This window comes from Rheinheimera sp. ATLC3, from assembly GCF_059429535.1.
Window position 1 is genome coordinate 4,144,588 of sequence record NZ_CM182103.1, and the last position, 49,560, is coordinate 4,194,147.

47 protein-coding genes and 7 tRNA genes (1 of these 54 only partly in view) are annotated in these 49,560 nt (G+C 49.2%); 38 read left to right on the plus strand and 16 right to left on the minus strand.

The features are described from left to right. The 5 genes from AC5SV9_RS19335 to AC5SV9_RS19355 form a co-directional block, all read left to right on the plus strand. Positions 1-388 carry the 3' portion of a hypothetical protein gene (locus AC5SV9_RS19335; protein WP_475150623.1) on the plus strand. The gene continues 68 nt to the left of window position 1, outside the view, so 388 of the gene's 456 nt are visible here — the last part of the coding sequence; its start codon lies off the left edge, out of view; its stop codon occupies positions 386-388. Positions 389-404: 16 nt separating this feature from the next. Continuing rightward, positions 405-734 carry a hypothetical protein gene (locus tag AC5SV9_RS19340; protein WP_273022776.1) on the plus strand — a complete coding sequence of 110 codons (330 nt, stop codon included), beginning with the start codon at positions 405-407 and terminating at the stop codon, positions 732-734. Between the two features lie 121 nt (positions 735-855). Then, positions 856-1,293 carry a DUF2059 domain-containing protein gene (locus tag AC5SV9_RS19345; protein WP_134055000.1) on the plus strand — a complete coding sequence of 146 codons (438 nt, stop codon included), beginning with the start codon at positions 856-858 and terminating at the stop codon, positions 1,291-1,293. A gap of 148 nt (positions 1,294-1,441) precedes the next feature. Continuing rightward, complete coding sequence (locus AC5SV9_RS19350) at positions 1,442-2,626, plus strand: serine hydrolase domain-containing protein (protein WP_475150620.1); 1,185 nt, start codon at positions 1,442-1,444, stop codon at positions 2,624-2,626. Positions 2,627-2,739: 113 nt separating this feature from the next. Next, positions 2,740-3,252 carry a hypothetical protein gene (locus tag AC5SV9_RS19355; protein ID WP_475150619.1) on the plus strand — a complete coding sequence of 171 codons (513 nt, stop codon included), beginning with the start codon at positions 2,740-2,742 and terminating at the stop codon, positions 3,250-3,252. Between the two features lie 7 nt (positions 3,253-3,259). On the opposite strand, the gene AC5SV9_RS19360 is transcribed toward AC5SV9_RS19355, so the two are convergent. The 4 genes from AC5SV9_RS19360 to AC5SV9_RS19375 all read right to left on the minus strand — a co-directional run bounded on the left by AC5SV9_RS19360 (position 3,260) and on the right by AC5SV9_RS19375 (position 8,189). After that, a complete protein-coding gene (locus AC5SV9_RS19360) occupies positions 3,260-5,038 on the minus strand; it encodes an alkaline phosphatase D family protein (RefSeq protein ID WP_475150617.1) in 1,779 nt (592 codons plus the stop codon). A gap of 72 nt (positions 5,039-5,110) precedes the next feature. Beyond that, complete coding sequence (locus AC5SV9_RS19365; protein ID WP_475150615.1) at positions 5,111-6,649, minus strand: DHA2 family efflux MFS transporter permease subunit; 1,539 nt, start codon at positions 6,647-6,649, stop codon at positions 5,111-5,113. Continuing rightward, positions 6,646-7,719 (minus strand): HlyD family secretion protein, encoded by a 1,074-nt coding sequence (locus AC5SV9_RS19370; RefSeq protein WP_475150614.1) that lies wholly within the window; start codon positions 7,717-7,719, stop codon positions 6,646-6,648. Before AC5SV9_RS19370 ends, AC5SV9_RS19365 begins: the two co-directional genes overlap by 4 nt. A gap of 35 nt (positions 7,720-7,754) precedes the next feature. Then, entirely contained in the window at positions 7,755-8,189 is a 435-nt protein-coding gene (locus AC5SV9_RS19375) for a MarR family winged helix-turn-helix transcriptional regulator (protein ID WP_475150613.1), read from the minus strand. Between the two features lie 130 nt (positions 8,190-8,319). Between AC5SV9_RS19375 and msrB the strand changes: the two genes are divergently transcribed. The 7 genes from msrB to AC5SV9_RS19410 all read left to right on the plus strand — a co-directional run bounded on the left by msrB (position 8,320) and on the right by AC5SV9_RS19410 (position 16,590). Continuing rightward, positions 8,320-8,706 (plus strand): peptide-methionine (R)-S-oxide reductase MsrB, encoded by a 387-nt coding sequence (gene msrB / locus AC5SV9_RS19380; RefSeq protein ID WP_475150610.1) that lies wholly within the window; start codon positions 8,320-8,322, stop codon positions 8,704-8,706. Positions 8,707-8,832: 126 nt separating this feature from the next. Continuing rightward, a complete protein-coding gene (locus tag AC5SV9_RS19385) occupies positions 8,833-10,284 on the plus strand; it encodes a glyceraldehyde-3-phosphate dehydrogenase (protein ID WP_475150608.1) in 1,452 nt (483 codons plus the stop codon). A 165-nt stretch (positions 10,285-10,449) separates the two neighbouring features. After that, entirely contained in the window at positions 10,450-11,577 is a 1,128-nt protein-coding gene (locus tag AC5SV9_RS19390; protein ID WP_475150607.1) for a M14 family metallopeptidase, read from the plus strand. Between the two features lie 8 nt (positions 11,578-11,585). Next, entirely contained in the window at positions 11,586-13,250 is a 1,665-nt protein-coding gene (gene pbp4b / locus AC5SV9_RS19395; RefSeq protein WP_475150606.1) for a penicillin binding protein PBP4B, read from the plus strand. Positions 13,251-13,284: 34 nt separating this feature from the next. Then, entirely contained in the window at positions 13,285-13,611 is a 327-nt protein-coding gene (locus tag AC5SV9_RS19400) for a zinc ribbon domain-containing protein (RefSeq protein WP_134054980.1), read from the plus strand. 2 nt (positions 13,612-13,613) lie between these two features. Beyond that, positions 13,614-13,895 (plus strand): YeaC family protein, encoded by a 282-nt coding sequence (locus AC5SV9_RS19405; protein ID WP_475150604.1) that lies wholly within the window; start codon positions 13,614-13,616, stop codon positions 13,893-13,895. After that, on the plus strand, positions 13,885-16,590 hold the full coding sequence (locus tag AC5SV9_RS19410; RefSeq protein WP_475150602.1) for a DUF349 domain-containing protein: 2,706 nt from the start codon (positions 13,885-13,887) through the stop codon (positions 16,588-16,590). The genes AC5SV9_RS19405 and AC5SV9_RS19410 overlap by 11 nt, the downstream gene beginning before the upstream one ends. A gap of 34 nt (positions 16,591-16,624) precedes the next feature. On the opposite strand, the gene ansA is transcribed toward AC5SV9_RS19410, so the two are convergent. Both ansA and sppA read right to left on the minus strand, forming a co-directional pair. Beyond that, on the minus strand, positions 16,625-17,668 hold the full coding sequence (ansA, locus tag AC5SV9_RS19415; protein WP_475150599.1) for an asparaginase: 1,044 nt from the start codon (positions 17,666-17,668) through the stop codon (positions 16,625-16,627). A 33-nt stretch (positions 17,669-17,701) separates the two neighbouring features. After that, complete coding sequence (gene sppA / locus AC5SV9_RS19420) at positions 17,702-19,582, minus strand: signal peptide peptidase SppA (protein ID WP_475150597.1); 1,881 nt, start codon at positions 19,580-19,582, stop codon at positions 17,702-17,704. A gap of 185 nt (positions 19,583-19,767) precedes the next feature. Here sppA and AC5SV9_RS19425 point away from each other — a divergent pair, with 185 nt between their 5' ends. The 4 genes from AC5SV9_RS19425 (at position 19,768) to AC5SV9_RS19440 (ending at position 25,363) form a co-directional block, all read left to right on the plus strand. After that, positions 19,768-21,786 (plus strand): oxidoreductase, encoded by a 2,019-nt coding sequence (locus AC5SV9_RS19425; RefSeq protein WP_475150595.1) that lies wholly within the window; start codon positions 19,768-19,770, stop codon positions 21,784-21,786. A 237-nt stretch (positions 21,787-22,023) separates the two neighbouring features. Continuing rightward, on the plus strand, positions 22,024-23,256 hold the full coding sequence (glgC, locus tag AC5SV9_RS19430; protein ID WP_475150592.1) for a glucose-1-phosphate adenylyltransferase: 1,233 nt from the start codon (positions 22,024-22,026) through the stop codon (positions 23,254-23,256). 22 nt (positions 23,257-23,278) lie between these two features. After that, positions 23,279-24,691, plus strand: a complete 1,413-nt coding sequence (locus AC5SV9_RS19435; protein ID WP_475150591.1) for a glycogen synthase — start codon at positions 23,279-23,281, stop codon at positions 24,689-24,691. Positions 24,692-24,805: 114 nt separating this feature from the next. Then, on the plus strand, positions 24,806-25,363 hold the full coding sequence (locus AC5SV9_RS19440) for an NAD(P)H nitroreductase (RefSeq protein WP_134054964.1): 558 nt from the start codon (positions 24,806-24,808) through the stop codon (positions 25,361-25,363). A 135-nt stretch (positions 25,364-25,498) separates the two neighbouring features. On the opposite strand, the gene AC5SV9_RS19445 is transcribed toward AC5SV9_RS19440, so the two are convergent. Together AC5SV9_RS19445 and ggt are read right to left on the minus strand one after the other, a co-directional pair. Next, positions 25,499-26,320 (minus strand): type 2 periplasmic-binding domain-containing protein, encoded by an 822-nt coding sequence (locus tag AC5SV9_RS19445; protein WP_475150590.1) that lies wholly within the window; start codon positions 26,318-26,320, stop codon positions 25,499-25,501. A gap of 3 nt (positions 26,321-26,323) precedes the next feature. Beyond that, positions 26,324-27,991, minus strand: a complete 1,668-nt coding sequence (gene ggt, locus AC5SV9_RS19450; RefSeq protein WP_475150587.1) for a gamma-glutamyltransferase — start codon at positions 27,989-27,991, stop codon at positions 26,324-26,326. 172 nt (positions 27,992-28,163) lie between these two features. Here ggt and AC5SV9_RS19455 point away from each other — a divergent pair, with 172 nt between their 5' ends. Continuing rightward, positions 28,164-29,867, plus strand: a complete 1,704-nt coding sequence (locus tag AC5SV9_RS19455; protein ID WP_475150584.1) for a methyl-accepting chemotaxis protein — start codon at positions 28,164-28,166, stop codon at positions 29,865-29,867. Between the two features lie 47 nt (positions 29,868-29,914). On the opposite strand, the gene AC5SV9_RS19460 is transcribed toward AC5SV9_RS19455, so the two are convergent. Further along, positions 29,915-29,991: transfer RNA gene (locus AC5SV9_RS19460), tRNA-Pro, on the minus strand. Positions 29,992-30,146: 155 nt separating this feature from the next. Between AC5SV9_RS19460 and AC5SV9_RS19465 the strand changes: the two genes are divergently transcribed. The 5 genes from AC5SV9_RS19465 to AC5SV9_RS19485 all read left to right on the plus strand — a co-directional run bounded on the left by AC5SV9_RS19465 (position 30,147) and on the right by AC5SV9_RS19485 (position 34,427). Beyond that, positions 30,147-31,118 carry a DUF4382 domain-containing protein gene (locus tag AC5SV9_RS19465; RefSeq protein ID WP_475150583.1) on the plus strand — a complete coding sequence of 324 codons (972 nt, stop codon included), beginning with the start codon at positions 30,147-30,149 and terminating at the stop codon, positions 31,116-31,118. A gap of 140 nt (positions 31,119-31,258) precedes the next feature. Next, positions 31,259-32,131, plus strand: a complete 873-nt coding sequence (locus AC5SV9_RS19470) for an EamA family transporter (protein WP_475150581.1) — start codon at positions 31,259-31,261, stop codon at positions 32,129-32,131. Between the two features lie 76 nt (positions 32,132-32,207). Next, on the plus strand, positions 32,208-33,329 hold the full coding sequence (locus AC5SV9_RS19475; RefSeq protein ID WP_475150578.1) for a lysophospholipid acyltransferase family protein: 1,122 nt from the start codon (positions 32,208-32,210) through the stop codon (positions 33,327-33,329). Next, positions 33,326-34,198, plus strand: coding sequence for an EamA family transporter (locus tag AC5SV9_RS19480; RefSeq protein WP_475150577.1), 873 nt, complete (start codon positions 33,326-33,328; stop codon positions 34,196-34,198). Before AC5SV9_RS19475 ends, AC5SV9_RS19480 begins: the two co-directional genes overlap by 4 nt. Continuing rightward, positions 34,182-34,427: a DUF2960 domain-containing protein gene (locus AC5SV9_RS19485; RefSeq protein ID WP_475150576.1), complete on the plus strand. Its 246-nt coding sequence runs from the start codon at positions 34,182-34,184 to the stop codon at positions 34,425-34,427. Before AC5SV9_RS19480 ends, AC5SV9_RS19485 begins: the two co-directional genes overlap by 17 nt. Positions 34,428-34,481: 54 nt before the next feature. On the opposite strand, the gene cspE is transcribed toward AC5SV9_RS19485, so the two are convergent. Together cspE and ald are read right to left on the minus strand one after the other, a co-directional pair. Continuing rightward, entirely contained in the window at positions 34,482-34,691 is a 210-nt protein-coding gene (gene cspE, locus AC5SV9_RS19490) for a transcription antiterminator/RNA stability regulator CspE (protein ID WP_008222696.1), read from the minus strand. 309 nt (positions 34,692-35,000) lie between these two features. Beyond that, a complete protein-coding gene (gene ald / locus AC5SV9_RS19495; RefSeq protein WP_475150573.1) occupies positions 35,001-36,119 on the minus strand; it encodes an alanine dehydrogenase in 1,119 nt (372 codons plus the stop codon). A 148-nt stretch (positions 36,120-36,267) separates the two neighbouring features. Between ald and lrp the strand changes: the two genes are divergently transcribed. The 7 genes from lrp to AC5SV9_RS19530 all read left to right on the plus strand — a co-directional run bounded on the left by lrp (position 36,268) and on the right by AC5SV9_RS19530 (position 43,192). Next, on the plus strand, positions 36,268-36,756 hold the full coding sequence (gene lrp / locus AC5SV9_RS19500) for a leucine-responsive transcriptional regulator Lrp (protein ID WP_134054945.1): 489 nt from the start codon (positions 36,268-36,270) through the stop codon (positions 36,754-36,756). Positions 36,757-36,875: 119 nt separating this feature from the next. Further along, positions 36,876-39,350, plus strand: coding sequence for a DNA translocase FtsK (locus AC5SV9_RS19505; RefSeq protein WP_475150571.1), 2,475 nt, complete (start codon positions 36,876-36,878; stop codon positions 39,348-39,350). Beyond that, a complete protein-coding gene (gene lolA / locus AC5SV9_RS19510; RefSeq protein WP_475150569.1) occupies positions 39,351-39,962 on the plus strand; it encodes an outer membrane lipoprotein periplasmic chaperone LolA in 612 nt (203 codons plus the stop codon). Between the two features lie 59 nt (positions 39,963-40,021). Continuing rightward, positions 40,022-41,308, plus strand: coding sequence for a replication-associated recombination protein A (locus AC5SV9_RS19515; RefSeq protein ID WP_475150567.1), 1,287 nt, complete (start codon positions 40,022-40,024; stop codon positions 41,306-41,308). Further along, a complete protein-coding gene (gene crcB / locus AC5SV9_RS19520) occupies positions 41,308-41,682 on the plus strand; it encodes a fluoride efflux transporter CrcB (RefSeq protein WP_475150565.1) in 375 nt (124 codons plus the stop codon). Before AC5SV9_RS19515 ends, crcB begins: the two co-directional genes overlap by 1 nt. A gap of 5 nt (positions 41,683-41,687) precedes the next feature. Further along, the gene (gene serS, locus AC5SV9_RS19525) at positions 41,688-42,977 is read left to right on the plus strand and encodes a serine--tRNA ligase (RefSeq protein ID WP_475150563.1); all 1,290 of its coding nucleotides are present in this window, start codon (positions 41,688-41,690) and stop codon (positions 42,975-42,977) included. A 62-nt stretch (positions 42,978-43,039) separates the two neighbouring features. After that, positions 43,040-43,192, plus strand: a complete 153-nt coding sequence (locus AC5SV9_RS19530; RefSeq protein WP_226765374.1) for a hypothetical protein — start codon at positions 43,040-43,042, stop codon at positions 43,190-43,192. On the opposite strand, the gene AC5SV9_RS19535 is transcribed toward AC5SV9_RS19530, so the two are convergent. From AC5SV9_RS19535 to AC5SV9_RS19555, 5 genes are all read right to left on the minus strand, one after another. Next, entirely contained in the window at positions 43,187-43,522 is a 336-nt protein-coding gene (locus AC5SV9_RS19535; protein WP_134054932.1) for a TusE/DsrC/DsvC family sulfur relay protein, read from the minus strand. The genes AC5SV9_RS19530 and AC5SV9_RS19535 overlap by 6 nt on opposite strands. Continuing rightward, positions 43,510-43,779 carry a DsrH/TusB family sulfur metabolism protein gene (locus tag AC5SV9_RS19540; RefSeq protein WP_226765375.1) on the minus strand — a complete coding sequence of 90 codons (270 nt, stop codon included), beginning with the start codon at positions 43,777-43,779 and terminating at the stop codon, positions 43,510-43,512. The genes AC5SV9_RS19535 and AC5SV9_RS19540 overlap by 13 nt, the downstream gene beginning before the upstream one ends. Further along, entirely contained in the window at positions 43,779-44,135 is a 357-nt protein-coding gene (gene tusC / locus AC5SV9_RS19545) for a sulfurtransferase complex subunit TusC (RefSeq protein ID WP_226765376.1), read from the minus strand. Before tusC ends, AC5SV9_RS19540 begins: the two co-directional genes overlap by 1 nt. Further along, complete coding sequence (gene tusD, locus AC5SV9_RS19550) at positions 44,135-44,497, minus strand: sulfurtransferase complex subunit TusD (protein WP_475150559.1); 363 nt, start codon at positions 44,495-44,497, stop codon at positions 44,135-44,137. Before tusD ends, tusC begins: the two co-directional genes overlap by 1 nt. Before the next feature lie 81 nt (positions 44,498-44,578). Then, positions 44,579-45,247, minus strand: a complete 669-nt coding sequence (locus tag AC5SV9_RS19555; RefSeq protein WP_134054924.1) for a Bax inhibitor-1/YccA family protein — start codon at positions 45,245-45,247, stop codon at positions 44,579-44,581. A 162-nt stretch (positions 45,248-45,409) separates the two neighbouring features. Here AC5SV9_RS19555 and AC5SV9_RS19560 point away from each other — a divergent pair. From AC5SV9_RS19560 to AC5SV9_RS19600, 9 genes are all read left to right on the plus strand, one after another. Next, positions 45,410-45,500 (plus strand) — tRNA-Ser (locus AC5SV9_RS19560). Positions 45,501-45,685: 185 nt separating this feature from the next. Beyond that, a tRNA-Ser gene (locus tag AC5SV9_RS19565) sits at positions 45,686-45,776 on the plus strand. A 208-nt stretch (positions 45,777-45,984) separates the two neighbouring features. After that, complete coding sequence (gene uvrY, locus AC5SV9_RS19570; RefSeq protein WP_134054922.1) at positions 45,985-46,629, plus strand: UvrY/SirA/GacA family response regulator transcription factor; 645 nt, start codon at positions 45,985-45,987, stop codon at positions 46,627-46,629. After that, positions 46,629-48,446 (plus strand): excinuclease ABC subunit UvrC, encoded by a 1,818-nt coding sequence (uvrC, locus tag AC5SV9_RS19575; protein ID WP_475150555.1) that lies wholly within the window; start codon positions 46,629-46,631, stop codon positions 48,444-48,446. Before uvrY ends, uvrC begins: the two co-directional genes overlap by 1 nt. Positions 48,447-48,479: 33 nt before the next feature. After that, positions 48,480-49,034, plus strand: coding sequence for a CDP-diacylglycerol--glycerol-3-phosphate 3-phosphatidyltransferase (gene pgsA / locus AC5SV9_RS19580; RefSeq protein WP_134054918.1), 555 nt, complete (start codon positions 48,480-48,482; stop codon positions 49,032-49,034). A gap of 134 nt (positions 49,035-49,168) precedes the next feature. Next, positions 49,169-49,244, plus strand: a tRNA-Gly gene (locus AC5SV9_RS19585). 30 nt (positions 49,245-49,274) lie between these two features. Beyond that, positions 49,275-49,348, plus strand: a tRNA-Cys gene (locus AC5SV9_RS19590). 29 nt (positions 49,349-49,377) lie between these two features. After that, a tRNA-Leu gene (locus tag AC5SV9_RS19595) sits at positions 49,378-49,464 on the plus strand. Between the two features lie 17 nt (positions 49,465-49,481). Next, positions 49,482-49,557, plus strand: a tRNA-Gly gene (locus AC5SV9_RS19600). Positions 49,558-49,560 lie beyond the last annotated feature (3 nt).

The following is a 49,560-nucleotide window of genomic DNA, read 5'->3' on the forward strand; positions in this document are numbered from 1 at the left end:
CTGCGCAGTAAAACTCATCAGCAGCTACGATGAAAAAACTGATAATGCAATAACGGCTCTGCAAAAAGAGATGACGCAGTTTTTCCTGACAGTTGAGGCTCAGGCCGGTTTGCCGGAATGTAAATACAGCAACCACACTCAGTTTTATCAGCAAGCAAAAATCGCGCTAAGTGCTATTTCGGTGCGGGTTAAGGCTATAGAAGCGAATGAACTGACTATCGAACAGGTTGATTTATTGCAAGATAGCCTGATCAGCCTTGAACAGCTACATCAGCTTGCTTGTTTAACCCCGAATCAGGTAACTAATTTGCGCAGCAACTTTGACAGCAGCATTACCGCCATTTTGAAACTTGAACTGGCAAAGAAACGTGGTAAACCTTTGCTATAACACAGAGGGAATTGCAATGAGCTTAGATGCATCACAGCTTGCCGCCAGTATGCTGCAGGTTTTTAAAGCCGAGCTGGCAGATAAGTGGCCGGATATTAAAGAATACGCTAGTGCTGAAGCAACGAAGCTCGCTGAAAATCTGGTCATGATTGAGCGCATGCAGTTAACCGGCGAAATCACGCCTGAGCAGGCCCGTTTGCATCATCAAATCCAGCGAAATGCGTCGCGCACTGTGTTACTTGCTGTTACCGGGTTAAGCCGGGTTGCGATAGAGCAGGCGATAAACGCTGCGATGGACTCACTGCGGCAAAGTGTAAATACTGCGCTGAATTTTACCTTGTTATAAACCCGCTGAAGACCTTCAAGCCAAATGATACCTAAGCTACAGGCTTATATTGGCGCTGACATTGTTGTGGCATTACGTTAAAGTACGGCTTCAGTTAATAACATGAAATGGAGATGTAAGCATGAGGAAGTGCGTTTTTCTGGCAATCTGTTTAACGGTCGGGCTGGCGATGCCGGCGATGGCGCAGCAGGCAAAACCGGAAAGTATAAAAAAGTTACTTCAGGTGTCTGGCGCCGGTGATCTCGGCGTGCAAATGATGAATCAGATGATACCGGCGCTGAAAAATATGATACCAGATGCACCGCCTGCGTTCTGGGACGATGTGATGCAAGAGGTCAACGCTGAAGAGCTGGAGAATTTGTTGATCCCGGTATATCAGAAACACCTGACAGAAGCTGATGTTAAAGCGCTTAATGAGTTTTACGCCTCCGATGTCGGGCAGAAAATGATTAAAACTCAACCGGCGATCATGCGCGAATCTATGATGCTGGGACAGCAGTGGGGGCAGCAGCTGGCGCAAAAAATTGTCCAGCGCTATGAAGCCCAAAAAGCCAAATAGCCAACTGTAAAAGATGCGGAAGAAACCACCTGCGGGTGGTTTCTTCGTATTTTGTTGTTGATCTGGCGGTTATCCCGCTGCGTTGTAGCTGTAATTGGCGGCGAATTGTTTTAAGGTCTGGCTATCTTGTTTTTTATTGAAGACCACCATGCTAACGTCCTACTATAAAACATCTGTTGAGCTACTCGCTTCTGTTATTGTTTTAGCCGTAAGCCATCAACTTGCAGCAGCAGAGCCTTATTTCCCGCCAGCTGGCAGTTGGCAGCAGGTCAAGCCACAAAGCCTCGGTGTTGATGCCACTAAACTGCAGCAAGCTGTAGATTACGCTATTTCAAGTGAAAACCCGGCGGATAAAGATCAGGCAATTGTGCAAGCGACAACCTTTGGCGCGCGCGAACCCTACGATCAGATCATTGGCCCTATGTCCGTGCGTGCTGGCGCAAACGGGCTGATCGTTTATCGCGGCGCTGTTATCGCTAAGTGGGGCGATACGCAAAGTGTCGACATGACACACAGCATTAGTAAAACCTTTTTAACCACGGTAACTGGCCTGGCGCTACAAGACGGCCTTATTGCCAACGTGCAGGATTTTGTTGGCCCTTATTTACCTTCCGACAACACGCTTTTCGCCGGTGAGCATAACAGTGCTATCCGCTGGGACCACTTGCTGCGGCAAACCAGCGACTGGCAGGGCAGTTTGTGGGGGAAACCTGATTGGGCTGACCGGCCGGAAGGCGAGGCGAAAAGCTGGCCTTACAGGTCTTTGTACAAGCCCGGAACACGCTACAAGTATAATGATGTTCGGGTGAATTTATTAGCTTTGGCTACAACTTACGTCTGGCGCAAGCCATTGCCGGTGGTGCTGAACGAACGCATTATGCAGCCGATTGGTGCCGGCTCTACCTGGCGCTGGCATGGCTATGAAAACAGTTGGATTGAGCTGGATGGCCAGCGCATTCAGAGTGTGTCAGGTGGCGGCCACTGGGGTGGTGGTATGTTTATCAATGCCTGGGATTTGGCCCGTTTTGGCTATTTATTTTTGCGCGATGGTAATTGGCAGGGCAAACAACTGGTTAGCCGTGAATTTATCGCCCAGGCCCGCACCGGAGGAAGCGCCAAAGCGGATTATGGTTATGCAAACTGGTTTTTAAATCCAGGGCGCAAAGCGCTGCCTGCAGCACCGGAAACAGCTGTAACGTTTCAGGGGGCGGGGCGCAATATTATTTATATTGATCAGCAGCACGATTTGCTGATTGTCGCGCGCTGGATAGCGAACGGCGATGAGCTTAATCAACTTGTTGCCCAGGTACTGGCGGCGCTGCCAAAGGATTAATTGTTACAATTATTGGAATAATGCATTGAATTAATAAAAATTTAATACTATAAAGAAGGTTCGCACTGCGTGTTTATGCTGTTGCTGTTTATTTAAGATGTCACGGAGGAACCATGTCAGTACTGCGTAAAATAGGTCTGATAAGCGCTGTTGTTTGCAGCGGGTTCCTGCATGCAAATACAGCAGTGGATTTTTCAGCGGAACAAAATGCACCCTGCTGGAAGATGATTGAGCAAAAAAGCACAGGCCACTGTAAGTTGTACTTTCATCGTTCAGCGCCACAGCCTGCTTTTGCACCCCGCGAGGAGATCTCCCGCGCTTTCAGCCGTTATTTTTCCGCCCGCACAGAGTTTCCTACGTCTTTTCAGCAGATGGAGTTTGCGCTGCAATTTTTCAATTACAGCCTTGCTAAATACCCTGTACGCGAAAGCCTGAATTTTATCCGCAGTAAAGATGGCAGTGCTCAGCTGAGTATGACGATACTAACCTCCGCAACCGGAGGTTACAGTTTTGTTCTGGCTGATACCGACGCACATCTTCGCCAGGTAGTGGATGCCTTGCAGCGCAGTGCGGCAAGGCCTGCAACACATTATCAGCGCAGCATCGCTAAGCTTTTCGCCGAGTAACCCGTTATTACTGTAACGTCAGACGTGCAGCGCTGTCAGCGTTATACTGCACCACAGCCTGTTTGGTCCTTGTTTCCAGTAGCTGATATTCCGCCTGTTTTATTGTGTCAACATACTGCCATTGACAACTGACTTGCTGTGGGCTGACAGTTAACAGCATAAATCCTCTGTCATACAGGTTGGCATATTGTAACCCCTGCACCAGTTGCTCCAGCGCTTGCTCGGTTGCAGCGGCTGATGCGCGGTCCGGCAGGTTAATATATTGCTCAAGACCGGGTGAGGTAACTGACGATGTGGCCAGCTCTACACCAACAGCAGTGCCGTCGGCTAAATCGAGATGGTTTGCCCAGCTGTTATGCGTATCGCCTGCCAGTACCAACAACTGTTTTTGGGCAGCAACTGCTGTGTTGAGGATAATTTCGCGCTCTGCCGGATAGCCATCCCAGGCATCCAGGTTATAGGGCATTGCAGGTAGCTGCAGCAGTGACAGGACCGCTGGCGTTAATCTTTGCTGATTGGCTTGCAGGTATGCCAGTTGATCTGCCGTAAGGCTGGGATCGCCCGCCTGAGCGCGGCCGGCCAGTTGCGCCAGTGCTGCCAGTTCAGCAAAATCGGTAATGCTCAGTTGTTGCAATGCAACGGCACCGGGCAGCATCATTCTTCCCATTAACACTTGCTGGCCAAGCATCTGCCAGCGCGCCGGGCTTTGACTTAACTTGTCCTGTAGCCATTGCAGTTGTTCTGCACCCAGTATGGTGCGGCTGCTCTGAGTTAAATCGGCTGTAAAACGCTGCGCGTCAAGCTGACCTGAGGTAGGATCGATGTATGAAGCGTACTGCAGTTGTTGATCCCGGCCGATAATGCGCGTGTCCAGCATCAGCAGGTTAAGTAAATTGCCAAACTCGAACTGACGATAGATGGTTTCGTTATCACCGGCTATAACCGGTCGGATTGGCATCCATTCAAAATAGGCTCTCAGCGCCGCCATTTTACGTTCAGTGTAATCACCTTCATCGCTCTGATGGTTTTCTGCACCGTCTCGCCAGGCGTCATTGGTAATCTCATGGTCATCCCATACCGCAATAAAAGGCGCTGCAGCATGAATTTGCTGCAGTGCCTGGTCGGTACGGTATTGCGCGTAGCGTTGGCGATAATCGGCCAGGGTTAAGATTTCTGTTGCCGGCTGCACAACCCGGTCCATGGCCTGAGCATCTTCACTGGCGTAACCACCTGCACCGTATTCATAGATATAGTCGCCAAGATGGATGGCGGCGTCCAGATCGCTTATCAATGCAGCGGCGGCATAGACATGAAAATAGCCGGCGGGATAATTGGAGCAGGAGAATACTGCCAGTTTCACCTGACTGACATCACCTTCAGGCAGTGTTTTACCGCGACCGGTGGGGGAATACACAGTGCCGGCCCGAAAGCGATAGAAATACTCGGTACCTGCGGCCAGATCCTGAACATCAATCTTAACGGTATAGTCACTGCTGGCTGATGTTGTGGTGTTGCCGCTTCGCAATATCTGGTTAAACTCTTTGTCTGCTGATAGCTGCCATTCCAGCGGTACTTCTGCTGCTTCTGCGCTGATACGAGTCCACAGCAGCAAAGCATCAGTAGTAGGATCGCCACTGGCGACACCGTGTAAAAACGCTACATCATAGGGCAGAGGTTCTGGATTATCGTTATCGCTGCTGCAGCCGGTCAGGCTGGTAGATATAACAATACTGCCAATACTGGCTGCTGAAGCCAGAAGAAAATCGCGCCGGGTAAGCTTTGCCATCTGTTCACTCCTGAAAAAGATGGCATTAGCTAAACAGAGATAAATTACAATAATATTAATGAAACTAATAAATTAAGTTGTGTGTTTTCGTGTAGCCGGGCTAAGTAATAGCAGCAGTGGCAGGGCGGCAAGTGTTAAAAGCATCATTAGTCTGAAGTCCTGTAAATAAGCTAATGTGGCTGCCTGGCGCGTCACTTCAGCATTAATCAGACTCAGCCCCTGTGCAGTGGAAATATCAAAAACACCTTGTTGTACACTTTGTTGTAAGGCGTCATTTGATTGGGTGATAAAGCCGGCAAACGCCGCATGATTAGCCTGAGTACGGTGTGCCAGATAGGTAACGACCACTGAAATACCAATGCTACTCCCAATATTTCGCATTAAGCTGAACAAGGATGTACCTTCATTGCGATAGCGGCTATGCAATGTCGAAAATGCAATGGTCGATAGCGGCACAAAAATAAAACCCAACCCCAGGCCCTGGATCATACCGGTGCTAATAATGTCCCAATGGCTGATGTCAGTATTAAACAGTGTCATTTGCCACAGCGAAAATGCTGTTAACAGCAGCCCCAGCAGAATTTTCAGCCTTACATCCACTTTGCCGGATAATTTACCTACCGTAATCATCGCTGCCATGGTGCCAATCCCCCTTGGAGCCAGCACATAGCCTACATCGATCACCGGGTATCCTAAAAGGTTTTGCAAAAACGGCGGTAATAGCGCCATTGTTGCCAGCAAGATAATGCCGACGATAAAAATAAACACTAAGCCGACACTAAAATTGCGGTCGCGAAAGATAGCAGGCTCTATAAAAGGTTGCCGCGCGGTAAAAATATGCACAATGAATAAATACATTGCCAACACCGCTAAGACTGCTTCGGTAAGTATTTCCCGGCTGGCGAACCAATTAAGCACTTCTCCGCGATCAAGCATCATTTGCAGCGCGCCTATACTTAATGCCAGTAACGCAAAGCCGGTGATATCAAAACGACGTGTAGTATCTGTTGCGGTTTCCTGCACAAACGCCGCAATGCCTGCCCATGCCAATAACCCAAACGGCAGGTTAATATAAAAGACCCAGCGCCAGTTGTAATATTCTGTCAGCCAGCCACCAAGTGATGGGCCGAGAATAGGCCCTATCATAACGCCAACCCCCCACATTGCCATGGCTTTACCATGCTGTGCTTTAGGGTAGGTATCAAGCAGCACTGCCTGAGACAGTGGAACTAAAGCGGCACCAAATACGCCTTGCAGCAGACGGAACAGCACCAGCTGACCAAGGCTTTGTGCCGCACCGCACAACATAGATGTGATAGTAAAACCGATGACTGACCAGAGAAATATTTGCTTACGGCCAAAGCGGGCACTGAGAATACCGGTAAGCGGCATACATATCGCCGCGGCGACAATATAGGAGGTCAGCACCCACGAGATCTGATCCTGAGTTGCACCAAGGGTTCCCTGCATATGCGGCAGAGCCACATTGGCGATAGTGGTATCCAGCGCCTGCATTATCGTGGCCAGCATGACAGACAATGTGATCAGTAAGCGTTGCCTCGCCAGCGACTGATTATCCTGGGTATCCGCCGGGGCACTAATGCTGCTCATAGGCTAAAGCCGAACAGGCTGCGTTTGTGGCCCGTATCAACTGCCACTTCGGCACTGAGCCCAGCAAGAAGTGGGGCAGCACTGGCATCGGGTTGTAGTGCGATGCGTACCGGTACTCTTTGGGTGATTTTCACCCAATTACCAGTGGCATTTTGCGCCGGAATAATAGAGAACTCGGCACCGGTCGCCGGACTTAAGCTTTGCACAACACCGTGCCAGCTTTGATCGGGATAGGTATCGACCTTGACCGTCACCTCTTGCCCTGGCTGCATATACGTTAAATCGGTCTCTGTGAAGTTAGCCTCAATCCATAGTTTTTGGTTGGCAACTAAGGTTGCTGCAGTCGCACCCGCTGCCAGGTATTGGCCGGGTTTTGGCAGTTTACTGACCGCGCCGTCCATACTGGCTCTGACTGCCAGGTATTCAACATCAAGGTTAGCTTTGGCAAGCTCAGCCTGTGCCGCCTGAAATGCAGGGTGTTGCTCTGTTGGTAGGGTTACGCTGCCACCTAAACTTTCTGCGATACGCTGTAAGTCTTGCTTTAATGTGGCGATTTGTTGGAGCGAAACGGCTGTAGTTTGTTCGGCGTCGTCGTAATTATTAGCTGACACGTAGTGGCTGGCCAGTAGATCGGCCTGACGGGCTTGCTGCTTTTTGCTGAACTCATATTTGGTTTGAGCCAGTGCGATTTCTGCCTCTTTTTCGCGGTAGGACGCCTTTAAAGCCGCAATATCTGAGCGCACCTGAGACAGTGTCGCCTGCGCTTTGGCCCTGGCAACCAGATAAGGTTCTGGTGTAATGGTAAACAGGATATCACCGGCGTTAACCTGCTGGTTCTCTTGCACCAGAATATCCTGCACTGGTCCGTTGATTCTTGCACTTACCGGCACTTTGTCGGCTTTGATATATGCATTATCGGTAGAGATAAAACGTCCGCCATGCAAATAGGCGGCGACACCGCCAACGGCAAACAGCGCCGGCAACAGCAGCATAAATACCCGGCGGATAAGCCGGTTATTCGGCTTTGTCAGTCGGGTTTCAGGAGGGGATGAAATAATACTGTCAGCCATAAAATACTCCGCCTGTAACAGGCATAATACGTTGTTTAATTGATACTTAATTTCTGTTGGATGCTTTGCAATTGTGTTATCAGCAAGTCCTGATCTAATCCTGCCAGTGCCACAGATTTAACCTTATTGCCGGCAAGTTGGATGGTTTGCAGATGGTTGTCGGCTTTGGGACGCAGGTAAATATGATAGGCACGGCGGTCATCCGGCGAAGGGCGACGCTCTATCAGGTCAAGTGCTACCAGCTGATCCAGCAAACGCGCCAGGGTAATAGGCTGGATCTCAAGCCGGTCAGCGATATCTACCTGACGTACGCCTTCAAATCGAGCAACGACAAGTAAAGCCCTGGCTTGTGCCAGCGTAAGTGGGCTGCCAAGCGATGTCAGTTCCTGCTGAAATGCTTTACGCATCAACCGTGATACATCAGCCAGCAAAAAACCGATGTTGTTAGTCATAGCGTTGTTTGAGCTCATAAAGCATATTACCTATATAGTAAGCAGTGCTTATTATATTTATTGCATATCATTAATCAAGTATGGTTACTGTTTTTGTGGTGTGAGGCGGGATATGCTTACAGAAAGGCAAAGTGCAGGAGTAACAGCAATGAAATTAACTGAACAACAATGGCAGCAGCGGCTAACTGACGAGCAATACCGGGTTACCCGGCTGAAAGGGACGGAGTATCCGTTTAGCGGCGAACTGCTACATAATGAAAAGCAGGGCACTTATCACTGTGTGTGTTGCGGCAGTGAACTGTTTAATTCAGACACCAAATTTGATGCAGGCTGCGGCTGGCCAAGTTTTTATCAGGCTATAGAGGGTAAAGTTAATTATCAGACTGATACCAGCCATGGCATGAACCGTACCGAAATTTTATGCGCGAACTGTGATGCCCATTTAGGCCATGTATTTGAGGACGGCCCGGCTCCGACGGGGAACCGCTATTGCGTGAACTCTGTTTCACTTAGCTTTAAAGATGTTAGCGAATAAAAATCTGTAACTGTTGTCGTAGGCTTTCAACTTCTATTACAATACGCGCCGGCAAAGCAATTAGCGGCGCAGACCGTGCTTTGGCTTAACCGATTAATTCATCTTATTGAAGTAAAAGGCCTACACATGACCCTATCGCACGAAGAGCAGTATCAGAAGAGCTGGCAGGAACGCCAGGAATATGCCGAAAACATGCAACCTATTATCGGCCGGCTGTACCGCAGCAAAGGTATTGAGGTGGTTGTTTACGGTCGTCCGCTGGTAAATGCGACTACCATTGACATCATTAAAGCGCATAAAAGCGTCGAGCGTTTCGAAGGCCAGAAGCTGCGTCTGCGTGAGAGCTTTCCGGTGCTTGAAGCGATTAGCAAAATGAAGCTGGCTCCGGGGCGTGTCGATATCGGTAAGCTGGCGTATGGTTACATATACAAAAATGCCGCCAATGGCGTTGAGTTACAGCAGTATCTGGACCACGAACTGGCCGATATCCTCGATCAGGAAGATCAGGTAAAGCCGGTTGATGTCGTACTGTATGGTTTCGGCCGCATTGGCCGCTTGTTGGCACGCCTAATGCTGGAGCGCTCGGGCCCTAGCACTAAATTGCGCTTACGGGCTATCGTCGTGCGTGGTGGTAAAAAAGGCGATTTGGAAAAGCGCGCCAGCCTGTTACGCCGCGATTCGATTCATGGACCGTTTAACGGCAGTATTACCATTGATGAGGAAAATCAGGGTATTAAAGCCAATGGTACCTTTATCAAAGTGATTTACGCTAACTCGCCGGAGCTGGTGGATTACACCCAGTATGGCATTAACGATGCGCTGGTTGTCGACAACACCGGCATCTGGAAAGACGATAAAGAGTTGAGTATTCACTTTAAAAGCAAGGGTTCCGCGAAGGTACTGTTAACTGCGCCGGCGAAAGGCGAAGTGCCGAACATCGTTTATGGTGTAAACCAGCATATGATTTTGCCGGAACATAAAATTGTATCAGCAGCCAGTTGCACCACCAATGCTATTACACCGGTGTTAAAAGCGCTGGAAGATGAGTTTGGTATCCGTAACGGCCATGTCGAAACAGTCCACTCATACACCAATGATCAGAACCTGATTGATAACTTCCACAGTGCTGAGCGTCGTGGCCGTGCCGCGCCACTGAATATGGTATTAACGTCTACCGGTGCAGCCAGTGCTGTGGCCAAAGCCTTGCCTCAGCTTAAAGGCAAGCTGACCGGTAACGCTATCCGTGTGCCAACACCTAATGTGTCTATGGCGATTTTGTCACTGAACTTGAACCGCGAAACCAGCCGTGAAGAGATGAACGACTTCCTGCAGCGTACATCGTTATTCTCTGAGCTACAGGATCAGATTGATTTTACAGCGTCAACCGAAATTGTGTCGTCAGATTTAGTCGGCTCACGTTACGCCGGTGTGGTGGATTCTCAGGCAACGATTGTTGATGGCGATCGCTGTGTGTTGTACGTTTGGTATGACAACGAGTTTGGTTACAGTACTCAGGTTATCCGCGTCATGAATGATATGGCCGGCATCAAGTACCCAACCTTGCCGGTAGCGCGTTAAACCGTTACTTTATCGAAAAGCCGCTTTCCAGCGGCTTTTTCTTTGGCGTTAACCTGTTAGAATCCGTCACACTGTCGCACAGCCTTAGCACACTGTGGAAACCTGACTTGTACCACCGGCAGGCTGTGTTAGTCTTCTTACCATTTTTAGCAATGGATTTACGTTATGAAAATCACCAGCAATTTTGACAGCGGCAATATTGAAGTTTTGAACATGGACAGCCCGGATAACATTCAGCTTGCTATCCGCAAAGATAACCAGTCTGATTTTTTCCAGTGGTTCCATTTTCGCTTAAGCACCGAGCATGCACAGGAGCACAAACTGATTATTACCAATGCCTCTGAGTCTGCCTATCCGGATGGCTGGAAAGATTATCAGGCTGTAGCCTCCTATGATCGTCAAACCTGGTTCCGTGTAGACACCGAATATGATGGCAAAGCGCTGACAATAAAACATTTCCCTGAAGCAGAGTCTGTGTATTTTGCTTACTTTGCCCCATACAGTTATGAGCGCCACATGGATTTACTGCATCAGGCGCAATCTGATTACAACTGTCAGCTGGTCGAATTAGGCGAAACACTGGATGGTCGCGACATGAGTTTGCTGATTGTCGGCGAGCCTGAAGACGGTAAAAAGAAAATCTGGATCACAGCGCGCCAGCATCCGGGCGAAACCATGGCGGAATGGCTGATTGAAGGCTTACTGGACCGCCTGCTTGACGAAGACGATGGTGTCGCGCGCGCGTTATTAGACAAAGCCGTGTTTTACATAGTGCCGAATATGAACCCCGATGGTTCAGTGCGCGGACATTTGCGCACCAACGCGGCCGGTATGAACTTAAACCGCGAATGGCAAACACCGTCAATGGAGAAAAGCCCGGAAGTGTATCTGGTCCGGCAGAAGATGCTGGAGACGGGCGTAGACCTGTTCCTGGATATGCATGGTGATGAAAATCTGCCGTACAACTTTGTTGCCGGTACTGAAGGCGTGCCGTCGTACAATGAGCGGATCCAAAAGCTGGAACAGCTGTTTAAACAAACCTTGCTGGCTGTGACGCCTGAATTCCAGACCCAGTATGGCTATGAGCTCGATGCGCCGGGTAAGGCCAATATGACCGTTGCAACCTCATGGGTTGGCGATCAGTTTAACTGTCTGGCGTATACCGTTGAAATGCCGTTTAAAGATAATGCTAACCTGCCGGATGCGGCTTACGGTTGGTCGGATGTGCGTTCGATGAAACTGGGGCAGGACATGTTACCGGCTATTTTAGCCGTTGTTGACTCACTGCGTTAGGTTCTCGCGTGCGTAGTAATGTCAGGGCATTGTTGCTGGCCAGCGTACTGGTTTCGCTAGGTGGTTGTGCAACAGTGCAGCAGTGGCTGCAAGTATCACCGTTGCCGGTAACCAGTCAGAGTGCTCAGCAGCAAACCGCACTGAGCCGCAGCAGTGGTATAGGCCAGTTGGATGTCAGCTGGCCTCAAACCAACAGTAAAAGAGCACTGGTAAACAACAGGGCTACCTTCATTGGTTATCAGGGCCAGGGGCAGTTATTGCTGGATCTTGGTACTGCGCACCACGTAACACTGAACATCAACGGCAAGATAATGAAGCTGTCACCGGATGCAGCTCTGGGCCAGCATCTGGTGTTTGATATCAGTTCTGTAACGCGTAATGGTATTAATCAGTTGGCGATGCTGGATATTAAGCCGCTGGGTGCGTCAGTTCGTCTGGTGTTGCCATATCCGTCACTTGAAGATGGTACGCCGGAACAAACCGGCTTTTCCGTAACAGAGCTTGATGAGCTGGATGCGCTAATTAACCGTGAGGTAGCTCAGGGCTTCCCCGGCGCGGTGCTGCTTATCGCAAAAGACGGTAAAGTGATTAAAGAAACAGCTTATGGTTATGCCAGCCGTTATGACACTACTGGCACCGCGCTAAGCTCGCCCGAACCGATGCAAACTGACACAGTATTTGATTTGGCGTCAAACACGAAAATGTATGCCACCAATTATGCACTGATGCATCTGGTCAGTACCGGTTTGCTCGATATCAACCTGCCGGCACAGCATTACATTGCCGAATACCAGGGCGATGGCCGTGAGCAACGATTGGTGAAGGACCTGTTGTATCACAATGCCGGTTATCCGCCTGAGGTGCATTTTCACCGACCGGATAACCGCCATGGTGAAGCGTTTTACTCGCTTGACCGGGACAACAGTATGCAACTTATCGCCACTAAGGTGCCCTTCGAGCGCGAGCGTGGCGGTAAGGCGATATACAGCGACATCGACTACATGCTGCTGGGGCTGATTATTGAGCGCATTACCGGTCAGCAGCAGGATCAGTATCTGGAACAAACACTGTATCGGCCTATGGGCCTGTCACACACCTTGTTTAATCCGCTACGCAAAGGCATTACGCCACAGCAGATTGCTGCCACTGAGCTTGCCGGTAACAGCCGCGGCGGCCGGGTCACTTTTCCGGCGGATCAGGGCGGGGTGGTAAGGGGTAATGTGCATGATGAAAAAGCACATTATGCTTTTGATGGTGTTGCCGGCCATGCCGGGCTATTTTCCACCGCCCGGGAAACGGCAAGCCTTGCTATGCTGGCGCTACATGGCGGTTATGGATTAACACCGGTATTCAGCCCGGCTGTTGTACAACAGTTTGTACGGCCTTCGGTATCTGATCATACTGTCGGCCTGGGCTGGCGCACAGCCACAGGCGGCGATCTGAACTGGCACTTTGGTCCTTATGCCAGTGCTTACGCCTTTGGCCATACCGGCTGGACAGGTACAGCAACGCTTATCGACCCATACTATGGCCTGGTGGTAGTATTACTGACGAACAAAAAACACAGCCCGATATTGCCCGAAGGTGAGAACGGGTATTATTTTACCGGTGACAGGTTTGAAACTGGTATGTACGGCAGCATCATGAGTAAAATATACCAGGCAATGCAGTAGGTAGACCCTGCTGTCTGAATAAGGTTGGAGTAAGATGGCGATTATTTCCTGCCCGTTTTGCGGGCACAAGATTTCTGATAAAACAGCAACATGCAGTAAGTGTAATGGTGACGTTGCCGGCTTAACACCGGAGAAACGCGAATCTTTAGCGCGTAGTAAAGCACTGGATAAGGCACAGAGCCTGGTTAATCATTCAATGTTTGCGTTGTTATTGTTTCTGGCTGGTTTTGGCCTGATGTACTGGTGGGATCCGGAAGCCGGCAGTGCGCAGCAATATATTGCCGGCGGCGCTATAGGGTTAGGTTTCTGCTGGTACATTATTAGCCGGGCCCGCATTATGTTTATGAAAAAGCGTAAGTAAAGATGAATTTTAATGCTCTTGTGCAGGCCATGACGCCTGATACTTATGAAAAGTTGGCCGAAGCAGTAGCAACCGGCCGCTGGGCTGATGGTAATGTCCTTAGCGACGCACAGCGTCAGCATAGCCTGCAGCTGGTGATGGCCTATCAGGCGCAGGTGCTTAAATCTGATGAGCTGTTCACCATAGGGGCAGATGGCCAGATGGTACATAAATCTAAAGCCGAGCTTAAAAAGCAATTCGATATCCAGCCGTCTATCGCAAGGTTTTCGCACGATGATCTTTAAACGTTTTTTCAAACCGAAATGGCAGCATGCCGATGCTGCGGTACGCCAGCAAGCTATAGCGCAGTTAGATCAAAATAATCAAGAGCATAAGAGCATATTGCATGAACTGGCGTTTAACGATGGCGCAGAAGCCGTGCGTAAAGCCGCATTGGTGAAATTGAACGACTTTTCACTGTGGTGGCAGGCAAGTAAACACGACAGTGCTGAGCGCATACAGCATCTGGCAGAGCAAACGCTGATAGAACAGTTGCTGCAAAATAAAGTGGAAGCGAAGTTAAAACTGCAGTTTATTGCTCAATGCAACCGTAGCAGTATTCTGGAGCAACTGGCGCAAACAGAAAGCGATGCCGGTATTAAATTTAGTTTGTTGCAGCGCCTTAATAAGGCAGAGCTGAACTACAAAGCGCTACAGGATCCGGTATTACAGCTGGCACAAAAACGACAATTGCTGGCTGACCTTACCGATGAGAAAGTGCTGGAGAAGCTGGCGCGCCAGCTTGACGGTGAGCTACAAACTGAGGTGCTGCAAAGACTGCAAGCGCTGCATGAGCAAAAACAAAAGCCGCCGCAGCTGCGTAAACAACTGACGTTACTGCTGGCAAAATTAAATGCGTTACGTGAGCGTACCGCACTGGAGCAAATGCCGGCACAGCTGGAAGAGTATCAGGCGCAGTGGCAGCAACTGGAACCTGAACTGGAGTGCCTGGCGCAGGAGGCGCAGGAGTTTCGTGTTAAGTATGAAAAAATCATCAGCCAACTGCAGCAATGGCTGGCACCGAAACTGGCGCAGCTGAACGAGATCCAGGCGCAGCAACAGCGAGAAGCAGAGCAGTGGGCCGCTTATCAGGCATTGCAGCAGCAAGTTGATACTATTAAGCAAGGTTTGCAGCAGGCGATGTTAACTGCGGATATCAGCGCAGCGCAACAACTGGAATCGCATTTACAGGCCATTGAGCAGGCGTTGGCAGAGGCTGATGTTACAGATAAATCCGCGCTGACAAAGCAGGTCAAACAATTACAACAGCAGCTACAGCAATTACCGGCGTTAGCGGATCAACTGGCGCAGCTTACCCGGTTGGTTGCAGATTGGGCCGCACAGAAAATTCCGTCAACAGTGGAAGAATATCAGCCACTGGCGACGCAGCTCTCACAATGGCAGCAAGACTGGCGCAGACTGAGCAAAGCCTTGGTAATAGCCGTACCGGATAGTCTGCAGCAGGCAAAAGACGACCTGGCCCGACAATGGCAAAACGCAGTGGCTGGCTTTACCGCACAGAGTGAGAAAATACAGCGGCAATGCCGCAGTAAACTGGCGCAGTACCGCAGATTGTACGCGGCCGGTAAATATAAAGTGCTGTTTGGTCTGTTTAAAGGCATAGAGCAGGATTACGCTCAGCTGTCGGCATCGCAGCAACAGGCGCTGGCTAAAGACTATGAATTTGCCAGTGAAAAAATGGCCGAGCTTGCAGACTGGCAGGAATATATCGCAACCCCCCGCAAACAACAATTGCTGGCAGAGGTGCAGGCACTTAGCCTTGAGCTGCCTGATAACCTTATCCGCCAGCGCGCTGACGAGGTGAAGCGCGCCAGGGCACAGTGGAACTCGCTTGGTAAGGCTGATCCAGCATTGGAGCAGCAGTTAAATGATGATTTTGATGCAGCCTGTGAGCGGGCATTTGCGCCGTGTCGCAGCTATTTTGCCGCGCAGGATGCGCTGCGCGCAGAGCATGTAAAACAGCGCGAGCAAATTATAGCCAGCGCACAGGCGATAGCGCCGGCACAACTGGATGCTAAAGCGCTTGAGCAGCAATTACAGCTGCTGAAACAGGCCTGGCAGCAAGCCGGGGCGGTGGACAAGCAGCAATTTAGCGCCTTAAACGACGCTTTTAGTCAGGCTTTGCAGCCATTGCGCGAGCATTTGACGGCAATTCAGCAACAGGTAGCGCAGGCTAAACAGCAGCTTATTGCAAAAGCGCAAAGTGCTTTAGCACTGGACGATGCGAATCTGACAGCTAAAGCGTTAAAAGAGTGCCAGCAACAATGGAAGCAACTGGGCCAAGCCGCACGTAAGCAGGATCAGGCACTGTGGACAGAATTTCGTGCGGTATGTGACAGCTTCTTTAATGCGCGGGCGGAGCAGGTGTTGCAGCAAAAAGCCGCCGAGCAGGCTGAGCTGGAACAGCTCAGTGTGCAACTCAAGGTGTTAGATACCTTATTACAACAAGCTGACAGTGCAACCGAGTTCAGTGCCGTGCAGCAAAAACTGCAGGCAATAGAGACTCACAGCGTGGGGGCACAGCAAAGTGTGCGGCAGCTGCAAAGTAAACTGCAGCAGGCGCAGCAACAATGGCAGCTGCAACAGAATGCCCAGGAGTTTGCTGCGATGTTTGAGCTGCTGCAAGACCCAGCTGTCAGTGCCGAACAATTACCTGCTGCGTACCGGGATGTGTTTAGCAAGCAGCAAGAACAGCAGTTCAGCCGCGAACAGCTGACACTGGCGCTGGAAATTGTTACGGATATGCCATCACCTGATCTGGCGGCACGGCAGCAAGTTCAGCTGTTATTGTTATCTGACAAACACAATCAGGGTGTTGTGCTGGATAAACACAGCCTGCTACGACGCTGGCTACAATTTGGTGCCGTACAAGCGACAGAGTTGCCGCTACTGCAGCGGGTAAAGGCTGTTTTTGCCTGAATGTGTCAGATACTGTGATACAAACGACAGCAGGTTAACCTGCTGTCAGCTCTCCACGCAGGTCTTGCTGCATTTGCTGGCGGATTTCATCAGCAGATAAGTTTTTACTCAGCAAATAGTGCAGCTTGGTCAGTGCCGCTTCCAATGTCATATCGTAGCCACTTATCACACCATTTTGTTTCAGGGCATTGCCGGTGGCATAGCCTTGCATATTAACGGTGCCTTTAAAGCACTGTGTGCAGTTTACAATAATCAGGCCGCGCTGACTGGCGTCATGTAGAATTTGTAACAACTCTGGCCGCTGCGGCGCATTGCCAACCCCAAAAGATTTGATAATCAGTGCTCTTACCGGTGCCGCGGTCATATTGCGGATCACTTCAGTGCTGATGCCGGGGTATAAGGTCACCACACTGATCGGCTGTGGAATGATGTTTGCCAGCGTAAGCGGGGCGGCCAGTTTGGTCTGAGTTAACTTACCAGCAACCAGGCTAATATGAATACCGGCTTCAAGCAGCGGTGGGAAGTTAGGTGAAGCAAACGCATTAAAGCCGTTGGCATCGGCCTTGGTCGCCCGGTTACCGCGAAACAATTGGTTATTAAAAAACAGTGCAACTTCAGCAATAGGGTAGTTCGCCGCCAGATACAGCGCATTTAGCAAGTTAACTTGTCCGTCTGAGCGCATTTGAGCCAGCGGAATTTGCGAGCCTGTGATAATGACCGGTTTTTGCAGGTTTTCCAGCATAAACGACAGCGCCGATGCGGTATAAGCCATGGTGTCTGTGCCGTGTAGCACAACAAAACCGTCGTAGTGCGGGTATTGCTGTTGAATGTCTTCTGCAATATGGCGCCAATGCTCGGGTGTCATATCGGAAGAGTCTATTACCGGGTGATATTCGTGAATATCGAACTCAGGCATTTCTGACCGGTAAAACTCCGGCATACTCTTTACGGTATCGGTTAAAAAACCCGGTACAGGCACATAGCCTTGCTCTGAGTGCTGCATGCCGATGGTGCCGCCGGTGTAGGCGACATAAATACGTTTTCTGCTCATATTATCGATATAAAAATGCCCGGACATTGCCGGGCATTGTAATAGACTTCGTTAGTGCTGTCAGTTAATGCTGCAGCTTACGCAGTATGAATAAACACCATTTGGATCATTGAACTGGTTCATCAGCACAAAATCCTGTTTCAGTTGCTTGGTTAACTTGCCAAGCAATTTCTGCTCTGCGCTGGCTTCCGATTGTGGCAACCAGCCCTGAACCTTGGCTTCACCCAGTAAATCTTTAATCATCTGCTCACCCGGTGTCAGATCCTGCTGTACCACCTTGACATCATAGTGGCTTAAACCGGCTTTATCGGCTGCGGCTTTAATGGCGTCGCCAAAGCTACCCAGTTTATCCACCAGGCCCAGCTCTTGCGCCTTACGGCCTGTCCAGACGCGGCCCTGTGCAATCTTGTCTACTTCTTCTGCTGTCATATTGCGGTTTTCGCTTACCAGCGTTAAGAACTCGCTGTAGCCGCGTTCAATTAACAGCTGGAACAGATCTGCCGCTTTATCATCCAGACCTTTAAACAGCGGCAAACCATTACTTAAACCAGCAAGCTCGGTAGTGCCGACACCGTCTACATTCAGGCCAAGCACAGGTAACGCGTCTTCAGCTGTGTGCAGCAGACCAAAGATGCCAATAGAGCCGGTAATGGTGGTAGGTGATGCCCAAATTTCATTTGCCGGCGCGGCTATCCAGTAACCGCCTGAGGCAGCTACGGAGCCCATTGATGCGATAACCGGTTTACCGGCTTCACGCAGCAGACGGATCTCCTGACCAATTATTTCCGACGCATAAGCGCTGCCGCCGGGGCTATCGATACGCAGTACAACGGCTTTTACTTTGTCGTCAAAGCGTGCTTTACGCAGCAGTTCAGCTGTAGAGTCACCGCCAACTGAGCCTGCTTTGGCATAACCATCAACAATAACACCACGTGCTACCACGACAGCAACCTTATCAGTAACCGGATTATCAAACTGTTTTGAAGGCACAACCAGATGTGCGTAATCCTGGAAAGTAACATGGTTGTAGGTGTGCTCGTCGTTCTCACCGACAATTGCTACCAGCTCGCGACGAAACTCTTCACGGGTTTTGATACTGTCAACCAAACCGGCATTGACAGCATATTGACTTAAGTCACCGTTTGCAGCTTGCAGCTTTTCCAACAGGGAGCTGTAAGTTTCATCAAAGTTGTCTATAGCAAAACCACGGCGCTGCGCGACCTGCTCTTTGTAGTCGCCCCACAGCTCATTTAACCAGGCAGAATTGGCTTCTTTTGCTGCATCAGACATGTCATTACGCAAAAATGGCTCTACCGCTGATTTATAGGTACCCACCCGGAACACATGAGTGTTGATTTTCAGCTTCTCTAACGCATTTTTGTAATACATCGGGTAGCTGCCATAACCTTCGAGTAACACTGTACCCATTGGGCTAAGGTTAATCTCGTCTGCATAACTGGCAAGGTAGTATTGGGTCTGGCCATAAAAACCACCGTAGGCAAAGACTTTTTTGCCGGCCGCTTTAAAGCTGTCGATGGCTGCGCCAATGCGCTGCATTTTATCCAGTGAACCGTGGCCTAACATCGATAAATCCAGCACCAGGGCCTGAATACGGTTGTCGCTGCTGGCTTGTTTTATCACCGTAACAACATCACTGACCAACACTTCCGGCGCTTCTTCCTGACCGCCCAGGCTTTCGTTGATTGCCGTCGCTATCGGATCGGTCCAGCGTTTCTCTTCTACCAGATCGCCTGTCAGATTAAGCACCAGCGCAGCTGTTGGCGGCACTTCAACGTTATCGTCGCCACCAAAAATGGACATTGCGATAACGACAACCAGGCCAATAAACAGCAGGTTTAGAATGACAGAACGGAAGCCGCGGTACAGCCGGCCAATGGCACTGAACAACCGGCGGATTGGGCCGGGATTTTTATTGGTCATAGGGTATTCCTGTTGTTGCATTACTATTTATGCATGCTTGTATGCTAAACAATTTACTGTCAAAGGCTAAGTGGAATTTGTAAGTAAATGTGTAACACTCTGCGTCAGTGCAGGCGCAGCTTGCTATCGGCTGACAAAGCGGCTAAAGTCTGCCACAAACAACAGGTACGACCAGAGAGGCTAATGTGGCATACCAAAAATTATTACAACCACTGGACTTGGGTTTCACCACGCTGAAAAACCGTGTCATTATGGGGTCGATGCATACCGGGCTGGAAGAGGAAAAGCAAGGCTTTAGCAAACTGGCCGCCTTTTATGCCGAGCGCGCCAAAGGTGGCGTTGGCCTGATTATCACCGGCGGTATCAGCCCAAATTTTCGCGGCAATCTGGTGCCATTTGGCAGCCAGCTCAGTTTTTGGTGGCAAACCAGCAAACATAAAGAGGTGACACAAGCTGTGCATCAGCACGGCGCTAAAATATGCCTGCAGCTGTTGCACGCTGGCCGCTATGGCTATCATCCGTTTAGCGTTGCACCAAGCAAAATTAAGTCGCCCATAACGCCGTTTAAACCATCACAAATGTCATCGCGGCAGGTGCGCAGTACTATCAGAGATTTTGCGCACTCTGCCAAGCTTGCTAAAAAAGCCGGTTATGACGGCGTTGAAGTAATGGGCTCAGAAGGTTATCTGATTAATCAGTTTATTTGTCTGCGCACTAACCAGCGTAAAGATGAGTGGGGTGGCAGTTTTGAAAATCGCTGCCGTTTTGCTGTTGAAACAGTTAAAGCGGTGCGTGACGCTTGCGGTGACGATTTTATTATTGTGTACCGGTTGTCGATGCTGGACCTGGTGGAAGATGGCAATAGCTATGATGAAGTTGTTGCTTTGGCAAAAGCAATTACTGATGCTGGTGCCAGCTTAATTAATACCGGCATTGGCTGGCATGAAGCCCGCGTGCCCACAATTGGCACTATGGTGCCACGGGCAGCATTTAGCTGGGTCACTGCACGGGTAAAAGCAGAAGTAAATATTCCGGTGATTGCCACTAACCGTATTAATGACCCGCAGGTAGCTGAAGATATTCTTGCCAGTGGCCAGGCCGATATGGTCTGTATGGCGCGGCCATTTTTGGCCGATGCCGAGTTTGTCAACAAAGCAGCGGCAAATCAGGCTGGGCTTATCAATACCTGTATTGCCTGTAATCAGGCCTGTCTTGATCATGTGTTTCAAAATAAGCGCGCCAGTTGTCTGGTTAACCCGCGTGCCTGTTATGAAACTGAGCTGAATTTTACCCCGGCGCAGCAACGCAAAAAAATTGCGGTTGTCGGTGCAGGGCCGGCGGGGCTGGCATTTAGCGTCTATGCTGCTCAGCGCGGCCATGAAGTGCATTTGTTCGATAAATCGCATCAGATTGGCGGGCAGTTTAACTACGCGAAACAAATTCCCGGCAAGGAAGAGTTTCATGAAACGCTGCGCTATTTTGGTCGCATGCTGGAATTGCACGCCGTTAAACTGCATTTAAACAGCGAACAAACGGCAGATAGCCTGGCCAGTGCCGGTTTTGATGAGGTGGTGCTGGCCAGCGGCATAGTGCCGCGTGATATCGGCCTGGCAGGCAGTGGCCATGATAAGGTGCTCAGTTATCTGGATGTACTGCGCGATCATAAAGCTGTTGGCCAGCACGTTGCCATTATTGGCGCCGGTGGTATCGGCTTTGATGTGGCAGAGTATTTAACCGAGCCACACTCGCTGACATTGCAGCCTGACGCCTGGTTAAAAGACTGGGGTATTGATAAAAACTACCAGGCCAGAGGTGCGCTGTTACCTGATGAAACCCAGCCACCTGCCGCGCGTAAAATTTACCTGCTGCAGCGCAAAACCAGCAAAGTGGGCGCAGGTCTGGGCAAAACTACCGGCTGGATCCACCGTGCCTCGCTGAAGAAAAAAGGCGTCGAAATGATTGCCGGCGTAAATTACCTGCGAGTTGATGATAACGGCTTGTGGATAGAAATTGCCGGAGAGGAGCGCTGCCTGAATGTGGATAATGTGGTGATTTGTGCCGGTCAGGAACCGCTGCGTGCGCTGGTACCGGAGCTTGCGCAAAAAGGTATTAAAGCACATCTTATCGGTGGCGCCGATGTAGCCGCTGAGCTGGATGCCAAAAGGGCTATCCGTCAGGGGGCAGAACTTGCCGCTGTCATCTGACCGCTAGTGTCATGTGCTGTTCTGGTGAAGGCGCTGCACCAATATTGATCGCTTGCTGTAAAAAGGCACCTTTTTGGTGCCTTTGTTATATCAGTGTCATAAATCTCTGCTCATTTAGAACGAGTGAAACCTTATTGCTAAGGACTGCTAGCCATTTGCTAACAGCTGCTGCTATTGTGGTATTAGCTTTGCAACCTGAAAATAAATTACACACGTTGAGCTGAACAGGGAGTTTTTATGTCCGGGGTATTAACCATGATTCTGGCCGGTGGCGAAGGTACGCGTTTAGCACCTTTAACCGGTGTCAGGGCAAAACCAGCTGTACCTTTTGGTGGGAATTATCGCATCATCGATTTTGTGATGAATAACTTTGTTAACTCAGATTTGCTGCAAATTTTTGTCATTACCCAGTTTAAATCGCACTCGCTAATGAAACACCTAAGCCGTGCCTGGCGGGTTACCGGCTTAACAAACCGCTTTATTGACCCTATACCGGCGCAAATGCAAACCGGTAAACACTGGTATCTGGGCACGGCTGATGCCATTTACCAGAACCTGCATTTAATCCACGGCCTGGACCCGGAGCATGTTTGCGTATTTGGCGGCGATCACATATACAAAATGGACGTGCGGCAGATGCTCGATTACCACCGGCAGAAAAATGCCCGCCTGACAGTTGCAGCTATCCCCGTACCGGTGGCGCAGGCGCATGAATTTGGTGTGATTGAAGTCGATGCCAACGGCAAAATGATTGGCTTTGAAGAAAAACCCAAAACCAACCCGAAGACAATACCAGGCAATCCGGATTTTGTGCTGGCGTCAATGGGAAACTATATTTTTGAAGCCAAAACACTGGTTTCAGTGCTGGAAGATGATGCCGCCAAAGCGGACTCCAAACACGATTTTGGCCATAACATTATTCCGCAGCTATACCCATCGGGAGATGTGTATGTTTATGATTTTTCATCGAATGTTATCCGCGGTGAAAGCCCGCTCAGCAGCGGATACTGGCGCGATGTCGGCACCATAGATTCATACTACGAAGCCAATATGGACCTTATCTCGGTTGAGCCGCCGTTTGACTTATACAACAGGTACTGGCCACTGCGCGGCTACACGCCGCCGGTACCTCCGGCGAAGTTCGTACACGATGAAGCCAACCGCACCGGGCAGGCGATAAGCTCAATGGTGGCGTCAGGCTGCATTGTCAGTGGCTCTATTGTTTACCAGTCTATTCTGGGCCATAACGTGCATGTACACAGCCATGCCTATGTTGAAAAATGCGTACTGATGGGTAACAACGATATTGGCCGTGGCTGCCGCATCCGCCGCGCCATTATTGATAAAGATGTCAAGATTGCGCCGGGCACCATAATCGGCGAGGATCCTATTCTGGATAAGCAGCGTTTTCATATCTCCGCCAGTGGCGTTATTGTGATCCCCAAAGGTGCCATGGTTGGGTTTGAGTGAAACAACAAAAAGGCAGTAGATAGTGCGGATATTGTTTATATGCAGTGAATATGAAGGGCTGATCAAAACCGGCGGCCTGGCCGATGCATGCCGTGGCCTGGTGCAAAGCCTGATTGCCGCAGGCCATGAGGTAACGGTTGCGTTACCTCGTTACGCCAGCCTGTATAAACAGCATACCGATAGCTGGCAATCAGTATATTTTACACTGGGCGGCCGGCCGTTCGGCTGCGCTGTCAGGCACTTTAAGCACTACGGCGCCGATGTTGCGCTGATTGAGCATGATGATTTTTTTCGCCGCGAAAGGCCATACGACGATGGCGAGCATGGTTACAGTGATAATCCGCTGCGTTTTGCGTTTTTTTGCAAAGCGGCACTGGAATGGGCGCTGCAAACCGAGCAGCAGTTTGATCTTGTTCATGGCCATGACTGGCAAAGCGCAGCGACAGCTTACTACCTGAAAACCCATTATGCAGACACGGCACTTGCCGCGCTGCCTTTTGTGTTCAGTATTCACAATGGCGCCTATCAGGAGCGCTGTGCACCGCACTGGCGTCAGGAGCTTGATATAGAGCCACAGCGGCACGACGAGCTGAATTTTCTGGCACTGGCGCTAAAGCACGCGGATAAGCTCAATACCGTAAGCGCAGGCTACCGTGACGAGCTGATGCAGGAACCACTGGCGGCGGGTCTTGCAGCGTTTTACCAGCAGCGTATCGCGGATTTCTCAGGCATTTTAAATGGTTGCGACTACGATATCTGGCATCCTGGCCACGACAGCTATCTGGCACAACATTATGATACTGGCAGCATGCAGGGAAAGCAGGTCTGTAAACAGGCTATATTGGCGCACTTTCACCTTACATCAAGCAAGCAACCGCTGTTTGTTGGCGTTAGCAGGCTAACCGGGCAAAAAGGCTATGATTATTTGATCCCTGCGCTGCGAACCTGGTTGGCGACAGCAGAGGTGCGCGTAATCATTATGGGTACTGGCGAAGCGAAATACTGCCTGGCGCTTGAAGCCTTACAGTGGGACTTTCCGGCTAAGTTTCGGTTTGTGCACGGGTTTAGCGATGCTATGGCCCATCAGTTAGAAGCTGCCGGCGATTTTTTTCTGATGCCATCGTTATTTGAACCTTGCGGGCTAAATCAGTTGTACAGCCTGCGTTATGGCAGTGTGCCGCTGGTACGTTTAACCGGGGGCCTGAAAGACACGGTCAAACCCTGGCCGGGTAGAGGCGCAACCGGTATAGGTTTTGTCGATGCTGATACAGCATCAACGTTGGCAGCACTGCAACAGGCGCTGCAGCTTTTTAATAAACCTGAAAGCTACCGGCGGGTACAGCAAAATGGCATGCAGCAAAACTTCAGCTGGCAAAGCTCGGCCCAGCAGTATTTAGCACTGTATCAGCAGGCACTCTGGGCCAGGGCGCATTAAATTTCAGCAAACTGTTTGAAAGGCCATCAGACAGGCATCACCTTGCCATAATCTGATGTAAAGGTTACTGTTAATTTGCTAGGCTGCGCGCAGCTAACACCATCGGGGTTTTTTATGGATGCATTGACATTACTCACCAGCCGTTATTCTTCAGCCCGGTTAACTGAGCCTGCACCGGCAGGTGAGGTTCTGGACAATATTAAGCGTGCCGCGCTGCAAGTGCCGGATCATGGCGGTTTACGCCCCTGGCGTTTTATTATCGCTGAAGGTCGTCAGGCGCTGAGCCGGTTGGGAGATATTTTTGCTGAAGCTGCGGTTGAGGACGATCCGGCCATCAGTAATGACATGCTGGAACGCGCCCGCCAGCTACCACTGCGCGCGCCTATGGTCATTGTCTGCATAGCTAAAGCTGTCGACAGCAGCAAAATTCCGTTAACGGAACAGCAGCATTCGGCTGCCTGCGCAGTAATGGCGATGCAGCAAGCTGCATTCGCACAGGGTTTTGGCGGCATTTGGCGCACCGGAACTTACGCCCAACTGGATTTTGTAAAACAGGAACTGGGTCTGGGGGAAGACGACGAAATCGTCGGTTTTTTATATCTTGGTATGCCAAACGGCGAGCCACCACGGCGCAACGCGCCTGATCCTGCGGACTTCTTCACCAACCTCTGAGACCATTCACGGTTTATCTTTACCGACATCTAACGTCAAAAAGCCGGGTGCACACCAAGCCCGGCTTTTTTGTTTGCCACTCCAGCACAATAACTGCACGGATAGGATGTTGTATTTCTCTATCTGCTGTCTGATTTAATCTGGGTAGCTCAGATACTCCAGGTAACGCAATTTATTCAGTGTTTGCGGCAGTGCCTGCCAAAGCTGCTCAGACAATTGCCGGTGCTGGCGATAAAAAGCATTGCTTAGCATCAGGTAACCAAAACTTTGGTGCATTGGCGGATACAGCAGTTGTAGAGGTAGCAAGTTCAGGTGGCGCTCGCGGGCGTCGACACCATTAAGCTGACACAGCACTGTTGTTGCATCGACGCGGCCGTTAATAACCAGATCCAGCGCATTATCGGGTGACTGCGCACCAACCAGTACGGTATTAACCGGAAATGGAATGGGTCTGTAGCCCAACGGCCGCGATACCGTCAGCTGCTGCTCTGCTGCGATTTTTTGGTCAATGGGGTTGTCAAATCTGTGCGCCAGGCACAGGCCCAACTGATTAATAGCACGGCTTGGATCCGCGCTGCCATCGCTGTGTTTGGGATATTTAGTGTAGTGCTCCCGGTCTTCGACATAAGCTGCTACCACGGCATCCACGCTATTGTCTTCAAGCTGCTGCAGACAGCGCAACCAGGGCATACGAGTAAGCTTTAATGTAATTCCGACTTGCTCTGCCGCTATCTTTAAATGCTCGATGGTAGCCCCCGGGCGTTCGGGAACATCGCGGCTGTTTTCCGTGTAGTAAGGCAGTAGCTGTTTGTCTTCATAGCAAAAAGTCAGTACAGGTTGCGCTGCTATGGCCTCTGTGGCTGGTTTAAGCACATCTGCGTCAAGCGGCTGACAAATGGCTAAAACCAGTACTACCGATAGACGAAGAGCAATAGGTTTAATGTTAAAGCATTGCATAGGTTAATAACTGAATACCTTAGCTACACCACGTGAGCGAGGGTCGGCGGCAGCTTCTACTTTACCATTGATGCGTTTTATTGCCTGAATATCGCCTAAATTCCAGCTTTGGGTTACCAGGTTATAGCCGCGTTCTTTTAATTGTCGTTGCACTTCATCTGACAGAGGCGCATAGGGTTCCATTGTAATTTGATTCTCAGGCAGTAACTGATGATGAAAGCGTGGCGCAGCCACGGCGTCAGCCAGGGGCAAGTTAAAATGATACAGGTTTGTCATGACCTGAAATATGCTGGTAAAAATAGTTGAGCCGCCCGGGGTGCCAATAACGAGCTCGACTTCATTATTTTGAACCAGCAAACTCGGGGTCATCGATGACAGCATGCGTTTACCCGGTGCGATAGCATTAGCAGCGCTGCCGACCACACCAAAGGCATTGGGAACACCGGCCTTGGCAGAGAAATCGTCCATTTCATTGTTTAGCAAAAAGCCAGCACCTTCGACCACCACACCGCTGCCAAAGTCCAGGTTCAGGGTGTAGGTATTGGAAACGGCATTGCCATGCTTATCCAGTACAGAAAAATGCGTAGTATGGTAGCCCTCTAGACCTGGATTAACGGCTGCTGTGGCTGAAATAGCGGCTGGGTTAATTTCGCTGGCCCGCTTATCCAGATAATCAGCTGCGAGCAGTTGCTGCTGCGGCACTGCAGTAAAATCAGGATCGCCCAAATAATCGGCGCGGTCTGCAAATACCCGTTTTTCAATTTCAGCCACCAGATGCACATACTGGTTGCTGTTTAATGTTACGTTTTTAAAATCGGCATTACGGCGCTGCTTTAATCCCAGTAGTTGGCTAAGTGCTATGCCACCTGAGCTGGGTGGCGCTGTGGTAATGAGCTGATATTGCTGCCAGTTGGTAATCACCGGTTCTCGCCAGCCCGCTTTATATGCGGCTAAATCGGCTTTGTTAATAAGGCCGCCACCGCGCTGCATCTGGGCTACCAGTAAATCTGCGGTTTTGCCGTGATAAAAGTCTGCCGGGCCTTTTTCGGCAATGCGGCTTAACGTGGCGGCAAGCTCAGGCTGTTTAAACGTCTGGCCGCTTTGCAAAGCAGAAAAATACTTGCCAAAGTTGGTTTTGCCTTCCAGTTGTTGTAATAAGTTGGCCCGATACTGATACTGGTTTTCAGCGACGGTAAAACCATTTTGCGCATAGTGAATTGCCGGGGCGACTAAGTCTGCCCAGGGCAGCTTGCCAAAGCGCTGATGCGCTTGCCACAAGCCCATGACAGTGCCGGGGACTCCACTGGCTTTATGGCCAATTAAGCTAAGCTCGTCAATGACCTGTTTATATTCATCCAGATACATATCCCTGTGCGCGCTGCCGGGTGCAGTCTCGCGGTAATCCAGAAAGTAGGGCTTGCCGTCAAACCAGATGGTCATAAAGCCACCGCCGCCTATGTTGCCGGCCTCCGGGTAGGTAACAGCCAGTGTGAAGGCGGTGGCCACTGCCGCATCGACAGCATTGCCGCCACTGCGCATTATCTGTTCGGCAACAGCTGCACCATATTGGTCAGGAGATGCCACTGCACCCATACTATTCTCATTGCTCAAAGCATTGCCGCTAAGGGTTAGCAGCAACAAGAGAGAGGCGTTGAATCTGCTGTAAAACATAGTGTACTCCGTTCTGAGCGAGCTATCAGTTCTACCTTGTAGCGGGCACAATTACAAGAAGTGACAAGGTTGAAAACGGCGACTATGCTGAAATTGTTTTAAATAAGTATCTGTTCAAAAAAATAAATTCAGTTTTCAACTGGTATAAAAACAGCATTAGTAAGGATAGATCATGGGATTTTGGAAGACGGTCGGTGGTCGGTTACTCAGCATACCCGTATTGGCGCTATTAGGCTTTTTAGTGTTAGCAGCGGTTGCGCTGAGTGCATTAAACCATAGCCTGATTGAAGGCAGACAAAACCGCGTTGTGGCAGTTATCGACAGTGCGTTGAGTGTGGTAAAACACTATCAGTCACTTGCACAAAGTGGTGCACTGACAGAAGAACAAGCTAAGCAGCAAGCGATGGCAGCGATTAAAGTCATCCGTTATGACGGCACTGAATATATCTGGATCAACGACACAGGGCGGCCAGTGCCCAGCATGATAATGCACCCAACCGTGCCAGCACTCGAAGGCACTGTACTGGACAAGCCCAGTTTTAACTACGCCACTTTGATGCGTAACCGTGATGGCAGCCAGCAACAGACTTTGGATAACGCCAATCTGTTCGTCAGCATTGTTGATGTTATTAACCGTTACGGCAGCGGCTTTGTTGAATACCAATGGCCAAAGCCAGTGAAAGGAGGCGGTGTTAGTGAAGAGCGCTATACCAAGCTGTCGTATGTGGCAAAAGATGAACGCTGGGGTTGGGTGCTGGGTTCGGGTATTTACATCGACGATGTTAAAGCAGCGTTCTGGCATGTGGCCCGCCAGGTAGGTGCTGTCGTACTGCTAATCATCGCTCTCACTGTGGGCATATCGCTATATATACGGCGCTGGCTGTTACAGGCGCTTGGCGGCGAGGTGGCCGATACCAAGGCTCTGGTGCAGCAGGTAGCAGCAGGAGACTTTTCAGTGCATTTCTCACTGCAGCCTGGCGATACCAGCAGCTTGCTTGCTGCTTTGAGTAGCTTAGTGATCCAGTTGCGGGGCATTATTTCCCAGCAATCTGCCATGGCAGAGCAACTGGCAGCGCAGTCAGAAGCACTGGACGATACCAGTCAGCATACTCAGCAGATCCTGCAAAATGTGATGGATCAGACTGCGCAGGTGGCTACAGCCGTAAATGAAATGACGGCGACCTGTGAAGATATGGCCCGTAGCGCGACAACCGCGGCAAAAGCTGCGCGTGACGCCGATCAGGAGGCACAAAATGGCGTTGCGGCGGTTAAACAGACCATTACAGCAATAGATGCGCTGAAAGTTAAACTGGAGCAGGTATCTGATGTTATCGCTAAGCTGTCTAAGCGCAGTGAAGAGGTGGGTGCGGTGACCGATGTAATAGGTGCTATTGCTGAGCAGACAAACTTACTGGCATTGAATGCGGCCATTGAAGCAGCAAGGGCTGGCGAGCTGGGCCGTGGTTTTGCCGTGGTTGCCGACGAAGTGCGTACATTGGCCAGCCGTTCGCAGGCGTCGACACAGGATATTAATCAGCGCATACAAGGTATTCAGCAGGATTCTACCAACGCTGTGCAATCTATGGCGCAAAGTAAAACTGAGACTGAACAGACGATTAGCTGCTCGCAGCAGGCTAATGAGGCGCTGGGCCGTATTAATGCCGCGGTCTCCAGCATTACAGATGTGAATGACCAACTGGCCAGTGCAACAGAAGAGCTGGCGGTGGTATCGGGCACGATAAACGAAAATATGGAAAACATCGCCGATGCGGTGGAAAGTACCACTGCGAAATCCGGTGAGTTATCTGCCTCCAGTCAGCAGCTAAGGCAAATGGCCAGTGAAATGAAAAAGTCGCTCAGCGGTTTTAAAATTTAACAATAAAAACAAAGCCCCGCAAAAGCGGGGCTTTGTTTGAGGAATAATGGTCGGTACGAGAGGATTTGAACCTCCGACCCCTGACACCCCATGACAGTGCGCTACCAAGCTGCGCTACGTACCGATGTACGGCGTATCATAATGATTCCCCGCCAGAAAGCAATGCTCTGCCAGCCGATTGCACTAATTTTAGCCAACCAGACAACACGTTATATGTCGGTTAAGGCGATATTCAGACGAGGTTGCTATACCTGTCGAGTTATCTACAAGGAGCGACATATGAAATGTATAACAACAACGGCAGCCATGCTGGCGTCTGTTTCATTGCTTGCAGGCTGTGGCGGTGGGGGAGATGGCGATACTGAACCCATGTTTGCGACCTTCAATCTGAGTGTAAGTGATGCGCCGGTAAATGGTGCCAGAGCGGTAATGATTTGCTTTAATGAAGTTGAGCTTACCGGTAATGGTCTGGGCAGTCAGAGCTTCACTATTGGTGATGATGATGAAGCTGTGGCCGCCAACGACAGCTGTCGTGATGCAGAAGGTAATATTATTCCGAACACCCGGGGTATTGATCTGTTACTGCTGGATGGTGCTAAATCAGAAGCGTTAATTACCGGCGCGCAGTTTGAAGCCGGTAATTATGGTCAACTGCGACTGGAAATTGCCGAAGGTAGCTACGTTGAACAGGAAGATGGCTCACGTGCGCCGCTGCGGGTCCCGTCAAATGAGCTGAAACTGGGCGGTGTTACCTTATCTGCCGGTGGCACTTTTAGCTACACGTTAGAGTTTGACTTGCGTAAAGCCATGGTAAATCCGCCTGGCCAGGATGGATACCTGCTAAAACCTACCGGGTTAAGGTTAGTCAACAACAGTGAAGTAGGGCATTTAACCGGCTCTGTAGCGGAGAGTTTATTGATAAATAATAATTGTACCGTGGTGCCTGCCGATGCTTTGATGCCAGTGGCAACAGTGTATTTGTATGAAGGGGCAGATCGCCCGCTGGCAGAATTGTCTGACAATGGTGGTGATAATACTTATCAGCCCTACGCCAGCACCAATGTGTACTTCGATGGTGTCAGCGAGTACAACTTCAGCCTTGGCTTCATCGATGCCGGTGTCTACACCGCTGCTTTAAGTTGCGATGTACAGGATGATCCAGAGGTTGCTGATGAAGTCATGTTCTTGCAGGCGCAGAATACTGAGATAACGGCCAGCAGTACTCCGATTGAAGCAGATTTTTCCGAATAGTATCTTGCCCAAAATGACAGGCAGCATTGTGCTGTCTGTCATTATCAGACTGCTGAATATCCATCATAGTGCGTGCTGCTGTCTATCGACTGCATAACTTGTTAATATAGCCATCTTTACGTCCTCTCTGGTGTGCAGTGATGCTGTGGATCCCCTTTACCTTACTGGCTGCTTTCATGCAGGCTTGGCGCAATGCGTTTCAAAAGCAGCTGAGTAAAGATGTCAGCGTGGCTGGCGTTACCCTTGCCCGTTTTATCTTTGCTTTACCTCTGGCCGCTTTCTACCTTTGGGCGTTATATGCCTGGCGGCCTGCAGCCATGCCAGAGTTCAGCGGTACTTTTGCCGGTTTTATCATTGCTGCTTCACTGGCGCAGATACTGGCCACGGCACTAATGGTAAAACTATTTCAGCTAAAAAATTATGCTATTGGCGCCGGCCTGGCAAAAAGCGAAGCGGTACTGGCAGCGATGCTCGGCGTGTTGTTTTTTGCAGAAAGCTTAACGCTATGGGGCTGGTTTGGCGTATTTCTCGGTGGCTGTGCAGTGTTTTTACTCAGTGGAGCACGCTTACGGCAGCTGTCATTTCAGGTGTTATTGCTTGGGCTGGGTAGTGGTCTGGCCTTTGCGCTAACGTCGTTGTGGGTGCGCCAGGCCAGTCTGACATTAGGTTTGCCTTTTCCGCATGGTGCGGCCTGGGTGCTGGTACTGGTGATATTGATGCAAACCCTGATTCTGATGCTTTGGTTGGCGTTAAAAGACAGGGTAGCTCTGCTCGCATTATGGCGACACCGCAAATTAACGCTGGCAGTGAGTGTATGCAGCTGTGTGGGCTCTGTCGGCTGGTTCACAGCAATGAGTCTGGAATCTGTCGCACTGGTTAAAACACTCGGGCAGGTTGAAGTGTTGTTTATGCTACTTATTTCAGCTTTTATTTTTAAAGAGAAACTTAAACAAACAGACCATCTGGGGCTGGCACTTATTGTTATTGCTGCTGTCATTGTAATGTGGGCTTAAATGGGTTTGGCACTGGTGAAATTTCGCTAACCCAGTAAAATGAGCGCTCTTTTGGCTTACCAACATAGTGATTTACGTGTCAGAACAGGATCTTTACGCCGATATACGGCCTTACAACGATGCCGAAGTTGCGCCTGCTATAGCCCGGCTAATAGCAGATGACGAGTTTATTCAGGCTATTTTGCATTACCGTTTTCCACATTTGTCAGGCCCTTTTGGCTGGTTACTGTCACCACTGGTCAAGTTTGCATTGAAAAGACGCTGGGCAAAGCTGAATACCGTGGAAGCAGTGCAAAAACAGGTTGCTGGTTTTATGGACCGGATGATAGACAGTACAACTAACAAAGTGACTGTGTCTGGAATAGAGCAGTTACAGCAGGACAAAGCCTATTTATTTATTTCAAATCATCGCGATATTGCGATGGACCCGGCATTGGTGAACTGGTGTCTGCATCATCACGGCTTTGATACGGTGCGAATTGCTATAGGCGATAACCTGTTACGTAAAGCCTGTGCCACCGAGCTGATGAAGTTAAACAAAAGTTTTATTGTAAAAAGGGGGGCTAAAGGCCCGCGAGAGCTGCTGAAAAACCTGTCTCAGCTATCTGGCTATATTAAACACTCGATCGAGCAAAAGCACTCTATCTGGATAGCGCAAAAAGAAGGCCGGGCCAAAGACGGTAATGATGAAACCGATCCGGCTATTCTGAAAATGTTTTATATGGAAGGTAGAAAACGCGGTGAAGAGTTTGCCAGCTATATGGCAGGTTTGAATATAGTGCCGGTCTGTTTGTCATACGAATATGACCCCTGTGACGCCGATAAAATTAAAGAGCTGTGGCATAAGCAAACTCAAGGTGCGTATCAAAAAGCAGAGTTTGAAGACATAGACAGTATTATTAAAGGCATAGTCGGCATTAAAGGCCGGGTTCATGTTGGTTTTGGTAAACCTATCAGCGGGGTACCAGCCGAACCCGAACAGCTGGCTGCGCTTATAGATCAGCAAATCTGGCAACAGTACCGTCTGTTTCCCATCAATTATCTGGCTGCAGGCCAGGAACATACCTCTGTTAACGAACAGGTTGCTCAGCAGTGGCAAAACCGCTTGCAAGCGGTGCCAGTGGCAGCTGCGCCTATGCTAAGTGCGCTGTATGCTGCGCCTCTGGTGAAACAGCAACAGCTGGATGAAACACTTTGAGCTATCTTGTCGGCGTAACGCTGCTATGGGCGTTTTCATTTAGCCTGATAGGCGTGTACCTTGCCGGTCAGGTTGATCCTTACTTTGCTGTATTACTGCGCGTGGGGTTGGCGCTGTTGGTTTTCCTGCCTTTTATGCGTCGTTTGCCCTGGCTGCTGGCGGCTAAGCTGTCGGCATTAGGCGCTGTGCAGCTGGGGCTGATGTATCTGTTTTATTATCAGTCATTTTTGCTGCTAAGCGTGCCTGAAGTGCTCATTTTTACTATTTTTACACCTGTTTATATCACCTTGCTGTATGACGCCTTGCAGCGTCGTTTTCGCTACCGGTTTTTACTGGCTGCTATGATAGCGGTGCTTGGCGCTGCTATTATGCGTTATAAAGGTCTGAGCCAGGGATATTGGCTAGGTTTTATCATAGTGCAGTGCGCTAATCTGTGTTTCGCACTGGGGCAAGTGGGCTATAAGATATTACTGGAGAAACAGCCATTATTGATTGCCCAGCACCAAGTGTTTGGCTGGTTCTATGCAGGGGCTTTGGCTGTTGCTTTACCGGCCTGGCTGATACTTGGTGGTACGCAATACCCGGATAGCATGACACAATGGACAGTTTTGTTTTGGCTTGGGCTGGTAGCGTCGGGTGGTGGTTATTTTTGGTGGAACAAAGGCGCCACCAGGGTAAGCAGCGGTACTTTAGCTGTGATGAATAATATGCTGATCCCAGCTGGCTTACTGGTAAACATTCTGCTTTGGAACCGCGAAGAGAATGTTATGACATTGCTGGCTGGCTCATTACTACTGATTTTTTCTTGTTTACTGTGTAAGCCTGGCAGTATAGCAATAACCGGAGCGACAGATGGCCAGACAAATTAGTTATACTTTTAAAAATGAACGTAAAGTTATCAACTTCAGTTACGACAAATATCGCGATATGTACGAAGCGGTAGCTGCAGCTGAAGGTATTGATTTAAGAGCGTTTCTTGCAATGGAACAGCAGGTTGCTATGACGGCGAAGCGGGGAGCTGCGGTAAAGAACTATCGTCAGCAGGAGTTTGCCCGCATGGGTTTTGCAAATATTGCTTTTGTCCGGGATGAACAGTGACGTTGCTGCAAATAAAAAAGGACACCGAGGTGTCCTTTTTTGCAAGCGCTTAAATTACAGAACTGTAACGTTAGCAGCTTGTGGGCCTTTTTGGCCTTGTTCGATTTCGAAAGAAACGCGCTGACCTTCGTTTAAGGTTTTGTAACCTTCAGTCTGGATTGCACGGAAGTGAACGAAAGCGTCTGCGCCGCCGTTGTCCTGAGTAATGAAACCGAAACCTTTATCTGCGTTGAACCACTTAACTACACCAGTTACTTTAGCCATGAATGACTCCTAAAAATTTTAATAAACTAATTGACGCTTAATTGCGCTTTTAGCCTGACTGTTACCTTACTTATGCGGCCAAACGTGCGTGAATCTTCAGGACATGACTTACAATGAAGCTGTGTAGCGAAGTTTTCATAAACATTTTGTTACATAGGTCTGCTTTACAGGCCGGTAAGCACTATAGCAGGTCTGCACGGAATGTATATAGCTAAATACAAATAAACCGTTGTCGCGCAATAAAAAAGTCGAATAAATAAAAAAGGCCGGATATCCGGCCTTTTTCTGCAGCTGCTTATTTATTGAGCATTAAGCATTGAGTGCGGTTTTGGGTTCAACAAAGGTAAAACCTAACGCTTCAGCAACGCTTTGGTTTGTTACCTGACCATTGATGACGTTCAAGCCGTTCATTAAGTGCTGATCGTCAAGTAGCGCTTGTTTGTAGCCTTTATTTGCCAGACGGATAATAAATGGCAGTGTTGCATTGTTCAGCGCGAACGTTGATGTACGTGGCACGGCGCCAGGCATGTTTGCTACACAATAATGCACTACGTCGTCAACAATGTAAGTTGGGTCAGCATGGGTTGTCGGTTTAGACGTTTCCACACAGCCACCCTGGTCGATAGCAACGTCTACAATAGCTGAGCCAGGTTTCATACGCTTGATATGATCTTTTGTAACCAGTTTCGGGGCTGCAGCGCCTGGCACCAAAACGCCACCAATCACTAAGTCGGCCGCCAGCACTTCCTGCTCTAGTGCATCCGCAGTTGAGTAAATAGCTTTAACAGCACCGTTGAATTGCGCATTGATACGGCGCAGTACGTCAACGCTACGATCCAGCACTGTTACATCTGCACCCAGGCCAACAGCCATCTGAGCGGCGTTGGTACCTACCATACCGCCACCAATAACAACCACTTTAGCCGGTGCAACGCCAGGTACACCACCTAACAACATACCGCGGCCAGCGCAGGATTTCTCTAAGGCGCGGGCTCCGGCCTGAATAGACATACGGCCAGCAACTTCTGACATAGGTGCTAACAGCGGTAGGCCACCACGATTGTCGGTAACCGTTTCGTAGGCAATACAAATGGCTTTTGATTTAATTAAATCTTCAGTTTGCGGTAAGTCCGGGGCAAGGTGCAGGTAAGTAAACAGGATCTGGCCTTCACGCAACATCGCACGCTCAACAGCCTGTGGCTCTTTTACTTTTACAATCATCTCTGCTTTGGCAAAAACTTCAGCTGCTGTCGCCAATACAGTTGCACCGGCTGCGGTGTAGTCTTCATCGGTAAAGCCGATACCGATACCAGCATTGGCCTCAACCAGCACGCTGTGCTTATGGTTAACCAACTCGCGTACGCTGGCTGGAGTCATGCCAACGCGGTATTCGTGGTTTTTTATCTCTTTTGGTACGCCAATAATCATAATTTTAAGCCTTATATTGAGGTAAATGTTGGCCGAGGTAAAATTTGTGCGCAGTATACTTATTATTTTATAGAATTAATGCTTGTTTTTACGCTTCAGCGTAGTGCAAAATTCTGTTTAAATTTAAACGGCAAAGTTTTTCGCTGCTATGTACTCTTTAAATAAAAGTATCAAGAAGTTAGATCGTATAGACCGTAAAATACTGGCAGAATTGCAGCTCGATGGGCGTTTAGCAAATGTAGAGCTGGCGCGTAGGGTAGGGCTTAGCCCAACGCCTTGTCTGGAGCGCGTGCGAAAGCTGGAAGCGGAAGGAGTTATTCTTGGCTATACCGCGCAGGTAGATCCGCATAAAGTAGGTGCCGCGTTACTGGTTTTTGTTGAAATTACCTTAAGTAAAACCTCGCCGGAAGATTTTGATGAGTTCAGCAAAGCGGTGCAGAAACTGCAAGAAATCCAGGAGTGTCATCTGGTGTCCGGCAGCTTCGACTTTTTGCTGAAAACCCGGGTGGCAAATATGGCAGCTTACCGTGAACTGCTTGGCGAAACGTTGCTCAGATTACCCAGTGTGCGGGAAAGCCGTACCTATGTAGTGATGGAAGAAGTAAAGCAAACCACCTTTGTAGCAATAAGCAGTTAATTGTCGGTTCAGCCGGCCTTCACAGATGCACTTTTACAGTGTCTCTGGTATCTTAGCCTGCAGTACTGCCTCTTGGTGCGCAAAATGATAAAAAGATGAGAAAAGGTAGGGTCCTTCATTTGCAGAACAGAGTTTATTTTCCGCTAAACGGTGTGCAGCGTTTGCTCGAAGTTGGATTAATCGTATTTTCCGGCTTTGGCTTGTTTCTGTTGCTGGCGTTGTTGTCTTTTGATCCGGCGGATCCGAGCTGGTCGCAAACCGGTTATCAAACCAGTGTCCATAATTACGCCGGCCCTATAGGTGCCTGGCTGGCTGATCTGCTGCTTTTCAGCTTCGGCTGGATAGCGTATTTAATACCTTTTCTCGTCGCGTTAAGTGGCTATCTGCTGTTTAAACGTTTTCATGATCTGATGAGCCTTGATTATCTTATCCTGGGGCTGAGGATCATTGGCCTGGTGCTGACGCTGCTAACAGCAACTGCTATCAGCAGTATGAATTTTAACGATATTTTTTATTTTTCTTCAGGCGGTGTGATAGGGGATGTCGTCAGCGGCGCGTTACTACCTTATTTTAACTTTATCGGCACCATTTTGTTGCTGCTGTGCGGCTTCGCGACCGGGCTTACGCTGATGACAGGTATTTCCTGGTTAACAGTGGCAGATGCATTAGGTGCGGCGTGTTATAACGCTGCACAGTTTTTAATGTCAGTGCCTCAGCGTTTAAAAGAGCGCAGTAAAGATGACTACGACCCCTTTGCCCAGAACCCGGATGAAGAACCGCTGGTCGCTACAACTTACGCTGCAGAGGAGCCGGTGCTGGCTGCACCTAAGTCACGACAAACTCCTAAGCTTGGTAAACCTGTTGCAGACAGTTTGCCAATCTCGCCGTTAGATGAAAAAACGCAGGCTAAAGCGTATTACAGTGTGGATACACTGGCCGATGAGAACCTGTCATTCAGTGCCATCGATGAACCCGATAGTGGTGGCTGGGAAGAAACCTTACAACAGCTGGATTTACCGTCTGAATCTGAAGTAGAAACTGTGCTGTCAGCCATGACAGACGATGAAGATGATAGCGAAGAAGTATCGCATCAGATGGAGGAGTTGCCGTCTCTTGCGCTGCTGGATAGACCGGATAAAGCGGTGAACCCGATAGACCCCGCGGATTTGGAGCGGGTATCCCGTCTGGTCGAAGCAAAGCTGCTGGATTTTAATGTTGAAGCCAAGGTTGTTGGTGTGCATCCTGGCCCGGTGGTAACCCGGTTTGAGCTGGATTTAGCGCCTGGTGTTAAAGTCAGTAAAATTACCGGCTTATCAAAAGATTTAGCCCGTTCTTTATCAGCTATCAGTGTGCGCGTAGTCGAGGTGATACCGGGTAAATCTTACATAGGCTTGGAACTGCCTAATCAACACCGAGAAATTGTGAGGTTGTCAGAAGTCATTGGTGACGAAATCTTCGATAACTCTAAATCACCACTGACAATGGTATTAGGTAAGGATATCGCCGGTAAATCGGTTGTCGCAGACCTGGCGAAAATGCCTCACTTACTGGTTGCCGGTACGACCGGATCCGGTAAATCGGTAGGCGTTAACGTGATGATTTGTAGTTTGCTGTATAAATCAACACCTGACGATGTGCGCTTTTTGATGATCGACCCGAAAATGCTGGAGCTGTCTATTTATGAAGGTATTCCGCATTTGCTGACCGAAGTGGTTACCGACATGAAAGATGCAGCTAATGGCCTGCGCTGGTGTGTTGGTGAGATGGAAAGACGCTATAAGCTGATGTCGGCGCTGGGCGTACGTAATTTAAAAGGCTATAACGCAAAAATCAAAGAAGCCATTGCTGCAGGTTCACCGATTAAAGATCCGCTTTGGCGGCCATCTGATGATATGCGTACTGAAGCACCGCTGCTGGAGAAGCTGCCCTCTATCGTTGTGGTGATAGACGAATTTGCCGACATGATGATGATAGTTGGCAAAAAAGTGGAAGAGCTTATCGCACGTATCGCTCAGAAGGCCCGGGCTGCCGGTATTCACCTGATTCTGGCTACGCAGCGGCCCTCTGTTGATGTTATTACCGGTTTGATTAAAGCGAATATTCCAACCCGTATTGCCTTTCAGGTGTCATCGAAAATTGACTCACGTACTATTCTGGATCAACAGGGTGCCGAGAGCTTGCTTGGACAGGGCGATATGTTGTATTTGCCACCGGGTTCAGGCGTGCCGACCCGGGTGCATGGCGCTTTTGTTGATGATCACGAGGTGCATGCTGTCGTGGCGGATTGGAAAAAACGTGGCAAGCCAAATTATATTCCGGATATTTTAAGTGGTGAAACCACCGAAGAGAATCTACTGCCGGGTGAAACCATGGAAGGCGAAGATGGCGAAGCTGATCCGCTTTATGATCAAGCTGTTGCCTTTGTCACGGAAACACGCCGGGCCTCGGTATCCGGAGTACAACGTAAATTCCGCATTGGTTATAACCGGGCCGCGCGTCTGGTAGAGCAAATGGAGCACAGTGGTATTGTTACCGGCCCGGGTCATAACGGTAACCGAGAAGTCATGGCGCCAGCGCCGCCAAAAGGATATTAAATGCTACGTAAAGTGTTTGCTGTTGTTTTGATGTCTGTTTCTGTTTCGGCGCTTGCACAAAGTGCTGAGGAGCAGTTGCAGCGTAAATTGGCAACGATAAAGACCTTTTCTGCCAGCTTTGAGCAGCAGGTAACCGATGCGCAGCATCAACTTCTGCAGCAAGGTAAAGGCCAGCTGATGATAAAGCAGCCGGCCAGATTCCGTTTCGAAACGACCGAGCCTGAGCCCAATCTGTTTATTGGCGATGGTGCTACGTTGTGGTTTTACAACGAGCCGCTGGAGCAACTGACGATTTATGATTCGCAAAATGAGGTGAACAGAACGCCTTTTGTGTTACTAACATCAACTAAGCCTGAGCTGTGGCAACAATACGATGTTACGCGGCAGGGTGAGCAGTTTGTTATCCGCTCAAAAGCTGCAGACAGCCCGGTTAAGCAGTTAACGCTGAGTTTTTCCGGCTCAGCCTTATCGAAGATGCAGGTATTGGATATGAACCAGCAATTAAGCGAATTTAATTTTACGCTGGTGCAGCTGAATATTGCCTTAGAAGACAGCCTGTTCCGGTTTGAACCGCCCGAGCATACTGATATTGATGATCAGCGTCAGCGATAATTATTGTGAATTCTATACCCCTCGATTTTGGTGAGGACTTCCGACCGCTGGCTGCCAGAATGCGCCCACGCAATCTGGATGAGTACGCAGGTCAGCAGCATTTAATTGGTGAAGGTACTGCGCTTCGCAAAGCCATCACGGCGGGGCGGGTGTTTTCGCTTATTTTGTGGGGCCCTCCTGGCACAGGTAAAACTACACTGGCTGAAGTTATTGCCAGCCATGCTGATGCAGCTATCAGCAAACTCTCAGCTGTTACCTGTGGTATTAAAGATATACGTGACGCTATTGCTGAAGCTAAGCAACGTCAGCAGCAATATCAGCAACGCACCTTGCTGTTCGTCGACGAAGTACACCGCTTTAACAAAAGTCAGCAGGACGCATTCTTACCTTTTATCGAAGATGGCACTATCATTTTTATTGGTGCAACCACCGAAAATCCGTCTTTTGCGCTGAATAATGCTATTTTGTCCCGTGCCAGAGTGTGTGTACTTAAAGCCCTGAGTGATGCCGATTTGCGCAAGGTGTTGATGCAGGCGTTAACTGACACAGAGCGGGGTCTGGGTGACGAAGGCATTACACTGACGACTGACGCAGAACAATTGTTACTTCAGCTTTCTGCCGGTGATGCCCGCAAACTGCTCAACCTGTTAGAGCAGGCCGCAGAACTCACCGAAGCAGGTAGCGCGGGTAAAGTCATCGAATTTGACACTCTGAAGCATCTGGTACCGAAACAGTTGCCGGGTTTTGATAATCAGGGTGACTTATTTTACGATCTGATTTCGGCATTTCATAAATCCGTGCGCGGCTCAGACCCGGATGCCGCACTGTACTGGTACTGCCGGATACTGGCTGGCGGCGGCGATCCCCTGTATGTTGCAAGGCGTTTACTGGCAATTGCCAGTGAGGACATTGGTAATGCTGATCCGCGGGCATTAACATTGGCGCTAAACGCCTGGGATACGTTTGAGCGCGTCGGGCCGTCGGAGGGTGAGCGCGCGATAGCGCAAGCTGCGGTTTATCTGGCATTAGCGCCTAAAAGCAATGCGGTTTATAGTGCTTTTAATCAGTTAAAGCAATTAGTCTCGGAGCAACCGGCCTATGATGTGCCGCTACATTTGCGTAATGCCCCGACCGGTTTAATGAAGCAGTTGGGGTTTGGTGAAGGATATCGCTACGCGCATGATGAACCCGGAGCTTATGCTGCAGGAGAGCAATATTTGCCAGACAGTTTAGCCGGGCAATCGTTTTATCAGCCATCAGATCGCGGCATGGAAAAACAGCTATCGGAGAAGCTGCGTTATTTAAAGCAGCTGGATGCCCAAAGCCCTAAAAAGAGGCGAAACTAGTGTTATCTTATCTTGCGGTTGCAGTTGGTGGCGCCATCGGCGCAAGTTTACGCTACGGTTTGAACGAGTTGGCAATGAATGTTTTAGGGAAATCATTCCCTTTTGGCACTTTGCTGGTTAATATTCTGGGCTCTTTTGTGCTGGGGTGGGTATATGCATTGTTCAGCAGTGGTATGCTGGCAGTGTCGCCCTGGCGTGCGCTGATTGCTATTGGTCTTATTGGCGCTTTTACCACGTTTTCTACCTTTTCGCTGGATACAGTGTTGTTGTTGCAGCAAGGCGACTGGCTGAAGGCTATCACCAACGTATTATTAAATGTGTTGTTATGTTTAACGCTTGCCTGGTTAGGGCTTAAACTGGGTTCAATGAAGTAATTACTATGCTAGATGCGAAATTTTTACGTACAGAATTAGAAGAAACCGCCAGCCGTCTGGCGCAGCGTGGCTATGTGTTGGATGTTGCGAAGCTGGCCGCTTTGGAAGAGCAGCGCCGCTCGTTACAGGTAGAAACACAGGATTTACAGAATCTGCGTAATACCAAATCGAAAGCCATTGGTCAGGCAAAAGGCCGTGGTGAAGATATTACGCCTTTACTGGCCGAGGTGGATGGCTTAGGTGCGCAGCTTGATGCTGCTAAGCAGCAATTAGACAAAGTTTTGCATGACGTTGAGCAGATTGCGCTGACGGTACCTAATTTACCAGATGCTTCGGTACCTGCCGGTAAAGACGAAACAGACAATGTTGAAGTACGTCGGTTTGGCGAGCCACGTCAGTTTGCGTTTGAAACGAAAGACCATGTAGCGCTGGGCGAGGCGTTGGATAGAGGCCTGGATTTTGAAAGTGCAGTTAAAGTTGCAGGCTCACGTTTTGTTGTTATGCGCGGGCAAGTTGCAAGACTGCACCGCGCTCTGACGCAGTTTATGCTGGATTTACACACCGGCGAACACGGCTATACCGAATTATATGTGCCTTACCTGGTAAACCACGCCAGCTTATTGGGTACAGGGCAATTGCCCAAGTTCGGAGCGGATTTGTTTCATACTCAGCCGGCAACGGAAGAAGGCCAGGGTATGGCACTTATTCCGACGGCAGAAGTCCCGGTGACAAACCTGGCACGCGACACTATTTTTGATGCAACAGAGCTACCGGTAAAATATACCGCTCACACCCCATGTTTTCGCAGTGAAGCAGGCTCGTACGGGCGTGATACCCGTGGTTTAATCCGTCAGCATCAATTTGACAAAGTTGAGCTGGTGCAGTTGGTACACCCGGAACAATCAATGCAAGCGCTGGAAGAGCTGACGAGTCATGCTGAGAAAGTGTTGCAGTTATTGGGTTTACCTTACCGCGTAATGTTACTGTGCACGGGTGACATGGGCTTTGGCTCAAGCAAAACTTACGATCTGGAAGTATGGTTACCGGCACAGAATACTTACCGGGAGATTTCGTCCTGCAGCAACATGGGCGATTTCCAGGCTCGGCGGATGCAGGCCCGTTATCGTGGGGCTGATATGAAAAAGCCAGAGCTTATTCATACCTTAAATGGTTCTGCACTCGCTGTTGGCCGTACACTGGTGGCCATTCTGGAAAACTACCAGCAAGCGGATGGCAGCATTGAAGTGCCGGAAGTGTTGCGGGCCTATATGGGTGGCGTAGCGAAGCTGGGGTAAACCTAAGCAGATGCCGGCACTGACGTTACTGGATTGTGCCGGTTTTAGCAGGATCAATAAAAATGCCCAAACCCCGTAAAAGCATTAAACAGACTAACCCCGCGCTAATGCGGGGTATTTATCTGGCGATAATTATTGGCATAGTAGCAATTTTCGCCATAGTGACGCTGGAGTCGATAATCAGTATTCTCAGCGACGCCTTTGCTGATTCATAAACACTTAGCTGGCTTGGGCAGGCCGGCTATCCGTGTCGCCTGCTTGGCAGGGCCTTGCGGGAATAACATAAACAGATACTTGCTATTACCTTTTTCAGGGCCAAGCTGTTGCGCCATCGCTTTGACTAAAATGCGTATAGCGGGAGACGTCTGAAACTCGACATAAAACTGTCTTACGAAATGCACAACTTCCCAATGCGCCTCGGTCATTGTTATCTGTTCCGCCACAGCAAGCGCCTGAGCAACCGCCGTATTCCAGTCTTGTAAATTAGCCAGATAGCCGTGTTTATCCAACGGTATTGCTTTTCCATCAACTGTTATTTCTGCCATAAAATATTCTGCGTCGCTTTACTGCAAAGTTCTACCCATTGTTGTGCGCTGACAGCGGTGATGCCATCAGGCTGTTGAAGTTGTCGTACTGTTAAATCTGTCTGCAGCGCATATAACTTTTTTACAGGCCACGAAAGGTGAGGAGACAAGCACAGATAAACTGCATCCTGCCGCAACAGAATAGCATCGTCGTGCTGACAAATTCGAGATAGAGAATCCAGATTTACTTCTGGTGTAATCAAGCTTATTAATTTCATTAAGTTGTTATCACCTGATGCTGAGACGATAGCAAAGCAGCAATGTCGGCCTTGCTCAACAAGGTTACCGCAATATTTAACTGTGCCGGTTCTAACCCGCGCGCTGTAACTGATTCAAGGCAAGCATAAACCTGCTCTATATCGTACAGCGAAAACAACTTAAAACTGCGCGGGTACTGTTTCAGGCCAAAGTCTGGCTGGTCGACTGTTGGCAGTAACTGATAAACAGCGTCATCACAAAACAAAATGCTGACGCTGTGCTCGACGGCGGCTAACGCCAGCGCCATATCCAGAGCTTCACGGCCATTGCTGTTGTTAAACGGGCTGTGTTGTTGTAGAAGCAATATATTTCGCATCAGAACTGTATCAACTTATCTATATTGGTTTGTCGCATCGCGAACTCAGCCAGGCCAGCAGCGACATAGCCGTGCTTAGGTTGTTTTACTGCAGTTACGACGCCACGTTTTTCTGCAGCAGTAACGCAAAAAAGCAGAGGTATATGGTGTTGCTGACAAAAATGGGCCAGTTCGGCGCTGAGATCTGGCTCATCAGCAGGCAAATCGCTATCAGCAGAGGCGCAGTATACGGCATCCTGGTACAAAAAAATGTGCTCTATGCTATGACCCATTTGAACTGAAGTTTTGGCAAAATGCAGTGCACTCGCCAGGCTCTGACTGGCAAAACCATTGGATGTAAGCAGTAAACCAAAGCGCGTCATAAATAAAGTGCCTGAATAAAAAAATGCCCCGACCAGCGGGGCATTTTAACTAATTAGTGTAAAGAGGCATAGCGCCGGTGTTTAGTCATCGCCGCCAAATACGCCAAGTAACTGCAACAAATTGACAAAAATGTTGAAAACATTCAGGTATAAACCAACAGTTGCGCGAATATAGTTTGTTTCACCGCCATGAATAATCCGGCTGGTATCGAACAGAATAAGGGCAGACATAATCAGAATAATTGCAGCGCTGATCGCTAAGCTTAGGGCTGGAATCGACAGGAAGATGTTTGCCAGCGCGGCTACCAGCACAACAATCAGACCTACCATCAGGAAACCACCCATAAAAGAGAAATCTTTACGGGTTGTTAATGCATAAGCTGACAAACTGAAAAAGATCAGTGCCGTGCCACCAAGGGCCTGCATAATTAACGCCGGGCCGTTAGCTAAACCCGCGTAGTAGTTCAGCATCGGGCCAAGTGATGCGCCCATAGCGCCGGTGAAAGCAAACACCCAAAAAATACCACTGGCAGAGTCCGCAGTTTTATTGACAATAAACAGCATAATAAAACCAGCTACAAAACATACCAGCGACATCATTGGAGACATATTAAGCGCCATGGCCACGCTTGCTGTCACGGCACTGAAGGCGAGGGTCATAGCCAATAAAAAGTAGGTATTTCGCAGAACTTTATTGATCTCCACACTGCGTCCGGCAGTGCTTAGAACAGAAGTTTCTCTGTATGACATAATTTACTCTCCTGATACAAAGGTTTAATAACGCATTTGACGATATCATACGCAGTAAGTTCCGTTCAGACCAGCATCCACAGTAACAATTTAGCGACAATGTGATTTTTTTCGATTAAATGCTTTCTTTTGTCTGACGAACTGATTAATATACGCGTCGCCGGAGGGATGGCAGAGCGGTTTAATGCACCGGTCTTGAAAACCGGCGTGGGTTAATAGCCCACCGAGAGTTCGAATCTCTCTCCCTCCGCCACTAAAACCACCTTCAAGGTGGTTTTTTGTATCCGCAAAAATTAAAAAGCTTTGTGCTATAAAGGAAGTAGTCTGGAAATTGTACGAATAACGGCGTTATTGTCGATTTACTAGGCAAACGGTTGAAAAGTACAAAAAAGCCCTTTACAAAGCCCGGTACAGTTTTTAATATTCGCCCTGTAACGCGGAGGGATGGCAGAGCGGTTTAATGCACCGGTCTTGAAAACCGGCGTGGGTTAATAGCCCACCGAGAGTTCGAATCTCTCTCCCTCCGCCACTTACATCTCAATACTTACAACATCAAAGCCCTGCATTTAACGCCTTTCTTTAATTCAATAGTTTAAAAATTTTAACCTTTCTGGCACACTTAACCTCAACCGGGCAAAACTAATAGTATTGGTATAATTTGTTTAGCAAACATGGCTGTGCTCGGCTAAGCTAAACGACAATAATAATTCTAATATCCAGTGAAACGGAGAGGCAAATTGATTAACGTCTTGTTAGTTGATGATCACGAGCTTGTACGTACTGGGATCAGTCGCATACTAATGGATGAGCGCGGTATCAAGGTGATAGGCGAAGCTGGCTCCGGCGAAGAAGCTTTACAGTTTTGCCGTCAACATGAACCTGATGTGGTGTTGATGGACATGAATATGCCTGGTATGGGCGGTATGACAGCGACTAAACGTATTCTGCATTATTGCCCGGATATTAAGATCCTCGCGCTGTCTGTATCGTGCGAAGAGCCGGTTCCTACTAAAGTCATGCAACTGGGGGCGGCTGGTTTTATCTCGAAAAATTCTCCGCCACGCGAGATGGTCTCCGCTATTCGTAAAGTTTACAGCGGTGTCAGACATATTTCTGATGAAGTCGCTCAGAAAATGGCATTGAGTAAAGTGAATAATCATAGCCAGAACCCGTTTGACGATTTATCTGATCGTGAATTGCAAATCATGATGATGATTACGCAGGGACAGAAGGTAAATGATATTGCTGAACAGCTGAATGTCAGTGCTAAAACAGTAAACTCCTATCGTTATCGCATGTTCGAAAAGCTGGCTATCAGTGGCGATGTTGAGTTAACGCACCTTGCATTGCGTCACGGCATGATAGATATCGCTAAAGCCTGATGTTTGATGCTAAAAATTTTCTGAAATCTGTGCCAAAGCAGCCCGGCGTTTATCGTATGCTAAATGCTGCGCAGCAGGTAATTTATGTTGGTAAAGCAAAGGATCTTAAAGCACGATTAAGCAGTTATTTTCGCAGTAAAGTCGATAGCGCTAAAACGCGTTCGCTGGTTAGTCAGATTGCACAGGTTGAGTACACTCTGACACACAGCGAAACCGAAGCGTTGATCCTTGAAAATAACCTGATAAAGCAGTTTTTACCGCGCTATAACGTGCTGCTAAGAGATGACAAATCTTACCCGTACATTTTTCTCAGCGCACATAAACACCCGCGTATCAGTTCTCACCGTGGCCCCCGTAAAGCGCCGGGCCAGTATTTTGGGCCTTACCCCAATGCCGGAGCAGTCTGGCAGAGTTTAAAAACGCTACAAAAAATTTTCCCCATCAGACAGTGTGAAGATGGTTTTTACCGCGCCAGAACCCGGCCTTGTTTGCAGTATCAGCTGAAGCTTTGCTCAGCGCCTTGCGTTGGCAAAATCTCAGACGATGAATATATGCATCATGTCAAACTGGCCAGTTTGTTTTTACAGGGCAAAGATCAGCAAGTAATTGAAGATCTGGTGCAGAACATGAATGCTGCCAGTGAGCAAATGCAGTTTGAACAGGCTGCAGTGTTGCGCGATAAAATCATTGCCCTTAGAAAAGTGCAGGAACAGCAAAGCGTCAGTGGTTCGCATGATGAAATGGATGTGATTGGCTTTGTTTACTCGCATGGTATTGCTGCTGTTCATGTCTTATTTATCCGCGAACAGAAAGTGCTTGGCAGCAAAGCCTATTTCCCGAAAGTACCCGCTGATACTGAAGAGAATGAGATCTTAAGTGCTTTCCTGCTGCAGTTTTATCTGGATGGTTATGGCTCTCAACAACTGCCGCGCGAAATAGTGTTGGCGCAGCCTCTGGCTGAAGCTGAACCTGTTGCTGCTGCAATAAGTGAAATTGCCGGACGCAAGGTTCGGATCACTTATGCCCAGCGCGGTGAAAAAGCGCAATATCTTAGCCTGGCAGAGAAAAATGCCCGCCTGGCTTGTGAGAACAAGCAATCGCTTGCTCAGAAAATGGCTGTTCGTTATGCGCAGTTACAGCAAGTGCTGCAGCTGCCTGACGCTATAAACAGAATGGAGTGTTTTGACATCAGCCATACTATGGGGCAGGCAACAATCGCCTCTTGCGTGGTGTTTGACGGGCAGGGGCCGCACAAAGCCGAGTACCGCCGTTACAATGTCACAGGGATCACCGCTGGTGATGATTACGCAGCCATGCAGTTTGCGTTAAACAAGCGCTATGGCAAGCTGCAAGATGAAAGTAAAATACCTGACATTGTTTTTATCGACGGTGGGCAGGGGCAGCTTAATATCGCAATAGAGCAATTCCTGCACTGGCCTCATAGCAAAAAACCGCTGCTGGTGGGGGTAGCAAAAGGTGTAAGTCGTAAACCAGGGTTAGAAACACTGATACTTGCTCATAACGGGCGCAGCATCAATCTGCCCGAAGATGCGCCGGCTTTGCATCTGATCCAGCAGATCCGCGACGAAGCGCACCGCTTTGCGATTACCGGACACCGCAATAAGCGTGGTAAGGCAATGATCAGGAGCCCGTTAGAACAGGTCAAAGGTATTGGTGAGAAACGCCGGCAAGCTCTGCTGCAGTACCTGGGGGGGCTGCAGGGGGTGATGCGGGCTTCTGTCACAGAGTTAGCCTCAGTACCCGGAATATCAAAGGCTCAAGCGGAAAAGATTTACCAAGCCTGTCATAACAAGTAGCATAGTGCTATAGATGCTGTAGAGAATTCGCCGATGTGGAATATTCCTAATCTGTTAACGCTGTTTCGCCTGTTTCTTATCCCAGTCTTTATACTGTGTTTTTATTCCGGTATTGAAAATGCGCGTTTTTGGGCCGCATTTGTATTTTGGCTTGCGGCCATTACCGATGCCTTAGATGGCTATCTGGCCAGAAAACTACAGCAGTCTACCCCGTTTGGTGCTTTTTTAGACCCGGTAGCAGACAAGGTGATGGTGGCTGTTGCTTTGGTGCTGATTGCGGTTGATAGTTTATCACTGTGGGTAACAGTTCCTGCCATTATTATGATCAGCAGGGAAATAGTGATTTCTGCGCTGAGGGAATGGATGGCTGAACTGGGTAAAAGAGCAAATGTTGCAGTGTCAAATCTGGGCAAGTATAAAACGATTGCGCAGATGCTGGCGTTGATTGGATTAATCTGGCGACCAGAGCATTGGCTGGTTAGCTGGTTTAGCCCGGTAGGTATGCTGTTGTTGTACATTGCTACGGTGCTAACTATATGGTCTATGTACGATTATTTACGGGCAGCCTGGCGCGATCTGGTGTATTAATCACTGTTTTTGCTGATTATTAACGCAACTCAGTCAAAATTTAATCAGTCAGTCATAAAAGCAAAATTTATTATTGACTGGCCAGATTAAAACAGTAGAATGCGTCTCGTGTTAAGGCACATGGCCACAAGCACGCGAGTATAGCTCAGCTGGTAGAGCGCGACCTTGCCAAGGTCGAGGTCACGAGTTCGAACCTCGTTACTCGCTCCAACTCTTTCAAAGAGTGAAAATTGTTTGATTGGCGGGTTGGCAGAGTGGCCATGCAGCGGATTGCAAATCCGTCCACCTCGGTTCGACTCCGGGACCCGCCTCCATCACGCAATGTTACAAACTAAAGTTGTCTGCCCGGGTGGTGAAATCGGTAGACACAAGGGATTTAAAATCCCTCGGGGGAAACCCCGTGCCGGTTCAAGTCCGGCCCCGGGCACCATTTAGTACCAGAATTTTGCGAGTATAGCTCAGCTGGTAGAGCGCGACCTTGCCAAGGTCGAGGTCACGAGTTCGAACCTCGTTACTCGCTCCAAAT

What these genes read in the sequence shown, in the direction of transcription:
- tusD (WP_475150559.1), bottom strand. Translation starts at nt 44,497, where the DNA reads ATGACGCGCTTTGGTTTACTGCTTACATCCAATGGTTTTGCCAGTCAG.
- lrp (WP_134054945.1), top strand. Translation starts at nt 36,268, where the DNA reads ATGTACTCTTTAAATAAAAGTATCAAGAAGTTAGATCGTATAGACCGT.
- tusC (WP_226765376.1), bottom strand. Translation starts at nt 44,135, where the DNA reads ATGCGAAATATATTGCTTCTACAACAACACAGCCCGTTTAACAACAGC.
- AC5SV9_RS19400 (WP_134054980.1), top strand. Translation starts at nt 13,285, where the DNA reads ATGGCGATTATTTCCTGCCCGTTTTGCGGGCACAAGATTTCTGATAAA.
- glgC (WP_475150592.1), top strand. Translation starts at nt 22,024, where the DNA reads ATGTCCGGGGTATTAACCATGATTCTGGCCGGTGGCGAAGGTACGCGT.
- ggt (WP_475150587.1), bottom strand. Translation starts at nt 27,991, where the DNA reads ATGTTTTACAGCAGATTCAACGCCTCTCTCTTGTTGCTGCTAACCCTT.
- AC5SV9_RS19365 (WP_475150615.1), bottom strand. Translation starts at nt 6,649, where the DNA reads ATGAGCAGCATTAGTGCCCCGGCGGATACCCAGGATAATCAGTCGCTG.
- sppA (WP_475150597.1), bottom strand. Translation starts at nt 19,582, where the DNA reads ATGACCAATAAAAATCCCGGCCCAATCCGCCGGTTGTTCAGTGCCATT.
- AC5SV9_RS19535 (WP_134054932.1), bottom strand. Translation starts at nt 43,522, where the DNA reads ATGGCAGAAATAACAGTTGATGGAAAAGCAATACCGTTGGATAAACAC.
- AC5SV9_RS19555 (WP_134054924.1), bottom strand. Translation starts at nt 45,247, where the DNA reads ATGTCATACAGAGAAACTTCTGTTCTAAGCACTGCCGGACGCAGTGTG.
- AC5SV9_RS19360 (WP_475150617.1), bottom strand. Translation starts at nt 5,038, where the DNA reads ATGGCAAAGCTTACCCGGCGCGATTTTCTTCTGGCTTCAGCAGCCAGT.
- ald (WP_475150573.1), bottom strand. Translation starts at nt 36,119, where the DNA reads ATGATTATTGGCGTACCAAAAGAGATAAAAAACCACGAATACCGCGTT.
- AC5SV9_RS19530 (WP_226765374.1), top strand. Translation starts at nt 43,040, where the DNA reads ATGCCCAAACCCCGTAAAAGCATTAAACAGACTAACCCCGCGCTAATG.
- msrB (WP_475150610.1), top strand. Translation starts at nt 8,320, where the DNA reads ATGAAATTAACTGAACAACAATGGCAGCAGCGGCTAACTGACGAGCAA.
- AC5SV9_RS19485 (WP_475150576.1), top strand. Translation starts at nt 34,182, where the DNA reads ATGGCCAGACAAATTAGTTATACTTTTAAAAATGAACGTAAAGTTATC.
- AC5SV9_RS19405 (WP_475150604.1), top strand. Translation starts at nt 13,614, where the DNA reads ATGAATTTTAATGCTCTTGTGCAGGCCATGACGCCTGATACTTATGAA.
- AC5SV9_RS19385 (WP_475150608.1), top strand. Translation starts at nt 8,833, where the DNA reads ATGACCCTATCGCACGAAGAGCAGTATCAGAAGAGCTGGCAGGAACGC.
- cspE (WP_008222696.1), bottom strand. Translation starts at nt 34,691, where the DNA reads ATGGCTAAAGTAACTGGTGTAGTTAAGTGGTTCAACGCAGATAAAGGT.
- AC5SV9_RS19345 (WP_134055000.1), top strand. Translation starts at nt 856, where the DNA reads ATGAGGAAGTGCGTTTTTCTGGCAATCTGTTTAACGGTCGGGCTGGCG.
- AC5SV9_RS19445 (WP_475150590.1), bottom strand. Translation starts at nt 26,320, where the DNA reads ATGCAATGCTTTAACATTAAACCTATTGCTCTTCGTCTATCGGTAGTA.
- AC5SV9_RS19465 (WP_475150583.1), top strand. Translation starts at nt 30,147, where the DNA reads ATGAAATGTATAACAACAACGGCAGCCATGCTGGCGTCTGTTTCATTG.
- ansA (WP_475150599.1), bottom strand. Translation starts at nt 17,668, where the DNA reads ATGTCCGGGCATTTTTATATCGATAATATGAGCAGAAAACGTATTTAT.
- AC5SV9_RS19375 (WP_475150613.1), bottom strand. Translation starts at nt 8,189, where the DNA reads ATGAGCTCAAACAACGCTATGACTAACAACATCGGTTTTTTGCTGGCT.
- AC5SV9_RS19440 (WP_134054964.1), top strand. Translation starts at nt 24,806, where the DNA reads ATGGATGCATTGACATTACTCACCAGCCGTTATTCTTCAGCCCGGTTA.
- lolA (WP_475150569.1), top strand. Translation starts at nt 39,351, where the DNA reads ATGCTACGTAAAGTGTTTGCTGTTGTTTTGATGTCTGTTTCTGTTTCG.
- AC5SV9_RS19470 (WP_475150581.1), top strand. Translation starts at nt 31,259, where the DNA reads ATGCTGTGGATCCCCTTTACCTTACTGGCTGCTTTCATGCAGGCTTGG.
- AC5SV9_RS19355 (WP_475150619.1), top strand. Translation starts at nt 2,740, where the DNA reads ATGTCAGTACTGCGTAAAATAGGTCTGATAAGCGCTGTTGTTTGCAGC.
- AC5SV9_RS19370 (WP_475150614.1), bottom strand. Translation starts at nt 7,719, where the DNA reads ATGGCTGACAGTATTATTTCATCCCCTCCTGAAACCCGACTGACAAAG.
- AC5SV9_RS19455 (WP_475150584.1), top strand. Translation starts at nt 28,164, where the DNA reads ATGGGATTTTGGAAGACGGTCGGTGGTCGGTTACTCAGCATACCCGTA.
- AC5SV9_RS19390 (WP_475150607.1), top strand. Translation starts at nt 10,450, where the DNA reads ATGAAAATCACCAGCAATTTTGACAGCGGCAATATTGAAGTTTTGAAC.
- uvrC (WP_475150555.1), top strand. Translation starts at nt 46,629, where the DNA reads ATGTTTGATGCTAAAAATTTTCTGAAATCTGTGCCAAAGCAGCCCGGC.
- pgsA (WP_134054918.1), top strand. Translation starts at nt 48,480, where the DNA reads ATGTGGAATATTCCTAATCTGTTAACGCTGTTTCGCCTGTTTCTTATC.
- AC5SV9_RS19350 (WP_475150620.1), top strand. Translation starts at nt 1,442, where the DNA reads ATGCTAACGTCCTACTATAAAACATCTGTTGAGCTACTCGCTTCTGTT.
- AC5SV9_RS19540 (WP_226765375.1), bottom strand. Translation starts at nt 43,779, where the DNA reads ATGAAATTAATAAGCTTGATTACACCAGAAGTAAATCTGGATTCTCTA.
- AC5SV9_RS19410 (WP_475150602.1), top strand. Translation starts at nt 13,885, where the DNA reads ATGATCTTTAAACGTTTTTTCAAACCGAAATGGCAGCATGCCGATGCT.
- AC5SV9_RS19340 (WP_273022776.1), top strand. Translation starts at nt 405, where the DNA reads ATGAGCTTAGATGCATCACAGCTTGCCGCCAGTATGCTGCAGGTTTTT.
- AC5SV9_RS19515 (WP_475150567.1), top strand. Translation starts at nt 40,022, where the DNA reads ATGCGCCCACGCAATCTGGATGAGTACGCAGGTCAGCAGCATTTAATT.
- serS (WP_475150563.1), top strand. Translation starts at nt 41,688, where the DNA reads ATGCTAGATGCGAAATTTTTACGTACAGAATTAGAAGAAACCGCCAGC.